39 protein-coding genes and 4 pseudogenes are annotated in these 46,868 nt (G+C 59.8%); 17 read left to right on the top strand and 26 right to left on the bottom strand.

Features of this window, described 5'->3' with window-relative positions:
- Window positions 1–149: 149 nt before the first annotated feature.
- Window positions 150–1,685: an FAD-dependent oxidoreductase gene (locus tag ACQ4OB_RS26740; protein WP_074878538.1), complete on the top strand. Its 1,536-nt coding sequence runs from the start codon at window positions 150–152 to the stop codon at window positions 1,683–1,685.
- Window positions 1,686–1,728: 43 nt separating this feature from the next.
- On the opposite strand, the gene hemB is transcribed toward ACQ4OB_RS26740, so the two are convergent.
- From hemB to ACQ4OB_RS26725, 3 genes are all read right to left on the bottom strand, one after another.
- On the bottom strand, window positions 1,729–2,703 hold the full coding sequence (gene hemB, locus ACQ4OB_RS26735) for a porphobilinogen synthase (RefSeq protein ID WP_430956779.1): 975 nt from the start codon (window positions 2,701–2,703) through the stop codon (window positions 1,729–1,731).
- Between the two features lie 274 nt (window positions 2,704–2,977).
- Complete coding sequence (locus ACQ4OB_RS26730) at window positions 2,978–3,820, bottom strand: PhzF family phenazine biosynthesis protein (protein ID WP_074878540.1); 843 nt, start codon at window positions 3,818–3,820, stop codon at window positions 2,978–2,980.
- An 18-nt stretch (window positions 3,821–3,838) separates the two neighbouring features.
- Window positions 3,839–4,552 carry a glutathione binding-like protein gene (locus ACQ4OB_RS26725; RefSeq protein ID WP_074878542.1) on the bottom strand — a complete coding sequence of 238 codons (714 nt, stop codon included), beginning with the start codon at window positions 4,550–4,552 and terminating at the stop codon, window positions 3,839–3,841.
- 370 nt (window positions 4,553–4,922) lie between these two features.
- Between ACQ4OB_RS26725 and ACQ4OB_RS26720 the strand changes: the two genes are divergently transcribed.
- Window positions 4,923–5,597, top strand: a complete 675-nt coding sequence (locus ACQ4OB_RS26720; protein ID WP_074878545.1) for a histidine phosphatase family protein — start codon at window positions 4,923–4,925, stop codon at window positions 5,595–5,597.
- Window positions 5,598–5,770: 173 nt separating this feature from the next.
- Here the strand turns inward: ACQ4OB_RS26720 and mnmH are convergent, their stop codons facing one another.
- Together mnmH and selD are read right to left on the bottom strand one after the other, a co-directional pair.
- On the bottom strand, window positions 5,771–6,874 hold the full coding sequence (gene mnmH, locus ACQ4OB_RS26715) for a tRNA 2-selenouridine(34) synthase MnmH (RefSeq protein ID WP_430956778.1): 1,104 nt from the start codon (window positions 6,872–6,874) through the stop codon (window positions 5,771–5,773).
- Window positions 6,874–7,908: a selenide, water dikinase SelD gene (selD, locus tag ACQ4OB_RS26710; RefSeq protein ID WP_102616333.1), complete on the bottom strand. Its 1,035-nt coding sequence runs from the start codon at window positions 7,906–7,908 to the stop codon at window positions 6,874–6,876. Before selD ends, mnmH begins: the two co-directional genes overlap by 1 nt.
- Window positions 7,909–8,157: 249 nt before the next feature.
- Here selD and ACQ4OB_RS26705 point away from each other — a divergent pair, with 249 nt between their 5' ends.
- Both ACQ4OB_RS26705 and ACQ4OB_RS26700 read left to right on the top strand, forming a co-directional pair.
- Window positions 8,158–8,385 (top strand): DUF6555 family protein, encoded by a 228-nt coding sequence (locus ACQ4OB_RS26705; protein WP_074880815.1) that lies wholly within the window; start codon window positions 8,158–8,160, stop codon window positions 8,383–8,385.
- Between the two features lie 38 nt (window positions 8,386–8,423).
- Window positions 8,424–8,702, top strand: a complete 279-nt coding sequence (locus tag ACQ4OB_RS26700; RefSeq protein WP_074878551.1) for a hypothetical protein — start codon at window positions 8,424–8,426, stop codon at window positions 8,700–8,702.
- Between the two features lie 26 nt (window positions 8,703–8,728).
- Here ACQ4OB_RS26700 and ACQ4OB_RS26695 read toward each other — a convergent pair whose 3' ends face one another.
- From ACQ4OB_RS26695 to ACQ4OB_RS26685, 3 genes are all read right to left on the bottom strand, one after another.
- Window positions 8,729–8,893 (bottom strand): metallothionein, encoded by a 165-nt coding sequence (locus ACQ4OB_RS26695; RefSeq protein ID WP_074878553.1) that lies wholly within the window; start codon window positions 8,891–8,893, stop codon window positions 8,729–8,731.
- Between the two features lie 73 nt (window positions 8,894–8,966).
- On the bottom strand, window positions 8,967–9,422 hold the full coding sequence (locus ACQ4OB_RS26690) for a DMT family transporter (RefSeq protein WP_074878555.1): 456 nt from the start codon (window positions 9,420–9,422) through the stop codon (window positions 8,967–8,969).
- Entirely contained in the window at window positions 9,422–9,907 is a 486-nt protein-coding gene (locus ACQ4OB_RS26685) for a DMT family transporter (RefSeq protein WP_430956777.1), read from the bottom strand. The genes ACQ4OB_RS26690 and ACQ4OB_RS26685 overlap by 1 nt, the downstream gene beginning before the upstream one ends.
- Before the next feature lie 128 nt (window positions 9,908–10,035).
- Here ACQ4OB_RS26685 and ACQ4OB_RS26680 point away from each other — a divergent pair, with 128 nt between their 5' ends.
- Window positions 10,036–10,971, top strand: coding sequence for a LysR family transcriptional regulator (locus tag ACQ4OB_RS26680; RefSeq protein ID WP_430956776.1), 936 nt, complete (start codon window positions 10,036–10,038; stop codon window positions 10,969–10,971).
- 160 nt (window positions 10,972–11,131) lie between these two features.
- Here the strand turns inward: ACQ4OB_RS26680 and ACQ4OB_RS26675 are convergent.
- The 3 genes and pseudogenes from ACQ4OB_RS26675 to ACQ4OB_RS26665 form a co-directional block, all read right to left on the bottom strand.
- Window positions 11,132–11,719, bottom strand: a pseudogene (locus ACQ4OB_RS26675) (methyl-accepting chemotaxis protein); the annotation flags it as partial.
- 318 nt (window positions 11,720–12,037) lie between these two features.
- Window positions 12,038–12,808: pseudogene (locus ACQ4OB_RS26670) on the bottom strand (cache domain-containing protein); the annotation flags it as partial.
- Between the two features lie 213 nt (window positions 12,809–13,021).
- Window positions 13,022–14,338, bottom strand: coding sequence for a Na+/H+ antiporter family protein (locus ACQ4OB_RS26665; protein ID WP_162493974.1), 1,317 nt, complete (start codon window positions 14,336–14,338; stop codon window positions 13,022–13,024).
- A 371-nt stretch (window positions 14,339–14,709) separates the two neighbouring features.
- On the opposite strand from ACQ4OB_RS26665, the pseudogene ACQ4OB_RS26660 reads away from it, so the two are divergent.
- Window positions 14,710–15,999, top strand: a pseudogene (locus ACQ4OB_RS26660) (HAMP domain-containing protein); the annotation flags it as partial.
- Between the two features lie 102 nt (window positions 16,000–16,101).
- Window positions 16,102–16,857, top strand: coding sequence for a methyl-accepting chemotaxis protein (locus ACQ4OB_RS26655; RefSeq protein ID WP_371916924.1), 756 nt, complete (start codon window positions 16,102–16,104; stop codon window positions 16,855–16,857).
- Between the two features lie 119 nt (window positions 16,858–16,976).
- On the opposite strand, the gene ACQ4OB_RS26650 is transcribed toward ACQ4OB_RS26655, so the two are convergent.
- Genes ACQ4OB_RS26650 through ACQ4OB_RS26635 form a run of 4 tightly spaced genes read right to left on the bottom strand, consistent with a single transcriptional unit; the run spans window position 16,977 to window position 19,578 of the window.
- Window positions 16,977–18,290, bottom strand: a complete 1,314-nt coding sequence (locus ACQ4OB_RS26650; protein ID WP_076028069.1) for a sensor histidine kinase — start codon at window positions 18,288–18,290, stop codon at window positions 16,977–16,979.
- On the bottom strand, window positions 18,287–18,955 hold the full coding sequence (locus ACQ4OB_RS26645; RefSeq protein WP_008152159.1) for a response regulator transcription factor: 669 nt from the start codon (window positions 18,953–18,955) through the stop codon (window positions 18,287–18,289). The genes ACQ4OB_RS26650 and ACQ4OB_RS26645 overlap by 4 nt, the downstream gene beginning before the upstream one ends.
- Window positions 18,956–18,958: 3 nt before the next feature.
- Window positions 18,959–19,270, bottom strand: coding sequence for a PepSY domain-containing protein (locus tag ACQ4OB_RS26640; protein ID WP_074878568.1), 312 nt, complete (start codon window positions 19,268–19,270; stop codon window positions 18,959–18,961).
- Window positions 19,270–19,578 (bottom strand): PepSY domain-containing protein, encoded by a 309-nt coding sequence (locus ACQ4OB_RS26635; protein WP_074878570.1) that lies wholly within the window; start codon window positions 19,576–19,578, stop codon window positions 19,270–19,272. The genes ACQ4OB_RS26640 and ACQ4OB_RS26635 overlap by 1 nt, the downstream gene beginning before the upstream one ends.
- A gap of 273 nt (window positions 19,579–19,851) precedes the next feature.
- On the opposite strand from ACQ4OB_RS26635, the gene ACQ4OB_RS26630 reads away from it, so the two are divergent.
- The 5 genes from ACQ4OB_RS26630 (at window position 19,852) to codA (ending at window position 25,167) form a co-directional block, all read left to right on the top strand.
- Window positions 19,852–20,931 (top strand): patatin-like phospholipase family protein, encoded by a 1,080-nt coding sequence (locus tag ACQ4OB_RS26630; protein ID WP_430956775.1) that lies wholly within the window; start codon window positions 19,852–19,854, stop codon window positions 20,929–20,931.
- A 94-nt stretch (window positions 20,932–21,025) separates the two neighbouring features.
- Window positions 21,026–21,382, top strand: a complete 357-nt coding sequence (gene queD / locus ACQ4OB_RS26625) for a 6-carboxytetrahydropterin synthase QueD (RefSeq protein ID WP_008152165.1) — start codon at window positions 21,026–21,028, stop codon at window positions 21,380–21,382.
- Window positions 21,383–21,544: 162 nt separating this feature from the next.
- Window positions 21,545–22,369, top strand: coding sequence for an alpha/beta fold hydrolase (locus ACQ4OB_RS26620; RefSeq protein ID WP_076028071.1), 825 nt, complete (start codon window positions 21,545–21,547; stop codon window positions 22,367–22,369).
- A 265-nt stretch (window positions 22,370–22,634) separates the two neighbouring features.
- Window positions 22,635–23,906 carry a cytosine permease gene (codB, locus tag ACQ4OB_RS26615; RefSeq protein ID WP_430956774.1) on the top strand — a complete coding sequence of 424 codons (1,272 nt, stop codon included), beginning with the start codon at window positions 22,635–22,637 and terminating at the stop codon, window positions 23,904–23,906.
- A 13-nt stretch (window positions 23,907–23,919) separates the two neighbouring features.
- A complete protein-coding gene (gene codA / locus ACQ4OB_RS26610; protein ID WP_074878579.1) occupies window positions 23,920–25,167 on the top strand; it encodes a cytosine deaminase in 1,248 nt (415 codons plus the stop codon).
- A 58-nt stretch (window positions 25,168–25,225) separates the two neighbouring features.
- On the opposite strand, the gene ACQ4OB_RS26605 is transcribed toward codA, so the two are convergent.
- On the bottom strand, window positions 25,226–26,218 hold the full coding sequence (locus tag ACQ4OB_RS26605) for a diaminopimelate epimerase (protein ID WP_430956773.1): 993 nt from the start codon (window positions 26,216–26,218) through the stop codon (window positions 25,226–25,228).
- A gap of 267 nt (window positions 26,219–26,485) precedes the next feature.
- Between ACQ4OB_RS26605 and ACQ4OB_RS26600 the strand changes: the two genes are divergently transcribed.
- Window positions 26,486–27,637 (top strand): MFS transporter, encoded by a 1,152-nt coding sequence (locus ACQ4OB_RS26600; protein WP_102616738.1) that lies wholly within the window; start codon window positions 26,486–26,488, stop codon window positions 27,635–27,637.
- A gap of 139 nt (window positions 27,638–27,776) precedes the next feature.
- Here ACQ4OB_RS26600 and ACQ4OB_RS26595 read toward each other — a convergent pair.
- The 5 genes and pseudogenes from ACQ4OB_RS26595 to ACQ4OB_RS26575 all read right to left on the bottom strand — a co-directional run.
- Window positions 27,777–30,083 (bottom strand): annotated as a pseudogene (locus ACQ4OB_RS26595) (TonB-dependent siderophore receptor); the annotation flags it as partial.
- A gap of 97 nt (window positions 30,084–30,180) precedes the next feature.
- Window positions 30,181–31,164 carry a FecR family protein gene (locus ACQ4OB_RS26590; RefSeq protein ID WP_430956772.1) on the bottom strand — a complete coding sequence of 328 codons (984 nt, stop codon included), beginning with the start codon at window positions 31,162–31,164 and terminating at the stop codon, window positions 30,181–30,183.
- A 40-nt stretch (window positions 31,165–31,204) separates the two neighbouring features.
- The gene (locus ACQ4OB_RS26585) at window positions 31,205–31,705 is read right to left on the bottom strand and encodes a sigma-70 family RNA polymerase sigma factor (protein ID WP_076028078.1); all 501 of its coding nucleotides are present in this window, start codon (window positions 31,703–31,705) and stop codon (window positions 31,205–31,207) included.
- Window positions 31,706–31,878: 173 nt separating this feature from the next.
- A complete protein-coding gene (locus ACQ4OB_RS26580; RefSeq protein WP_074878600.1) occupies window positions 31,879–32,145 on the bottom strand; it encodes a hypothetical protein in 267 nt (88 codons plus the stop codon).
- Window positions 32,146–32,178: 33 nt separating this feature from the next.
- A complete protein-coding gene (locus ACQ4OB_RS26575) occupies window positions 32,179–32,565 on the bottom strand; it encodes a DUF6124 family protein (RefSeq protein WP_430956771.1) in 387 nt (128 codons plus the stop codon).
- Window positions 32,566–32,961: 396 nt separating this feature from the next.
- On the opposite strand from ACQ4OB_RS26575, the gene ACQ4OB_RS26570 reads away from it, so the two are divergent.
- Window positions 32,962–33,558 carry a helix-turn-helix transcriptional regulator gene (locus ACQ4OB_RS26570; protein WP_074878603.1) on the top strand — a complete coding sequence of 199 codons (597 nt, stop codon included), beginning with the start codon at window positions 32,962–32,964 and terminating at the stop codon, window positions 33,556–33,558.
- Complete coding sequence (locus ACQ4OB_RS26565) at window positions 33,548–34,426, top strand: queuosine precursor transporter (protein ID WP_430956770.1); 879 nt, start codon at window positions 33,548–33,550, stop codon at window positions 34,424–34,426. The genes ACQ4OB_RS26570 and ACQ4OB_RS26565 overlap by 11 nt, the downstream gene beginning before the upstream one ends.
- A 57-nt stretch (window positions 34,427–34,483) precedes the next feature.
- Here the strand turns inward: ACQ4OB_RS26565 and queC are convergent, their stop codons facing one another.
- The 3 genes from queC to ACQ4OB_RS26550 form a co-directional block, all read right to left on the bottom strand.
- A complete protein-coding gene (gene queC, locus ACQ4OB_RS26560; RefSeq protein ID WP_430956769.1) occupies window positions 34,484–35,173 on the bottom strand; it encodes a 7-cyano-7-deazaguanine synthase QueC in 690 nt (229 codons plus the stop codon).
- Window positions 35,174–35,473: 300 nt separating this feature from the next.
- On the bottom strand, window positions 35,474–39,985 hold the full coding sequence (locus tag ACQ4OB_RS26555) for a hemagglutinin repeat-containing protein (RefSeq protein WP_430956768.1): 4,512 nt from the start codon (window positions 39,983–39,985) through the stop codon (window positions 35,474–35,476).
- Between the two features lie 92 nt (window positions 39,986–40,077).
- Window positions 40,078–41,805: a ShlB/FhaC/HecB family hemolysin secretion/activation protein gene (locus tag ACQ4OB_RS26550; RefSeq protein ID WP_430956767.1), complete on the bottom strand. Its 1,728-nt coding sequence runs from the start codon at window positions 41,803–41,805 to the stop codon at window positions 40,078–40,080.
- 236 nt (window positions 41,806–42,041) lie between these two features.
- On the opposite strand from ACQ4OB_RS26550, the gene ACQ4OB_RS26545 reads away from it, so the two are divergent.
- Window positions 42,042–43,163, top strand: a complete 1,122-nt coding sequence (locus ACQ4OB_RS26545; RefSeq protein ID WP_430956766.1) for an HlyD family secretion protein — start codon at window positions 42,042–42,044, stop codon at window positions 43,161–43,163.
- Complete coding sequence (locus ACQ4OB_RS26540) at window positions 43,160–44,752, top strand: DHA2 family efflux MFS transporter permease subunit (protein ID WP_430956765.1); 1,593 nt, start codon at window positions 43,160–43,162, stop codon at window positions 44,750–44,752. The genes ACQ4OB_RS26545 and ACQ4OB_RS26540 overlap by 4 nt, the downstream gene beginning before the upstream one ends.
- On the opposite strand, the gene ACQ4OB_RS26535 is transcribed toward ACQ4OB_RS26540, so the two are convergent.
- Together ACQ4OB_RS26535 and ACQ4OB_RS26530 are read right to left on the bottom strand one after the other, a co-directional pair.
- Window positions 44,753–45,193 (bottom strand): carboxymuconolactone decarboxylase family protein, encoded by a 441-nt coding sequence (locus ACQ4OB_RS26535; protein ID WP_074878617.1) that lies wholly within the window; start codon window positions 45,191–45,193, stop codon window positions 44,753–44,755. It lies immediately after the preceding gene.
- A gap of 147 nt (window positions 45,194–45,340) precedes the next feature.
- Window positions 45,341–46,783: a mechanosensitive ion channel family protein gene (locus tag ACQ4OB_RS26530; protein ID WP_074878619.1), complete on the bottom strand. Its 1,443-nt coding sequence runs from the start codon at window positions 46,781–46,783 to the stop codon at window positions 45,341–45,343.
- Window positions 46,784–46,868 lie beyond the last annotated feature (85 nt).

The following is a 46,868-nucleotide window of genomic DNA, read 5'->3' as shown; positions in this document are numbered from 1 at the left end:
CAGCCGAACGCAGGCTTCGCCAGCTGCTACGGATCGCGTTTTGGCTTGGTCGGCATCAGGGCTGCGGGGCCTTTCTCCGTTTGGCAGACAACCCGCCCGTCCGTCGCGGCTGAACCATACTTGAGCCACACACCGAGGAGGACAGGCTCATGAACCGTAGCGACGTACTGATCATCGGCGCCGGCCCGACCGGACTGGTGTTGGCGCTGTGGCTGAGCAAGCTTGGCGTGCAAGTGCGCATCATCGACAAGACGTCAGCACCCGGAACCACGTCGCGGGCGCTGGCCGTCCAGGCGCGGACGCTGGAGCTGTATCGCCAGCTCGACCTCAGCAATGCCGTGGTGCAGAACGGTCATCGAGTGGCCGCCGCCAATTTCTGGGTCAAGGGCGAACCCGTGGCGCGCTTGCCACTGAGCCGCATCGGTGAAGGCCTGACGCCCTATGCGTTCCTCGAAATCTTTCCTCAGGACGAACACGAACGGCTGCTGATCGACCGCCTCGAAGCCTTTGGCGTCCAGGTTGAACGCAACACTGAGCTTGAGAATTTCGTGGAAACCGGTGACGGCATCACCGCCTTTTTGCGCTTGGCCGATGGTCAGGAGCAAACCTGCCAGGCCTGCTATCTGGCGGGTTGTGACGGTGCCCGGTCGATCGTGCGCAAAACCCTGGACACCGGTTTCCCTGGCGGCACCTACCAACAGGTTTTCTACGTCGCCGACGTGCAAGCCAGCGGGCCGACGTTCAACGGCGAACTGCACGTGGATCTCGATGAAGCGGATTTTCTCGCGGTGTTTCCCTTGGCCGGTGAAGGCCGCGCCCGTCTGATCGGCACCGTACGCGACGAACGCGCCGACCAGGTCGACACCCTGCAATTTGAAGACGTCAGCAGCCGGGCCATCGAGCATATGAAAGTGAAGATCGAGCAACTGAACTGGTTCTCGACCTACCGCGTGCATCATCGGGTGGCGGATCACTTTCAAACCGGGCGCGCGTTTCTATTGGGTGACGCCGCCCACGTCCACAGCCCCGCCGGGGGCCAGGGCATGAACACCGGCATTGGCGATGCCATCAACCTCGCCTGGAAACTCGCGGCGGTGTTGAGCGGCGGCGCTGAGGCCAAACTCCTCGACACTTACGAAACCGAGCGCATCGCGTTTGCCCGCAAACTGGTCGCCACCACCGATCGGGTGTTCAGCTTTGTCACGGCCGAAGGGCGCATCGCGGATTTACTGCGCACGCGCCTGACGCCGTTGTTGATTCCGAAAATGGCATCGTTTGAGGCGTCCCGCGAGTTCCTGTTTCGCACGGTGTCGCAGATCACCCTGAATTATCGCGGGATGCCGTTGAGCGCGGGCGTTGCCGGTCATGTTCATGGTGGCGATCGCCTGCCGTGGGCTCACGATGGTGAGGGGGACAATTTCGAATCGCTGAAGTGTCTGACCTGGCAGGTGCATGTGTATGGCGACACCAGCGACGAAATGATCGCCTGGTGCCACGAACATCATTTGCCGTTGCATGTGTTTGACTGGCGGCCGGCGTTTGAAGCGGCGGGGCTGGCGCGTAACGGGTTTTACCTGTTGCGACCGGACACGTATGTGGCGATTGCCGACAATTCTGCCGATCCCAAGGTGATCGAGCGGTACTTGCGGGATCACGGGATCAGGCCGTTTTTTGGCGTCCGCTGATGATCGTTCCCACGCTCTGCGTGGGAACGATCACGTCAAGATCTCAGATCCCGGCCAGCGCCAGGTCCATCGCAAAGTAAGTGAAGATCAGATCCGCCCCGGCCCGCTTGATCGCGCCGAGGCTCTCACGCACCACGCGATCTTCATCGATCGCCCCGGCCTGGGCGGCGAATTTGATCATCGCGTACTCGCCGCTCACCTGATACGCCGAGAGCGGCAAGCGCGAGGCTTCACGGATGTCGCGGATGATGTCCAGGTAGGCGCCGGCCGGTTTGACCATCAGCGCGTCAGCGCCCTCCTGCTCGTCCATCAGGGATTCGCGTACCGCTTCGCGACGGTTCATCGGGTTCATCTGGTAACTTTTGCGATCGCCCTTGAGTGCGCTGCCGCCGGCTTCACGGAACGGACCGTAGAGCGCCGAGGCAAACTTGGTCGAATAAGCCATGATCGCGGTCTGGCTGAAACCCGCTTCATCGAGCGCCCGGCGAATGGCCTGAACCTGCCCGTCCATGGCGGCCGACGGGGCGATCACATCGGCGCCGGCACGGGCCGCGGCCACCGCTTGCTTGCCGAGGTTAATCAGGGTCTGGTCGTTGTCGACTTCATGGTTGTGCAGCACGCCGCAATGACCATGGTCGGTGTACTCACAGAAGCAGGTGTCGGACATCACGATCATGTCCGGCACCGCATCCTTGGCGATGCGCGACATGCGCGACACCAGACCGTTATCGCTCCAGGTGTCGCTACCGTTGCCGTCCAAATGGTGCGACACGCCGAACGTCATCACCGACTTGATCCCGGCGCGGGCATAACGCTCGATTTCACCCGCCAGTTTCGACTCCGGGATACGCATCACGCCGGGCATGCTTTTGATCGGGACGAAGTCATCGATCTCTTCTTCGACGAAAATCGGCAGCACCAGATCGTTCAAGCTGAACTCGGTTTCCTGGAACAGGCTGCGCAGGCTCGCATTGCGGCGCAGGCGGCGTGGACGTGCTTCGGGGAACTGACTGGACATGTGGATTTCCTGAAAAACGGAGGACGAGACGAAAGTCGTAGGGGGCGAAGCTTATGCCCTGGACCTTGCAGGGCACAAACCTCAGGTGAGGAAAAACCCTTACCGGTTCGGCAATAATCACCGCTCCCCATCAGATGATCGTTCCCACGCTCTGCGTGGGAATGCAACCAGGGACGCTCTGCGTCCCAAAAGCGTGACGCGGAGCGTCACAAGAGGCATTCCCACGCGGAGCGTGGGAACGATCAGCGCAGGCTCGGCAACTGCCACATGTCGCTTACAGTGTCAGCGTTCCGCTGATGCAGGTCACCACCGCGCCGCCGATCCAGATCTCGTCGCCCACTTGCTCGACCTGAATGCGCCCGGCGCGGCCCATGGTCAGGCCCTGGCTGACCACATAGGACGTCGGCGCCAGTCCTGCGTTGAGTAACCACTGGGCAATTCCGGCGTTCAGGCTGCCGGTGGCGGGGTCTTCCGGCATGCCGTCGCCGGAGATGAACGCCCGTACTTCGAACTGTGCGTCATCACCATCACGCTCGGGATGCCAGGGCGCGATGACACCGACGGCCAGGCCAAGCATTTGCGAATGATCCGGTTGCAGGTCCAGCACCTGCTGGCGATCCTCGACCATCACGGCCAGCCACCCCGCACCGTTGTCGACCCACTGAGTGCGCACGATCGCCCCCGATTCCAGGCCTAGCCCCCGCCGCACCCGTTCCACCACATCGGCTTCCACCGGCCCGGTTTTGAGCAATGCCGGTGCGAGAAAGGCCAGCTCTGCCCCTTGTCGACGAACCCGCACCAGCCCCACGCCGCATTCCTGAATGATCTCTTCGCCCTTGGGCACACCACCGGCCTCCAGCCACGCATGGCAGGTGCCCAGTGTCGGGTGACCGGCGAACGGCAATTCGCTCAGGGTGGTGAAAATCCGCACGCGATAGTCAGCGCGAGGATCGCGCGGTTCGAGTATGAATGTGGTTTCGCTGAGGTTGGTCCAGCTGGCGAACGCCGCCATGTACTCATCGCTGAGCTCATCGGCGCCGAACACCACCGCCAACGGATTGCCCTTGAGCGCAACACGGCTGAAGACATCTACTTGCTTGAAATCGAATGAGTGCATGGCCTTCCTTGGTATTGATCAAATCGAAGCGTTTGGCTTGGGGATTTCCAGCCCGCGCATCACCGCCGGCCGCGCCAGAAAGCGCTCCAGCACCCGCGTGACGTTGGTGAAGTCGTTTATGCCCACCAGCTCGCCAGCCTCATAGAAGCCGATCAGGTTGCGCACCCAGGGGAAGGTTGCGATGTCGGCGATGGTGTAGCGCTCGCCCATGATCCAGTTGCGCCCTTCCAGACGGTTATCGAGGACATTGAGCAGGCGTCTGCTTTCATCGACGTAGCGGTCGCGGGGACGTTTGTCCTCGTAGTCCTTGCCGGCAAATTTGTTGAAAAAACCGAGCTGGCCGAACATCGGCCCGATGCCGCCCATCTGAAACATCAGCCACGCAATGGTCTCGTAGCGAGCCGCCGATTCCTGGGCCAGCAGTTGCCCGCTCTTGTCGGCCAGGTAAATCAGAATCGCCCCGGACTCGAACAGTGCCAGGGGTTGGTCCCCCGGACCGTGGGGGTCGAGGATCGCCGGGATCTTGTTGTTGGGGTTCAGCGAAAGAAATTCGGGGGACATCTGGTCGTGGGTGTCGAAGGCCACCCGATGCGGCTCGTAGGGCAGTCCGATCTCTTCGAGCATGATCGACACCTTGACGCCGTTGGGAGTCGGCAAGGAGTAAAGCTGGATCCACTCGGGGTATTGAGCCGGCCATTTTTGGGTAATCGGGAACGCGGACAGATCGGTCATGGGAAGCATCCACACGAAAAAAGTCGACGCTGATCATAATGTAGGCCTGGCGACGGCCGCGAATTTTTGGCGTTATCAATATTGCTGATGAGCAAGATCAGAAGATCGCAGCCTGTGAATGGCGCCGAGACCTGTACTGTGTCCATAAATCCGCAACATCCTGTCGATAACCTCTGCTCTAACCCATCTCAGGTTGCCGCTACAGTGCTGCGCACTCGCTCGGATCGAACCAAATGGGCTTCAGAGGACTCTGAGCATTGCCCTTTCGGAAACGGACCGGCCCAACGACATGGAAAACACCCGATGCACGGAGCTGGCGGTGTAAAGGTTTGTCAGCCTTAACTGAATGCGCTGAAGATCACCTATTCAAATGATGAACCTTTTCAAATTCGCCCAACGCTTCAAACATCGCGCGTATGTCCTCCTGCCTTCCCTGTTGGCGGTCAGCGCGCTGTTCCTGTCCCTTGAGTCCAGCGAAAGCCGCGCCCAACCGGCGGACGGCACCCAGACGCTGGTGTTCCTGCGCCATGCGGAAAAACCCGCCGGCGGCCTCGGCCAGCTCAACTGCCAGGGCCTGAACCGTGCCATCGACCTGGCCACCTTGCTGCCGGAAAAATTCGGCAAGGCCAACTATGTGTTTGCCGCCAACCCGACGCGCAATGTCGAAGAAGGCGAACTGGACAATTCCTACAGTTACATTCGTCCCCTGATGACCATCAGCCCCAGCGCGATCAAGCTCGGTTTGCCGGTGAACATCAATTTCTCGGCCAACGACACCAGCGACCTGGCCGATGAATTGCTCCACGACAAATATCACAACTCGGTCATCTACACCGCCTGGTCCTCCGGCTACCTGCCGGAGCTGATCAACAGGGTTGCTGGAGAAGCCGTTGGCAAGAAACAGAACATTACCGATGACTGGGAATCCAGCGACTACGACTCGCTGTACGTGCTCACTCTGACCTGGCACAACGGCAAGGCCAGTGTGCAGAGCCACGCCTACAAGCAAGGTCTGGATAATGGGCAGGAGACTTGTCCGACATAAGCTTTAAGGGATTTGGTGCCTGTCAGGGCCTCATCGTCGGAACGCCGCCCGGAGCAGGCTCATTCCCACAGGTGCCTGCTGTGACCACAACATTTGTGCCCACCCCAAATCAAATGTGGGAGTGAGCCTGCTCCGGGCGGCGTTCCGACGATGGGGCCGGCAAATCCAACACATTACTTCTGATTGATGCGCCGCTCGCGCAGGTATTCAAGCACCGCAACCCGCTCCCCGGCGAATTCAATGCGCCCCCCTTTCTTCTCCCGCTGAAACGCATACATCGGGTCGTAATACTCGCGAAGCAACCCTTCGATCCAGCCCCGGTGCAAGTCCACGGCCCCGCTGCTCGCCTGCTCCGTCAGCGCGTCTTCCATCAACATCAACAGCCGTCGATGGCGCTCACCGCCCAGACGTTTCTGCACATTGTTCAGGCTCTCCAGCAGGCGCTCGGAAAACAGCGCGAAACCTTCATCGCCATGCACACCGATGAACTCGGCACACAAGTCCACCACGTAATCGCGCAGGATCCGTTCGACCCGCCCTTCCAGGCTGTCTTCCAGCCAGACCATCGGAAACTGCTGCATGCCCTGAAACAGCGGCAGCGGTAGCGCACAACTGCCGATCGCGCGGCTCTCGTCTTCCAGCACAAACTGCTCGATGCCGTGGGCGCGCTTCTTCAGCACGTCCACCGCCAGGCAGTTCTCAAAATCGATGTTGGAGGGCTGGCCAGTGGCACGTTTGCCGAAACTGGAGCCGCGATGATGGGCGTGACCTTCAAGGTCCAGGCCGTTGCTCAACTGCGTGAGCACTTCGGTTTTGCCGGTGCCGGTCATGCCGCCCAGCAAGACGAAATCACACTGGGCAACCGCCTGATCGAGCGTGTCGAGCAAGAAGGTGCGCATGGCCTTGTAGCCGCCACCCACTCGCGGATAGTCGATGCCCGCCTCGTCCTTGAGCCATTGCTGGACGATCTGCGAACGCAAACCACCGCGAAAACAATACAAATACCCATCAGGATGAGCCCGGGCAAAATCGGCCCAGGCCTGGATACGCTCGGCTTTTATCTCGCCGGACACCAACTGGTGCCCCAGCGTAATGGCCGCTTGCTGGCCGTGTTGCTTGTAACAAGTGCCGACCCGTTGCCGCTCATGGTCATTCATCAGCGGCAGGTTGATCACGCCGGGGAACGAGCCTTTGAGAAATTCGACCGGCGCACGGGCATCCATCATCGGTCGGTCGTTGAGGAAAATGTCGCGGTAATCGGTGTATTCGATGGACATCAAAACACCTCGACCGCGTTTGTCTGTCGCTCGATCAGTTCACCGATCGGCTCGAGGGTCAGGCCCAGCTCGGCAGCCACTTTGAGGAAGTGTTCGTTACCTTCGGGGGTGACCGCAACCAGCAGGCCACCGCTGGTCTGCGGATCGCAGAGCACGCGCTTGTGCATTTCCTGAAGACGCCCCAGCTTGCTGGCGTAGCTGTCAAAGTTGCGCAGCGTCCCGCCCGGCACGCAGCCTTGGTCGAGGTAGTACTCGACCCCCGGCAGACGCGGCACACGGTCGTACTCGATGCGCGCGGTCACGTTGCTGCCATCGGCCATTTCCACCAAATGCCCCAGCAGGCCGAAACCGGTGACATCGGTCATCGCGGTGACGCCTTCGAGTTTGCCGAAACGGCTGCCGGGTTTGTTCAGGGTGCACATCCAGTCGCGGGCCAGGCCGATGTCGGCAGGGCGCAACTTGCCCTTCTTCTCGGCGGTGGTGAGGATGCCGATGCCCAGCGGTTTGGTGAGGTAAAGCAGGCAACCGACGGTAGCAGTGTCGTTGCGCTTCATGTGGCGCTTTTCCACCAGACCGGTCACGGCGAGGCCGAAGATCGGCTCTGGCGCGTCGATGGAATGCCCACCGGCCAACGGAATGCCGGCTTCATCGCAAACCGAACGCCCGCCGCGAATCACTTCCCGGGCAATCTCCGGGGCCAGCACGTTGACTGGCCAGCCGAGGATCGCAATCGCCATCAACGGATCGCCGCCCATGGCGTAGATGTCGCTGATGGCATTGGTGGCGGCGATGCGGCCGAAGTCGAACGGGTCGTCGACGATCGGCATGAAAAAGTCGGTGGTCGAGACCACGCCGCGTTCTTCATCAATGGCGTACACCGCCGCGTCATCGCGCGAGGCGTTGCCGACCCAGAGTTTCGGGTCAAGGTTCTGCGCCCCGCTGCCGGCCAGGATCACTTCCAGCACTTGGGGAGAAATCTTGCAGCCACATCCAGCACCATGGCTGTATTGGGTCAGACGAATCGGTTCGCTCATGGGGGAGGCACATCTCGTGAAGTCAGTGCCGAGGAGTTTACATCAACCCCTATTTCGAAGGAGCTGATCGTTCCCACAGGGGAATGCTTCAATGGATGCTCCCCGTTCGGCCTGGGACGCAGGATTTCAGGGATTGCAGGGTAACGAACCAGCAGTCTGTCGGCATTGGTGGTATCCGTCTGACAATCCGAGTGAATTTTCCGCCCCCCCAACGATCCTTGTATAACCACAGGGAGGAATATGGGCTTTATGAACAACGCAAAACTTTTCGTCATTGAATACACCCTTCATGGCGCGCCCAAGTCTTTCATCATCCGCCTGGACAAGATGGATAACGCGGAGGCTTGGCATTGGGCAAGTTGCGACGCGGGGATCGGACGAATCCCCCGCTTCGGCCGTGAGAAGGTGCAAAAAACCAGCAAGCCGATGGCAGAGAAGTTCGGCGTGGAAAACGTCAAGTGGCGGCCGGCGAATTAACGGATGGCGCAGCCTTGGACTTTTGGGAGGGATCGGGCATGACAACGACGCAACTTACCAGCAAGGCACACCTGGACTACGGCCTCGATACGCTGTTTGGCCGGATCACCAAAAGTGCCGAGTGTGAGGTCGGCCTTGAACAAGTCGAGCATGACCCGACCCGCTTCGCCCTCCGCGTCCAGTCACCTGTACCGCAAGATCTGGAACAGGCAAAAACGCTGGTGGTGAAGGTGGATGGGCGACGACTCAATGGAATCATCCGCCATACCGAACGGCTGGAAGATCAAAGCCTGAAGCTGGAAGTGGAGCCTGATTAGGCTCCACATTCTGTGCGTCACGGGTGTCAGCCCTTGGCGCACTTACAACCTTTGGTCGCGCATTCTTCGCCATGTTCATGGTGTTTGGCGCAGGCCTCACAGCAATAGTGCTTGCCGTGTCGCGCGATCGGATGTTCGCCAAGTTTGCAGGAGCACTTGGGGCAGTCGCATTTACTTTCACTGTCGATCATGAGCCTGACTCCATTGGTGGTGGTCGTCCGGGTTTCGCACATGCGACCCGTATCACCAGTGTAGGAGCTTGCGTCACCCCTGCCGGGCACTGCTGCGATACATGAACAGCAATGCCAATGCCAGACACACCATCGCCAGTATCCGGCTGCTGGACAACTCGATCGCCGGGTTGCCCAGCCAGCCGAAGTTATCGATCAACATCCCCATCCCCAATTGCCCCACGATCACCGCCACCGTGGCGACCGCCGTGCCGACCCGCGGCACCGCGCCAACCATCACCAGCATGTACACCACCCCGAACAGTGCACCGCTGAGCTGCCATTTCGGCACGTCCAGCAAACTCACGGCATGGGCCGGCTCGAAAAACAGGATCAGCAGTCCGGTGGTCACTGCACCGACCACGAAGGTCAGCAAACTGCTGCGCAACACGCCCACCGTTTCGCCCAATCGCCCATTGATCGCCGCCTGGACACTCAACACCGCACCGGCCGCCACGACCACCGCCAACAAAATAATCAGATTCATCATCAACCCCGAGCGATCAGAACAAGTGCCGCGACAATCAGCAGCAAGGCCAGCCAACGTTCACCGTTGACCTTTTTGCGGGTAGCGCCGAACCAGCCGAAGTGGTCGATCAACACGCTTTTGCCGACCTGCCCGGAGAGGATCGCGATCATGGTCATGGCAATGCCGATGTGCGGCGTGGCCAAGGTCAGCACGATTACGTACATCGGCCCCAAAAAACCGCCGATCAACTGCCAGCGCGGCAGTTCATTCAAGGCGGGCGCCTGTTGCGGACCGCTGAACAGCAACAGCAAGAACAAAATCGCCGAGCCGACACCGAAGATGCTCAAGGTCGCCCACAAGTGCCCGACCTGAACCCCGAGCGGCCCAAGCAGACCTGCCTCCACGGACAGGCCCATGCCGGCCAGAATCACCAGTGGCAGCAGCAACAGTCGCAGCCCTGGTTGGGGCGCTGGCGTTTCAGCGATGTCGATTGAAGAAGATTGCATAACGAAAACCTGCCAGTTATCAGATGAACGCGGGGATGGGGTGGCGCGCATTATCGGCTGGCGATCCTTTGCGATAAATGGGAGCATCCTGACAACACTTTTGCGCAACTCGCACAGCAGGACTTCTCATGCATGGCCTCAACGAACTGGGATTCAAGGCACTTCGGCTGTTTGTAGCGGTGCTGGACCACGGCAGTTTTTCCGAAGTCGCCCGTCGCGAAGGCCTGGCCCCTTCTTCGATTTCCCGGCAGATCCAATTGATGGAGCAAGCCCTGAGCCAGCAATTGCTCTACCGCCACACCCGCGCCGTCTCACCTACCGAAGCCGGGCGCATGCTGGGTCATCACGCGCGGCTGGTGCTGGTGCAACTCGAAGAGGCCGAGCAGGCCCTGCAGGAACAGCAAAGCGAACCGAGCGGACTGGTGCGGATCAACGCGCCAGTGGTGTTCGGTCAGCGGCACCTGACGCCGTGGCTGGGGCGGCTCTGCGAGCGCTACCCGAAACTGCAACTGGATATCCAGCAGACCGACAGCTACGTCGATCCGTTGCAGGAAGGCGCCGACCTGCTGTTTCGCATCGGCGCGCTGCACGATTCGAGCATGCAGGCGCGGATTCTGGCGCCCCATCGTTTTCAAGTCGCCGCGAGCCCGGCCTATCTGGAACGTCACGGCACACCGCAACATCCCGAAGAACTGGCCGCGCATCAGTGCCTGGCCTACAAGGGCGTGACCGGCCAGCAACGCTGGTTTTTCCGCAAGGATCAGCAGGACTGGACGCCCTGCTCGGTGAAGGGTCCGATCACCGGCAACCACGCCGACACCCTGACGCAAGCCGCCGAACAAGGCTTGGGGCTAGTGATGTTTCCGTCGTGGCTGATCGGTGAGGCGGTGCGCAAGGGCACGCTGGTGCCGGTGCTCGGGGCGTATCAGGTGTCCAACAGTCCGGAACCGCAGCAGATTGCAGTTCTCTGGCCTGGCAGCCGACGGTTGTCGGTGAAGGTGCGGACGGTGATTGATTTCTTTGTCGAATGCTTCGGCACGGTGCCCTACTGGGACAGACCGTAGCGTCCAAGTCGAACACGGCACTGTGGCGAGGGGGCTTGTCGGAACGCCGCATCGCCCCGTTCGAGTGCGCAGCGCTCGCAAGATTTTGGGGCCGCTGCGCAGCCCAACGGGGGCAAGCTCCCTCGCCACACAAGCCCCCTCGCCACAAAGGCATCGTCCGTCAGATGCGGAACTGGCCCACCAGTTTGCCCAAGCGCTGACCGAGGTCGGCCAGGCTGCGGGACGTCTGGGCGCCGAGTTGGGTTTCGTCGGCGACACTGTCTACGGCCACAGCGATCTGGTGCACGCTGCGGTTGATCTCTTCGGCCACGGCGGTCTGCTCTTCGGCGGCGCTGGCGATCTGCGCGTTCATCGAGTTGATGGTGCCGATCAGCTGGGCCATGGTGTCCAGCGAGGCACCCGCTTCGTTGGCCTGGGCCGAGGTGCCGTCGCCGGCCTCGCTGGAACGGCGCATCGCTTCCACCGCCGACTGAGTGCCGGCCTGCAAGCGATCGATCATGCCCTGGATTTCCTGGGTGCTGATTTGCGTGCGACTGGCCAGCGCCCGAACCTCGTCGGCCACCACCGCAAAACCACGACCGGCCTCACCGGCACGGGCAGCTTCGATGGCGGCGTTGAGCGCCAGCAGGTTGGTCTGCTCGGCAATCGAACGGATCACGCCGAGTACGCTGACAATCGACGACACGTCTTTTTGCAGGCTGTCCAGCGACACTCCGCTGCTGCGAATGTCGTCCACCAACGCATGAATCTTCACGATGCTGCCGGCCACCACACGCTTGGCAGCCTGGCCTTCTTCGTCGGTCTGCTGGGCAGCCACTGCGGCGTTTTGCGCACTTTTCGCCACTTCCTGAGCCGCCGCCGACATTTGATTGATCGCCGTGGCGACCTGATCGGTCTCGTGACGCTGACGCTCCATGGCTTGATCCGAGCGCTGCGCCTGGTCGGAGACCTGATTCACCAGCCCGGTCAGTTGCGAGGTCATTTCGGTGATCTGGCGCACCAGGCCATGGATCTTGTCGACGAAGCGGTTGAACGAGCCGGCCAGTTCGCCGAGTTCGTCCTGGCTGGTGATGGTCAGGCGACGCGTCAGGTCGCCCTCGCCCGCCGCGATGTCATCGAGGTTGGCTTTCATCAGGTTCAGCGGACGCAAGATGGTGTTGGCCAGCAGCATCCCGGCAGCGGCAATCATCAACAGCACCACCACGGCAATCCCGACGATGCTCAGCACCACGCCTTGCATGCGCTCCTGGACCTTGATTTCGACCAGCGCCACTTGCGCTTCGATGCCGTCGAGGTTGACCGAAGTACCGACCGCCATGTCCCACTTCGGCAGGTATTCGGTGTAGCCGAGTTTCGGCACCAGCACTTGGGTGTTGCCGGGCAGCGTCGAGCTGTATTGCAGGTAGTGGGTGCCGTCCTTGGCGACTTTCACCAGGTCGCGGTTGACGTAAACGCCGTTCGGATCGCGGTTGTCCTTGAAGCTCTGGCCCACACCTTCCGGGCTGTTGGCCTTGAACAGGCGCACGGTGTTGGAGTCGTAGCCGAAGAAGTAGCCGTCCTTGCCGTAGGTGATGCTCGACAGCAACTTGACCACCTGGGCCCGCGCCGCATCATCACCGGGGGCGGCCGCGTCATAGAGCGGTTTGATCGTGGTCATGGCCACGGCGACGTAACTTTGCAGGGTTGCCTTGGCATCGCTGAGCAGGCGCTGGCGAGTTTCCTCGACTTCCGTGCGGGCCTGCTCCTGCAGAATGAACAATGTGGTCAGGCTGATGACCAGCGCAAAGAGCAACACCGGGAGGACGGCAAGGGACAGGACTTTAGCCTTCAGGCTCATGCGCATGACGGTTCACTCTTTTGATTTTATTGGCGTGGTTAGAGGCTTTAACGGCACGCAGCATCAAAAGTTGAATGCGGCTCTTGTTGATCGTTCCCACGCTCTGCGTGGGAATGCAGCCCGGGACGCTCCGCGTCCCATCAAGAGCCGAACGCGGAGCGTCCGTTGAGGCATTCCCACGCAGAGCGTGGGAACGATCGGTGGTGGGCCGGCTTAGAGGACCATCGCCGCCACCCAGCCGAACACCAGCAACGGCAGGTTGTAGTGCAGGAAGGTCGGGACCACGGTGTCCCAGATGTGGTGATGCTGGCCGTCGATGTTCAGGCCCGAGGTCGGACCGAGGGTCGAGTCCGACGCGGGCGAACCGGCATCGCCCAGCGCGCCGGCGGTGCCGACGATGCACACGATCGCGATCGGGCTGAAGCCCAGTTGCACGCACAACGGCACAAAAATCGCGGCCAGGATCGGCACGGTGGAGAACGACGAACCGATGCCCATGGTCACCAACAGTCCGACCAACAACATCAGCAACGCGCCAATGCCTTTGCTGTGGCCGATCCACGAAGCCGATGTTTCGACCAATGTCTGCACTTCACCGGTGGCTTTCATCACCTCGGCAAAACCGGAGGCGGCGATCATGATGAAACCGATCATCGCCATCATCTTCATGCCTTCGGTGAACAGGTCGTCGGTTTCACGCCACTTCACGATGCCTGACACCGAAAAAATCAGAAAGCCCGCCAACGCACCGATGATCATCGAGTCCAGCAACAGCTGAATGATGAACGCCACCGCGATGGCCAGACCGGCGATCATCAGGCTCAGCGGGTTGTACTGCACCGCGACCTGTTCGACTTGCTCGATCTTTTCCAGATCGTAGACGCGCTTCTTGCGATAGCTGACAAACGCTGCCGCGAGCCCGACGACCATGCCCAAGGCCGGAATCCCCATGGCATGGGTGACGTTGATGCCGCTGATGTCCACCCCGCTACGGGCGACGTTGGCCAGCAGGATTTCATTTAGGAAAATGTTGCCGAAGCCCACGGGCAGGAACATGTACGGCGTGATCAGACCGAAAGTCATGACGCAGGCAATCAACCGGCGGTCCAGCTGCAGCTTGGTCAACACATATAAAAGCGGCGGCACCAGCAGCGGAATAAAGGCGATATGTATCGGCAGGATGTTCTGCGAAGCGATGGCCACCACCCACAGCAAACCGATCAACAGCCATTTGACCTGACGGCCACCGCTGGCGTGCTGACGATCGACCATCAGCAAGGCTTTGTCTGCCAGCGCGTGCGCCAGCCCGGACTTGGCAATGGCCACTGCGAAAGCGCCAAGCAATGCGTAGGACAACGCGACCGTCGCACCGCCACCGAGGCCGCTATTGAAGGCTTTGAGTGTGGCGTCAACGCCCAGGCCACCGGTCAAACCACCCACCAGGGCACCTACGATCAGCGCGATTACGACGTGCACGCGGGACAGACTGAGGATCAGCATGACGCCGACCGCAGCGATTACAGCATTAATCATCGTTACCTCAAGGCAAACGGAAGAGCCCGGCCGGCAGTCTGCAAAGAGCCGCCAGCGGATGGAATGTGAGGGTTTTATTAGAGGGCGCGCACTTTGCCGGACCATTAACGCCTTGTCAAAGCGATCACGACCCCTTGTAGCAGCTGGCGAAGCCTGCGTTCGGCTGCGTAGCAGTCGTAAAACCTGCGCATGTGGTGTGCCTGAAACACCTCAGCACCCGAATTGACGACTGCTTCGCAGCCGAACGCAGGCTTCGCCAGCTGCTACAGGTTTTGTGTGATGGCTTATTTGATTGAACGAATAAAGAAAGCCGAATTGCGGCCGTTACAGTGCAAAGTCTCAGATAAATATCGAATAAGGACGTCTCCATGTCGCTCAGACAACTTTCCATTCAATGGAAAATCACCCTGCTGGCCGGGCTGTGCCTGGCCGGCATCGTGACCCTGCTGGTGGGTCTTTCGCTGTATCGCATGGAGCAAAGCTCCGAGATGGTGAAAGCCTCCAGCATGGAGATGCTCACCGAGGCAGCCCAGGCCCGGATCGAATCCCAGGGTGAAAACCAGGCGCTGGGGATTCGCCAGCAGTTCATGGACGCCTATCAATACGGCCACGGTTTTTCGCGTCAGGTGCTGTTCCTGCGCGATCAGGCCGAGAAGCGCTTCCTCGATGCCTTTGACCTGCGTGAGGACCTGACGCGTCAGGTCAAGTCGGCCCTGCAAGCCAACCCCGACTTGCTCGGCCTCTCGCTGGTGTTCGAAGCCAACGCGCTGGACGGCAAGGACGATCTGTTCGCCGGCCAGGCCGAGCTGGGCAGCAACGACAAGGGCCGTTTCGCGCTCTATTGGTCGCAACCTGTGCCTGGCAAGGTGACGTCGATGGCGCTACCGGAAAGCGACATGGCCGACACCACCACCGGCCCGAGCGGCGAACCGGCCAACGCCTGGTTCACCTGCCCGCGCACGACCCTCAAGCCCTGCGTGATCGAACCTTACTTCTACGTGATCGACGGCCACAACGTGCTGATGACCAGCATCGTTTTCCCGCTGATGGTCAACGGCAAGGTCATCGCGTCGCTGTCGGTGGACATCAACCTCAACAGCCTGCAAGCCATCAGCCAGGGCGCGAGCAAAAAGCTCTATGACGGCCAGACCAACGTCAGCATCATCAGCCCGGTCGGTTTGCTGGCCGGTTACAGCCCGGACGCCAGCAAACTCAGCCAGCGCCTGGACGCCGTGGACAAAACCAACGGTGCCGAGCTGATCCGCATGCTCGCCGCCAGCAGCAAGACCGAAAGCCTGCACGGCAATCAACAGCTCAAAGTGCTGTCGCCGTTCCAGCCGATTCCCGGTGGCAAGTCCTGGGGCGTGTTGCTCGAGGTGCCGGAGAAAGTTTTGGTCGGCCCCGCCGAAGCGTTGAAAAAGCAACTCGATGAAAGCAACACCGCCGGCACCCTGATCGAACTCGGCCTGGGTGTACTGGCCGCATTGATTGGCCTGTTGCTGGTGTGGTTGATGGCCCGCAGCGTGACCAAACCGATTTTGGGTGTGGCGCAGATGCTCGAAGACATTGCCAGCGGCGAAGGCGACCTGACCCGCCGCCTGGCCTACGACAAAAAGGACGAACTCGGCCAATTGGCCGGCTGGTTCAACCGCTTCCTCGACAAGCTGCAACCGATCATTGCCGAGGTCAAACGCTCGGTGCAGGACGCGCGCAACACGGCGGATCAGTCGTCCGCCATCGCCACCCAGACCAGCGCCGGCATGGAGCAGCAATACCGTCAGGTGGATCAGGTCGCGACCGCTTCCCACGAAATGAGCGCCACCGCCCAGGATGTCGCGCGCAGTGCAGCGCAAGCGGCACAGGCTGCGCGGGACGCGGATCAGGCCACCCGTCGCGGTCTGACCGTGATCGACCGCACCACCGCCAGCATCGACAACCTCGCCGCCGACATGAGCGCGGCGATGGTGCAAGTCGAAGGCCTGGCGGCCAACAGCGAGAAGATCGGTTCGGTGCTGGAAGTGATTCGCGCCATCGCCGAGCAGACCAACCTGCTGGCGCTGAACGCCGCCATCGAGGCCGCTCGTGCCGGTGAAGCCGGGCGTGGTTTTGCCGTCGTGGCCGATGAAGTGCGCAACCTGGCACGCCGGACCCAGGAGTCCGTCGAAGAAACCCGCCTGGTGATCGAGCAGTTGCAGAGTGGCACTCAGGACGTGGTCGGCTCGATGAACAGCAGCCATCGTCAGGCTCAGGGCAGTGTCGAACAGGTCGGTCAGGCGGTGACGGCGCTGCGGCAGATTGGTGAGGCGGTGACGGTGATCAGCGACATGAACTTGCAGATCGCCAGTGCTGCGGAAGAGCAAAGTGCCGTGGCCGAGGAGATCAACAACAACGTGGCGACGATTCGGGATGTGACAGAGTCGCTGTCGGGACAGGCAAATGAATCGGCGCGGGTGAGTCAGTCACTCAATAGCCTGGCGAATCAGCAGCAGAGCTTGATGGATCAGTTCAGGGTTTGACCTGACGCCGATCGTTCCCACGCTCCGCGTGGGAATGCCGCCAGGGACGCTCCGCGTTCCGCTTTGGGATGTGACGCAGAGCGTCACGGGATGCATTCCCACGCGGAGCGTGGGAACGATCATCGACGAGGTAATTCGATTACAACCTTCAACCCGCCCCACTCACTCTCCTCCAGCCGCAACACCCCGCCCCACGTATCGACGATGTCCCGCACAATCCCCAATCCCAACCCATGCCCATCCGTTTGTTCATCAAGCCGAGTACCCCGGCCGAACACCTGATCGCGCTGGTTTTCAGGAATCCCCGGCCCATCGTCTTCCACGCTTAACTCAAACCCTTCGGCCGTCTCGACCACGCTCAACCGAACCTCGGCATCTGCCCATTTGCAGGCGTTGTCCAGCAGGTTACCAAGCAGTTCGAGCAAATCTTCGCGATCCCAAGGCAGTTGCAACCCCTTCGGCGCCCTATAGCTGAGGTCCAGATGCTCGCCATGAATCATGTTCAAGGTCGCCAGTAACCCAGGCAATTCGGCATCGCAATCAAACAGCGCCCCCGGCAACGCATCGCCGGATAACCGTGCACGATTGAGTTCGCGATTGAGTCGCTGCTGGACTTGTTCCAGCTGCGCCTTAATAACCTTGCGCAGTTCTGGCTGCGCATCGAGCTTCTCGCTTGAGGCCAGGCTCAACAACACCGCCAGCGGGGTTTTCAAGGCGTGGCCGAGGTTGCCCAGCGCATTGCGCGAACGCTTGAGGCTGTCTTCGGTGTGCGCCAGCAAATGGTTGATCTGCGCCACCAGCGGCTCAAGCTCTACCGGCACCTGATCATCGAGTTGCGAGCGCTGGCCTTGCTGCAACTGGGCGATCTGCTCACGGGCCTTTTCCAGCGGGCGCAAGGCGCGGCGCACGGTGATGCGTTGCAGCAGCAGAATCAGCAGCAGCCCCGCCAAACCAAGCCCCAGACCGACTTGCTGCATGCGCCGGAAACTCTCGCGCACTGGCGTGTAATCCTGGGCCACGCTGATCGAAATCGATTGGCCGAGCCGTCGATAGTCTGAACGCAGCACCAGCAATTGCTGGCCTTCCGGCCCCAATTGCAGGTTGCTGTGCAGGCCGGCATGGTCGAGGCGCGGCAGTTCCTGATCCCACAGCGAACGGGAACGCCAATGCTTGTCGGCAAAATCGATGCGGAAATAATGCCCGGAAAACGGTCGCTGATAGGCCGGCGACAGGTGTCGCTCATCCAGCTGTAAACCCTGCGGCCCACGCACCAGCGCCACCAGCAGGTTTTCGCTGTCGTTGCGCAGCCCGGCTTCGAGGTAGCGATGCAAACCCATTTCGAACAGCCACAGGCTGGTCTGCGCCAGCACCAGGCCGACGATCACCATCACGCTGATCAACCCCAGGCTCAAGCGGCGCTGGATCGACCTCACTGGGCTTGCCCGCCGAACAGGTAACCCTGGCCGCGACGGGTTTCGATGACGCTGCGCCCGAGTTTGCGCCGCAGGTGGTTGACGTGGACTTCGAGCACGTTGGAGTCGCGCTCGGTTTCACCGTCGTAGAGGTGTTCGGCGAGGTGGCTTTTGGAAAGAATCTGCTCGGGGTGCAGCATGAAATAACGCAGCAGGCGAAATTCAGCGGCGGTCAGCTGGATGTCGGCGCCGTCGCGGGTCACGCATTGGCGGCCTTCGTCCAGGTGCAGCCCGGCGGCCTTGAGCGTCGGCTGGTTGGCATGGCCATGGGAACGGCGCAACAGCGCCTGGACGCGTAAGTGCAGTTCTTCGGGGTGGAAGGGTTTGGTCAGGTAATCGTCGGCGCCGGCCTTGAGGCCTTCGATCCGTTCGGCCCAGGAATCACGGGCGGTGAGGATCAGCACGGGCGTCGACAGGCCAGCGGCCCGCCATTGCGTCAGCACGTCGAGCCCTGGCAAACCCGGCAGGCCGAGGTCGAGGATGATCAGGTCATAGGGCTCGCTGCTGCCCTGATACACAGCGTCGCGACCGTCGGCCAGCCAGTCCACGGCGTAACCCTGACGGTTGAGGCCGGCCATCAGTTCATCGGCCAGCGGCACATGGTCTTCCACCAGGAGCAAACGCATCGATCAATCTTCCTTGTCTTTCAGTAACTGGCCGGTAATGGCGTCGAGGTCCAGTTCGCGGACCACACCTTCGCTGGTCAGCAATTCGACTTCATAAATGTAGACGTCGTGTTTCTCTTCAAGCTCGGCTTCCAGCAATTTGGCCCCGGGATAGCGGTCCAGCGCTTGCTGCAACAGCTGCTCCAGCGGCAGGATCACGCCCTGTTGGCGCAGGCGCAGGGCCTCGTCCTGATCCAGGTCGCGAGCCATGACCACCGAGCAAAAAGCCAGAAGCACCAGGGCCATTCGACCTCTGGCGCATAGATTTACGTTCATTACGTATCCTGATGATCCTTGAGAACCTGCCCGCTGACGGCGTCCAATTCCAGATCCCACTCGATACCCTGAGGGTCACGCATTTCCACCTGATAGATGTACTTGCCGTACTCTTCTTCCAGCTCGGTTTCGGTGATGGTGGCACCCGGGTGTTTGGTCAGGGCGGTAGCGTTGAGTTTCTCGAAAGACACAATGGTACCAGCGTCGCGCAGTCTCAGGGCTTCGTCGGGTCCGAGGTCGCGAGCGTGGGCGATGCTGGCGGTCATGCCGATGATCGACGCGGTGAACAGGGCAGTCAGGGTTTTCATGGGGTGTCTCCGTGTTTTTTATGTGTTGCCTACGGAGTGCACCTTAACGGGGCGAACTTAACTGAAACTGAATTGCCATCATTAGTGATGACAACGCGACATCACCGGCATACACAAAACCCTGTAGGAGCGAGCCTGCTCGCGATAGCGGTGGGTCAGCCAATACTAATACCGACTGATACACCGCTATCGCGAGCAGGCTCGCTCCCACAGTGGGCTGGTGGCGTTGCCTGACCTGTTTATAATCCCCCGCCTGCCAACATTGAGACCGGTATGACCGCCATCCACATCAAGTTCCCTTCCCTGACCCTCAAGGCCGGTCCTCGCGCCTTGGCGCGCATCCGTGAAAACGGTTTGAGCCCCGCCGATGTCGGCACACTGCCGGGTGCCGCCGGTGGTCCCAAGGCGTTGGGGATTCAAGGCCTGGATTTGGCGTTGTTCGGCGAATGGCTGCCGGCGGCACCGCGGGAGCGCTCGTTGATCGGTGCGTCGGTGGGTTCCTGGCGCTTCGCCAGCGCGTGTCTGCCGGATGCCGCCGAAGGTATCCGCCGCCTCGGTCATCTCTACACCGAGCAGAACTTCGCCAAGGGCGTGACCATGGCGCAGATCAGCCAGAGCTCCCGGCGCATGCTCGATGAGCTACTCGACGGCCGCGATGCGTCGATTCTGGACAACGCCCATTACCGCCTGAACATCATGGTGGTCAAAAGCCACGGCCTGCTGGCCGACGATCATCGCGGCCGACTGGGGTTGGGCCTGTCATCGGTGATCGCCGACAACCTGCGCGGTCGGGCACGGTTGTCGCGGCATTTCGAGCGGCTGATCATTCACGATCCGCGCCTGGCACCGCCGGTCAATGCGCTCAACGACTTCCCCTCGCGCTTCGTTGCGCTGGAGGCCGGCAACCTGCGCCAGGCCTTGCTCGCGTCGGGCTCGATCCCGATGGTAATGGAAGGCGTACGTGATTTACCGGGTGCCGGTGCCGGGACGTTTCGCGATGGCGGTCTGCTGGACTATCACCTCGACCTGCCCTACAGCGGCAACGACATCGTGCTCTATCCGCATTTCACCGACCGGGTGATTCCCGGCTGGTTCGACAAGACCCTGCCGTGGCGCCGCGCGTGTCCTGCGCGCTTGCAGGATGTCTTGTTGCTGGCGCCGTCGAAGGATTACCTGGCGCGCCTGCCCTACGGCAAACTCCCGGACCGCAACGACTTCAAACGCTTCATGGGCGATGCCCCGAGCCGGCAGAAATACTGGCGCACGACGATGGATGAAAGCCGTCGCATGGGCGATGAGTTCCTCGAACTGGCTGCCAGCGGTCGCCTTGGGGAACGCTTGCTGACCCTTTAGTCAGTGTTTTCCCGCAACGCCAAACGCAAACTGTTAAACTCGCCGCCTGCCCACATCGCCACGGCGATCGCCACCTGACAGAGCTGAAATCACTTTGGAAATCTTCAAGGAATTTACCTTCGAATCCGCCCACCGCCTGCCCCACGTGCCGGAAGGCCACAAGTGCGGCCGCCTGCACGGTCACTCGTTCAAAGTGGCGATCCACCTGAGCGGCGACCTCGATCCGCACACGGGCTGGATCCGTGATTTCTCGGAAATCAAGGCGATCTTCAAGCCGCTCTATGAGCGCCTGGACCACAACTACCTGAATGACATTCCTGGCCTGGAAAACCCGACCAGTGAAGTGCTGGCCAAGTTCATCTGGAAGGAATTGAAGCCACTGCTGCCGGAACTCAGCGCGATCCGCATCCACGAGACGTGCACCAGCGGCTGCATCTATCACGGCGAGTAAGCTGATTTAAAAGACAACAAAATCCCTGTGGGAGCGAACCGGCTCCGGGCGGCTCACTCCCACAGTGAACTGCGTTTCGTCAGTGAATATAAAAACAGCCTTCATCGGCTGTTTTTTTATGCCTATGCTTTTTGGCTTCCCCACGCCAAGAGGACACCCCCAATGACTGACTGGCCGCTGCCTCAGACCTATCGCTTCAACGGGCGATCCGTTCGTTACGCCGTAAGGGGCGACGGTCCGCCGTTGGTGTTCGTGCATGGCACGCCTTTTTCTTCTTACGTGTGGCACCGGATTGCGCCGCACTTCATCACCACCCATCGGGTGCATTACTTTGACCTGCTGGGTTATGGGCTATCGGAGAAAATCGAGGGCGATGTGTCGCTGGGCGTGCAGAACGACCTGCTGGCTCATTTGCTCGATCACTGGGGCCTGGAACGGCCAGACGTGGTCGCTCACGACTTCGGCGGCGCCACCGCATTGCGTGCTCACCTGCTGAACGGCAAGGATTACCGCAGCCTGACGCTGATTGATCCCGTGGCGCTGACGCCCTGGGGTTCGCCGTTTGTGCAGCATGTGCGCCAGCATGAGGCGGCGTTCAGCGGCCTGCCCGATTACATTCAGCGGGTGATCGTGCCGGCCTATATACGCGGGGCAATCAAGCGCGAGATTCCTGATCATGAACTCGCGCCTTACGTGCAGCCGTGGCTCGGCGATCCGGGACAAGCGGCGTTCTATCGACAGATCGCACAGATGGACGAGCGCTATACCCGTGAGGCCGAAGGGCTGTACCCGACGATTCGTTGTCCGGTGCAGATTCTGTGGGGGGAAGACGATCAGTGGATTCCCATCGAGCGTGGGCAGGCGTTGCATCAGATGATCCCTGGGTCGCGGTTTCAGGCGATTGCGAATGCCGGGCATCTGGTTCAGGAAGATGCGCCGGAAGCGATCGTCGCAGCGCTCCTGCGGTTTTTACCTTCGGCTGATTGATGATCGTTCCCACGCTCCGCGTGGGAATGCAGCCCGGGACGCTCCGCGTCCCTGCCGAAGCGGACGCGGAGCGTCCATTGAGGCATTCCCACGCAGAGCGTGGGAACGATCAATGGCAGTGTTCCAACTTGCATCACTGCCGCACCGCTATCGAGCCTTCCTCAAGCCAAATCCCCCCGCTCGGCTATAAATAACTACACCACCGCACGCTTGGCACGACCACTGCAACACACCCCCGCGTCACTCATTCAGCAAGGAACGCCCCATGACGCAGAACGATCCCGGCAACGATTACCCCCTCAGCGAAGTCCCGATGCATGCCCGCAAGGGCCTGGCCTCAACGGCCATGGTCCTGCTGGGTTTCACCTTTTTTACCGCGACCATGTTTGCCGGCGGCAAGCTGGGTGTGGCGTTCAGCTTCGGCGAGATGATGGCGGTGATCGTCGTCGGCAACCTGCTGCTGGGGATTTACGCCGCCGGCCTGGGTTACATCGCCTTCAAGAGCGGTCTGAATTCGGTGCTGATGGGACGTTTTTGCTTCGGTGAAGTGGGCAGCAAGCTCAGCGATCTGATCCTCGGCTTTACCCAGATCGGCTGGTACGCCTGGGGCACCGCCACTGCCGCCGTGGTGCTGGGCAAGTATTTCGAATTGAGCGAGGGCACCGTTCTGGGGCTGATGGTGCTGTTCGGCCTGCTGTTTTGCGCGACCGCGTATGTCGGTTATCGCGGGCTGGAGATTCTGTCGTACATCGCCGTACCGGCGATGATGTTGCTGCTGATGCTGTCGATGTGGGTGGCCACGGTGAAGGTCGGCGGGCTCGACGGTTTGCTCGCAGTAGTCCCGACGGGAACACTGGATTGGTCGACCGCGATTACCCTGGTGTTCGGCACCTTCGTCAGCGGTGCAACCCAGGCGACCAACTGGACGCGCTTCTCCCGCTCGGCACGCGTCGCGGTGCTGGCGAGCCTGATCGGCTTTTTCATCGGCAACGGCCTGATGGTGTTGATCGGTGCCTATGGCGCCATCGTCTACCAGCAACCGGACGTGGTCGAAGTGTTGCTGTTGCAAGGCTTCGCCATGGCGGCGATGGCGATGTTGCTGCTCAATATCTGGAGCACCCAGGACAACACCATCTACAACTTCGCCGTCGCCGGTTGCAACCTGCTGCGCACCGGCCGTCGCAAAACCGTGACCCTGGCGGGCGCGGTGATCGGCACATTGCTGGCATTGCTGGGCATGTACGATCTGCTGGTGCCCTACCTGATTTTGCTGGGCACCGTGATTCCGCCGATTGGCGGCGTGATCATGGCGGACTTCTTCTACCGCTATCGTGGTCAATATCCACGTCTGGCCGACGCCCGGTTGCCGGCGTTCAACTGGTCTGGCTTGGCCGCTTACGCAGTCGGCACCGTGGCTGCGTTCAGTTCACCGTGGGTCGCGCCGCTGGTAGGGATTGCCGCAGCCGCGTTAACGTATGTAGTACTGACCGGCGTGCTGGGTGCCCGTACTGCCGACGCACCATTACAAGATCTATAAAAGGATTCACCTGATGCACATCATCAACGCCCGCCTGCGCAACCAAGATGGCCTGCATGAGTTGCACCTGGAAAACGGCCTGATCAGCAACATCGCCCGACAAACCGAAGCCCCGACCCTGGGGCCCGATGATCTGGACGCCGGCGGCAACCTGGTGGTGCCACCCTTCGTCGAGCCACACATCCACCTCGACGCCACACTCACCGCCGGCGAACCGCGCTGGAACATGAGCGGCACGCTGTTCGAAGGCATCGAGTGCTGGGGCGAGCGCAAGGTGACCATCACCGAAGAGGACACCAAAACCCGCGCGAAGAAAACCATCCAGACCCTCGCTGCCCACGGCATCCAGCACGTGCGCACCCACGTCGACGTCACCGACCCGCAGCTCACCGCGCTCAAGGCGATGCTCGAAGTGCGTGAGGAAAGCCGTCACCTGATCGACATGCAAATCGTTGCGTTCCCGCAGGAAGGCATCGAGTCATACCGCAACGGTCGGGACCTGATGGAAGAAGCGATCCGCATGGGCGCCGATGTGGTCGGCGGCATTCCGCATTTCGAGTACACCCGCGATCAAGGCGTGAGCTCAGTGAAATTCCTGATGGACCTGGCTGAGCGCACCGGTTGCCTGGTGGACGTGCATTGCGATGAAACCGACGACCCGCATTCACGCTTTCTTGAGGTGCTGGCTGAAGAAGCCCGCAGCCGCGACATGGGCTCGCGGGTCACCGCCAGCCACACCACGGCCATGGGCTCTTACGACAACGCTTACTGCGCCAAACTGTTTCGCCTGCTCGGGCATTCAGGGATCAGTTTTGTCTCCTGCCCCACCGAAAGCATTCACCTGCAAGGGCGCTTCGACAACTTCCCGAAACGCCGTGGCGTGACCCGAGTGAATGAGTTGCTGGAAGCGGGCATGAACGTGTGTTTCGGCCAGGATTCGATCGTCGATCCGTGGTATCCGCTGGGCAACGGCAATATCTTGCGGGTGCTCGAAGCCGGCCTGCACATCTGCCACATGCTCGGTTACCGCAACCTGCAAAGCGCGCTGGACCTGGTCACCGACAACAGTGCCAAGGCCATGAACCTGGGTGATCGTTATGGACTGGAACGCGGGCGACCAGCGAATTTGCTGATTCTATCGGCGGACAGCGATTACGAAGTGATCCGCAGCCAGGGCCTGCCGCTTTATTCGGTGCGCGATGGCAAGGTGTTGATGAAGCGGCAGATGCCGGTGGTGGAGTTCTTCGGCGATCAGAGCTGAGATTTGCGTTGGCTGGGCTGACGCCTTCGCGAGCAGGCTCGCGAAGGCAATCTTGAATTCAATCCATCAACCGCGCCGTGCCGAACAACCTGACCCGACTCAACTCACCCTGCTCTTCCTCCAGAAGAATCGGCGCCGTACCGCCAGGCATGACCACCTTCACCTCCCCGGCACTGACCCACCCCACCCGCCACGCCGCGCAAGCCACCGCACTGGCGCTGGTACCCGACGACGCTGTCGGCCCCTCTCCGCGCTCGAATACCCGCGCGACGATTCGCCCTTCAGACTCAAGCATCGCCCATTGCAGATTCACGCCAGCAGCACACGGCTCTCCTGTCCCGGCCGGCATGGCGTAAGCGATACGCGTCAGCCCTTCGGACAACTCCGGTTCGCGCATTTGCTCATTGCTTGGTAATGCATCGGCGCTCTCCAAAAGCGTCACGCAATGCGGATTGCCGATACGCACGAACTGGCTGCGCGACCAGGAGAAATCAAGCGCCGACAACGCCTGCACATGGCTGACATCGCGATCGTTCAACAGCACGTCATCAACCCCTTTTGCCCCCACCGCGTCAGGCCCGAACGAGGGTTTTCCCAAATCCAGCCAGAACCCTTTCACACCCTCGACCTCAGTCGGTTTCACCGAAGTACCCACTGGCGAAACCGCATCAGCCTTGTCGTGATGAACCCTGAGCAAACAAACCTCGTCCCCCGGCAGCCGCCCTTGCTCACTCAGGGCCTGAGAGAAAATCGTCAGCCCGTTGCCACTGCGCTCGGCCAGGGTGCCGTCGGTGTTGACGATCAGCAGGTCAAACGGTGGCGAGTCTTGAAACGGCCCGATCAGCAAGCCATCGCAACGATGATCCTTGCTACCCGGCGGTTGTGTACCGGGTGCCCAGCCACAAAAAGCCTCGATAGCCGAAACCGCCCATGCCGCGCGGGTTTGCGCAGCGCGACTGGCCTGCGCGGGTAAATCCATACCTGCCCGGCGCACGGCGTCAGGCGCCACAACCGCATAGATATTGCCTCGAGCATCGTAGAACGGCGTCATGGTTCGGTCCTGAAGTCAGCCAGAAAGTGCCTGAAAAATGCATCAACGCTATTTCAACCGTCAATCTTTCCCTTCATCGAATAAAGCCTGAGGGGGATGGTCCATATCGCCTCCAACCGGACAATGGCGGCACTTGCGCTCGCGGCAGAGGGTCACGCTGTGCAACGATGGCGCCCTGCCTGACTGCCAATCCCGCGGACTGGATATCGAACCCTTACAGGTCGATCACTGTCCCTTGGGTACGCGACGCTTTTGCCAAGGATTGATATGACCAACCTCAACACCCAAACCGCATTTGTTCCCGGACGCCTGGAGCAGATGTCCACGCGCATCGCCTTTTTCATCGCCGGTTTCGGCATCGCTGCGTGGGCACCGCTGGTGCCTTATGCCAAGGCTCGGGCCGGGCTGGATGAAGGGACGCTCGGTTTGCTGCTGTTGTGCCTGGGGGTGGGGTCGATTCTGGCGATGCCGTTGGCGGGGCTTTTGGCCACGCGTTTCGGTTGTCGCCGGGTGGTGAGCGCCGGGGTATTGCTGATCTGCGCGGCCCTGCCGCTGCTGGCGACGGTGACGTCGATTCCGGCGTTGATTGCTGCGTTGTTCATGTTCGGCGCGGGGCTGGGTACGGTGGATTCGACGGTGAACCTGCAAGCGGTGATCGTCGAACGGGCCAGCGGCAAGACCATGATGTCGGGCTTCCATGGGCTGTTCAGCCTCGGCGGGATAGTCGGTGCGGCGGGCGTCAGCGCCCTGCTCGGCTTCGGGGTTTCACCGCTGGGAGCAACGCTGGTAGTGATCGTGATGCTGCTGATCGCCCTGGCCAAGGCCGCGCCGCACCTCTTGCCTTACGGCAGCGAAAGTTCGGGGCCGGCGTTTGCCGTTCCCCATGGCATCGTGCTGTTCATCGGCGGGATGTGTTTCATCGTGTTCCTCGCCGAAGGTGCGGCGCTCGACTGGAGCGCGGTGTTCCTGGCGCAGGAACGCGGGATCGACACCGCTTATGCGGGACTGGGTTACGCGGCGTTTGCGCTGACCATGACCGTCGGACGGTTGACCGGTGACTCGATCGTGCGTCGTCTCGGCGCCACGCGGGTGATTGTGTTCGGTGGGTTGACGGCCGCAGCGGGTCTGTTTGTAGCAACCTTCGCCCCGAGCTGGGAAGCGGCGCTGGTGGGTTATGCAATGTTGGGAGCGGGTTGTTCGAACATTGTGCCGGTGCTGTACACCGCCGTGGGCAAACAGACGGTGATGCCCGAAAGCGTCGCCGTACCGGCCATTACCACACTGGGTTATGCGGGGATTCTTGCGGGGCCTGCGTTGATCGGGTTTATCGCCCATGGCAGCAGTTTGAGTTTTGCCTTCGGGTTGATGGCGGTGTTGCTGGTGGCGGTGGCTATTGGCGGAAAGGTGTTGAAAGTCTAAAAGCATCGCGAGCAGGCTCACTCCCACAGGAATCGTCGGTGCACACACTGTCTGTGTTCGACGCCGATCAAGTGTGGGAGCGAGCCTGCTCGCGATGAAGTCACCTCGGTCTCAGAACCCGACGCTAGCCTGCACAAACACCGACTTTCAGGTTCGAAAGCGTCGCGCCGAAGTCATAACCGCCGCGTACGTTCCAGGTGACGTAACCCGGAATGTCGCCGTACTGGCCGTCCGCAGTGCCTTCGGTGATGTAGTTGCCGCTGAAACTGCCATCAGCGTTCACCGCCACGCCCGGCGAACGCTGCTTGGACTGGGCAAAGGCATCGAGGTTATAGGTCCAGCGGTCGATGTCGTAACGCAGACCGGCGGTCGCCACCTGACGCGAGTAGAACGGCAGGTCACGGCCCTTGAAGCCCGGGATCTCGCCTTCATAAACGGCGCGCGTGTAGGTGAAGCCGGCATTGGCGGTCAGGCCATCGAGCCGTGGGTCCAGCGCCGCCATGTCGTAATGCACCGAGGCTTCAAGACCCTGGTGCGTGGTCGCGCCGAGGTTGGTCCAGCCCGCATCGTTGCTGATGTATTGCAGCTCTTTATCGAAGTCGATGTAGAACAGCGTCACTTCCCCGCCCCACACATCATTGTTGTAGCGCGTGCCGACCTCGTAGGTCTTGGCCTTTTCCGGTTCCAGGCCATTGGCGGGTTCGTCACCCGAGCCACCCTGGCCGAGCTGGAAATACTGCAGGCTGCCGAACGAGGTTTCGTAGTTGGCAAACAGCTTCCACTCTTCCGACACGTGATACATCACGCTCAGGGCCGGCAGCGGCTCGTTGCTTTCGATGCTGCGGTTCTTTTCCGGCACCGGTCTGCCAGCGGTGTCGAGCACCGGGCGGTCGTGCCAGTCGGTGCTGATGTGTTCAAAGCGGATGCCGGGGGTGATGGTCCAGTTACCGACGTCGATTTTGTTATCGACGTACACCGAGTTGGCTTCAGTGCCGCCGGTGCGGTCCTGATACACATGGCCGTCCGAGCTCCTGGTCGCGACCGGCTCGTTGTTGACCAGCGCCAGGCGGCTCGCCTCTTCGTGCATGCCTTCCTTGAGGTAGCGATAACCGACACTGACTTCCTGGGTGGTCGGGCCGACATCGAACACACGGGACACCCGCGGTTCAATCCCGAAGGTGTAGTAAGTACGCGGGAACGAGCCGAGGGTTTTCTGATCGCGAGCGGCGATGTTGCTGCCACGGAAGCTGTCGGAATAGTAAGTCAGCACTTCGGCCTGGGTGCGGTCGTCGATCTGCCGTACCCACTTGAACGAGACGTCCTTGCGGCGGCCGCTGAAGTTGTCGTTGTTGCGGTCGGACTGGTACGGATCGGCGTCGTACTGCGCCTGGGTCAGGCCGCCGGGCATGTCGGCGCTGGCGTCGTAGTAGTGAAAGTTGAGGCTGAAATCGTCGACATCGGTGGGTGCCCAGTGGGTCTTGAGGATCACGTCGTCGATGTCGTTGCCGTTGTTGCGTTCACGGTAACCGTTGCCGTTCACGCCCGAGTACAGCAGCGCCATGCCGATGCCGTTGTCCGCGGTGCCGCCGAGAAACGCTGTGTCGATGTGCTTCCAGCCACCGTGCTGGGAGGTTTCCAGGGTCGAGCCGATTTCACCGGTGGCTTTTTCCGGAATCGCGCGGGTAACGAAGTTGATCACGCCGCCGACGTTCTGCGGCCCGTAACGCACGGACCCGGCGCCACGAACCACGTCGATGCTGTCGAGGTTGCCGGAGGAAATCGGCGCCATGGACAATTGCGGTTGGCCGTACGGGGCAAACGCTGCCGGCACGCCGTCAATCAACACGGTGGAGCGTGGCGACAGGCGTGAAGTCAGGCCGCGCACCCCGACGTTCAGGGAGATGTCGCTGCCGCCGGTGCCGTTGGCGTCCTGCACTTGCACACCGGGCACGCGCTTCAGCACGTCGCCGACGTTCATTGCGCCCTGCTCGACCATCGCCTCACGGCGAATCACCGTGCGGGCGCCGGGATGGTTCTGCACCACGGCGGCATCGGCGTCACCGAGCCAGTTGCCGACCACCTTGATGTCGGTCACGCCCAGTTCCAAAGGGCCGTTGGCAGCCGAAGTCGGAGCCGGCATCAACGTGACCGAACCTTCGTCGATCTGGTATTGCAAGCCGCTGCCTTGCAGCAGTTGGCGCAACGCGTCTTCCGGCGAAAGGTTGCCGTCCACTGCAGGGGCCTGTTTGCCGGCGACCAGCTCAGGGCTGAAAAACACCTGCAGCGAGGTTTGCTGGCCCAGTTCACTCAGGGCCTGACCCAGGGGTTGCGCCGGGATGCGGATCGCCTCGGCGGCAAAAGCCTGGGGCAGTGCCGCAGTGACAGCCAGGGCGAGAGCGAGGCGTAACCAAGGTGATTTATTGTTTTTAGCGGTGGATTTTTTCACGTCGAACGTAGTCCTGTGGATCGCAAGAGTGTGCGCCTGTTAATGCAAACCAGTTGCAGTTGGACAGGAAGACGATCAACTCGAAAAAAACCTGAATTTATTTTGAAATTATTTCCTGACTGCCGTCATCGAGGGTGCGCACGGCCACCGGCAGAATGCTCGGCAAGGCCTTGAGCAGTGCGTCGGTGTTGTCGGATTTGAACACGCTGGTCAGACGCAGATTGCCCACTTTGTCGTTGCCGACGGTGAGCGGCTTCTCTCGATAGCGCGAAACCTCCTCGGCGACGTCGCTGAGCCTGGCGTTGCTGAACACCAGTTTGCCGCTGCGCCAGGCGGTCAGCTCGGCAGGATTGACCGCGTAGGCTGCGGCCACTTTGCCTTGGGCATCGATGTGCGTGCCGAGGCCGGCCGTGAGGCTGATGAAATCGCTGTCCGCCGCAGCGTGCCCCTGAACCTTGACGGTGCCCTGCTCCACCACGACCCGGGTTTGGACGGTGTCGCGGCGCACATCAAAACGGGTGCCGGTGACCGTGACCTTGCCGCTGCCCGCCTCGACCACAAAGGGCCGGCGGGCGTCGTGCTCGACGCTGAACATCGCTTCGCCCTGCGTCAGCTCGATGCGGCGGCGGTCGTTCTCATAGCGCACCTCAACGCGGCTGCGGCTGTTCAAGTCGATCACCGAACCGTCCGGCAACGCCACATGACGTCGCTCGCCCAGGGCCGTGGAAAATTCGGCGGTGTAGATCGCCGGGTGATTCAAACCGCTGAACAACCCCAGGCCGAGCGCGACGGCCAACACGCTGGCCGCCACCGCATAACGCACCAGCGGGCGACGCTTGCTGCGCACCGGCGGGGTTTCGCACAAGGCTTGCAGACGCGCCGCCGGCAGCAAATCAGCCGCCGCCCACAAGCCCTGGAGCAACTGGAATTCGTCGCGATGCTGAGGGTGTTCGTCCAGCCAGGCGTCGAAATGCCGGTACTCTTCGACACTGATCGCAGGTTCCTGCAAACGCACAAACCACCGCGCCGCATCGTCGCGAACCGTTGTTTGCCCGCACGCACAATCACGAGTATCCATCATGGAAGTTCCTGTTTGGCTGGGGATGAAAAGGCACCGCCGATCATGGCTGCAATCCGTCAAGGCGGTCGCGCAGATGCCGCAGCGTGCGGATCATATACTTTTCCACCATGTTCTTGGACAGCCCCAGGCGTTCGGCGATTTCGGCCTGGGTCAGGCCTTCGATCTTCTGCCAGACAAACACTTTGCGGCAGTTGACCGGCAACTCGGTGAGCGCCCGTTCAATGGAGTCAGCCAACTGGATCGCCTGCATGAAATGCTCCGGGTCGCCGGACGACGACACACTGTGATCGATCGCCTCCGACTCCATGGCGCTCCGCCGATCCTCCCGCCGATAACCATCCACGGCGATGTTGCGCGCGGTCTGGTGCAAATACGCCCGAGGTTGTGCGACCGCCGCCGAATCAGACTCAAGCACCCTCACGAAGGTGTCGTGGGCCAGGTCCTCGGCCTGCTGACGATTTCTCAGGCGACGGGTCCAGGTCCCGACCAACTCTTCGTAATGCTCGAAAAAGCCGTGTCTGCGGGGCAGCTTGGGGGTCATTGCGATGTGCTGTGAAGACGGGGCGTGAATAGTAATGCTTCCTATTAACCGGAAGCAACGGGATTAACCCGCCGCAGGAACCGGCCGTCGGAGCCGCTCAGTCAAGGAACGGCACCGACCGTAGCAGCTGACAAAGCCTGCTACGGATCGGGTTACGGCTTAATTGATCGGCACTACCTGTTTTCCTGCACGGAAACCTGCCCCTGCAACCGTCGTCCAACGACATCCAGCAAATCACAGCCATCGCGCAATGAAGTCACCAACACCCGCGCCAGCTCACTGTGGACACCCTCGCCAAACGCAAAGCTCTCCAGCAGTTGCGTTGCGGTACGAATGCGGTAGGCCGCCGTTTCATGCAACACATCCAGGGGTGCTTCAGTGTCGATCAGCAATGATGGGACGTTGCAGTCGACGCCGGTAACGGGCATGTATCGATCCATGACAAAAAACCTCCATTGGGAAAAGGCACACGATTATTCAGCACTGGCCATCGGACGACTTTCAGACGATCCCCGGGGCGGCTCCAGGTTGTCCAGCGCTCGATTGACCAGCAATTCCCCCAGCGCCGACAGTTGCTGAATACCCACAATGACATGGCGACGAGGACCTTCCAGTTCACGAGCAAGATCGGTGGCCATGACACTGAGGGAGGCAAGGGTTTCAGAGGCGTGACAGAGCAGAGCTTCCGTGTCGACATCCGGAACGACGGCGAAGAAATAGCTCGCAGAGGCGGGACGTGTGTGAGTGCGCAGGGGCACGCTGACGAGTTGTTCGGTGACTTTGGCGGGACGGGATGAATCGATGGTGTCATCAGCCGGAAGGTCTGACGGTTCGATACCGATTGAAGTGATCTTTTTCATTTCGGAACTCCTTGCAAGGATAAGAAAGCGCCCGACTCTTGCCCTCAACTAGGATTGGGTGGCGGCTATACAGGGCGGACCGGTAGATTTATTACCAGAAAATTCTATTTAATTAATCAAATAAATGAACATCTGTGTAATTAAATGATTCTTACCAGATCAATATTTTTCAGCCCTTCCTAGTTACTGTAAGAAATTTCTACAAGCTTAGTAGGCAGCGTCTTACATGACATGTCAGAACTCAATCATGGCAATAAAAAATATTTCGCAGTTATTTAACCCGAGTGAAAAATTATCTATTTTGCCGACGGAGCAGACGTGTAGGATGCTGCACTCAAAGCGAATCATCTCCTTACATGCAATCTGTTGCAGCGACAAGCAAATGGTAAATATTTAATGCACAAGAAAGACAGAACGGAAAATTTAAAGAACAACATCAAGTACCTGATAAAGAGCCGTGGAGAGACCCGGCTTTCCTTGTGCAATGCTAGCGGATTGACCCGAACGACCATCTACAACATTCTGGAAGGAAGGGTTATCCATGTACAACAATCAACGATTCGAAAAATATCGGATTTCTTTGGTGTGTCTTATAAAGAGATAGAGACAATAGATTTTGAAGAGAAAGAAACAATAGAGAGCAGTGTATCACCACAAGGGAATATGAACCCCGCAGCAGTCCCGGTCATTAAAGAGTGCTTACTGATTGAAAGCCTGGACAAAAGAATTGGTGAGTTAGCCATAACGCATCCGCTGACATATTACTTTGGCACGGCCTGCAATTTAATAGGTGTACTTCTGGAGAATGAAATCAGTGGCATGAACGAACCGGGAGATATCTTGATAGTGAAGAAGGGCTCGTCAACTGGCGATGGAGAAAAATTGGCGTACGACACAACAACAAAAAAACTACGCATTACCACGGACGGGTTTGACACCGACACTAGCTACATTATTGGGATAGTGATCGAGGAGAGATTTAATGGTAAATAACAACGAAGCCGAAAACAGCAAATACAAATTATTGGGTTTTGAAAAAAACAAGAACCTTGTAGTTATTATGGTGATTTCCACAGGAAAAATTATAAAAACAAAGATAGGTGATATATTAAAAAGCGAAATAATAGACGACCTCAGCAAACCGGAAATCAAAGACATATATCGAAAACATTATTCTGGCGGCACTGCGTTAACCGCATACGAAATGAATGATCGCAATGAAAGGTCGTGGATGACTTACGTCGCCCTCAATCTCCTTCTTTTCGCACTGTACATATTCACAAACGTTGCCGCGACGAAACTGGTATACATAGAACTATTTGACATTGTAGTTACCCCGGGCGTTTTTCTATATCCACTCACCTTTTTAGTAGTTGACATACTAAATGAATCTTATGGACTCAGGCTCGCGAGGAGAGCCATACTTTTTGCTTTTGCAAGCAACGCGTTTATTATCCTTTTACTAAGCGCCACCAGCTACCTTCCCGGGTTAGCCGGCTGGAAACTCGATGCCCCCTACAGTGAGGTGATTACACATGTATCATCTGTGTTAGTTGCTTCTTGCATTTCCTTTCTTTTTTCTGAATACGTCAACTCTTACCTTCTATGCAGAATAAAGAAACTTACGAACTCTAGGTTTTTATTCTTGCGAGTATTTTTCAGCACTTTTTTTGCCGTCATTATAGACAGCTTCATTTTTTGCTTTGTTGCGTTTCATGGAACTATGCAGAACAACGAAATACTATATATAGTTTACATCCAGATAACTATAAAAATGTTTTTTGCTGTTTTTAATATTCTGCCAGCCTACGGAGCAAGATCATTATTTAAGAAGTACATATCTGAAGCCGAAACTGCATAAGGTCTAGGGGAGTGGCAATGAGCAGCTAATTCACACTCCCCCGCTGCACATTACCTCCTACAGCTCTAATTTAGTTTTTAGACTTTGTACTAGCTCAGCTCTACTCTCCAAAAACTCACTCAACCCTTTCGCACGAAGAGCACACGCATCACAGTCGCCGCACCCACTCCCCATCATTCCGTTATAACAAGTCAATGTATGGCAACGAACCAAATCCAACTTCTCATGATAATCAGCCAAAGCCCAGGTCTCAGCTTTATTCAGCCACATAAGCGGCGTCTCAACTCGCAATTTATAATCCATTCCCAACTCAATTGCTTTATTCATAGCCTTCACAAACTCATCTCGACAATCCGGATAGCCAGAGAAATCCGTTTCACAAACACCCGTGATGACAGCTTCGGCACCCACTTGATAGGCGTAAATAGAAGCCAACGTTAAAAACAGAATATTCCTGCCCGGCACGAACGTATCAGGCACGCCCTCCCCTGTACTCCTTGCAATGGGAATGTGATCGCGCGTCAAGCTGCTGATAGCCAGTTCGTTTAGCAATGAAGTGTCCAATACCTTGTGCACCTTCACGCCAAGCTGCTTTGAAAGCTGTTGCGCCACTTCGATTTCTGCACGCTGGCGCTGGCCATAATCAAACGTAATGCAATGAATTTCATCGTACAGCGGCAATGCGTGGATCAAGCAGGTGGTTGAATCCTGTCCGCCGCTGAAAACGATAACGGCCTTTCTGGTCATGGTGCGTTCTTCCTTGGGAGGCTCGGCACATTGCCGGGGCCATTGACCCTACCGGGAAGCTCAAATGCTGGATGTGGGAAGTTTCCGAAATGACCGTCTCCGATTTCCGTTTGTGTCATTTCCATGCGGGATTCCCGAGGGATGTTTCAACCAGTCATCACTGATGACCCGCTTCAAACGGCAGTAACGCGGTCCCTGTGGGAGCGGGCTTGCTCGCGAAAGTGTGTCAGCAACATTGATGTCGATTGACCCACTACTTTCGCGAGCAAGCCCGCTCCCACTGGGGGATGCATGTGGGGCTTAGATGTTTTTCTCGTCGATCCCGGCTTGCAGTATCTGGCTGTCGTAATGACCGCCAAGGGTCACGGGGCCTAGTTTGACGCTGTGGTCCCCAGCGGCGGAAACGTCGGGTTTGCTGCCCTCGGTTTGCGGTTTTTCTGGCAGATCGAGTCCAGCCTTGACCCCGTAATCGCGGTTGCTCAGGTCGGTGGTGCTGACCTTGGAGCCCCCTAAATCAACACGACCTTCAGATGACGCAACCCGTGCACCGGTCAATTGCGTTGCACCGCCAACCTTGAGATTCACGCCTTGTATGCCGTTGATGCCGGACGCCTGGTTGACGCTGTCCTTATGGGCGTAACCGGCATCCAGTTTCAGGGTCGGCTTGTAGTTCGTCCCGCCCGGTTTAGTGTTGTCGGCCACTTTGTCCTTGTCAGCGGACGCTGTTTTTATGCCGGTCAAACCGAGGTCAACATCGACCTTCGCGCTGGTCTGGCTGTCTTGACGGCTTTCCACGGTCAGGTCGCCAGCGACCTTGCCGCTGACCTTCGTCGCATCGATCCGCGCACCGGCAAACTGCGCATCGCCCGCGCTGTTCAATACCACGCTATCAGCCTTGATCTGGCTGTTCTGCTGAGTCGTGCCTTGCAGGTAATCCACGCCCACCTTGGCCCCGGCATTGAAGCCATGATCACTCTTGGCCACGTCTTTTTCGTTGGTGGCCGTCGGAGTGCTGTTGCTCAGATTACCGCCGGCATTCAGGGCGACGTTCCAGTTCGTGTGGTTTTGCGTGGACTGAGCCGACTCCTGATAGATCCCGCCGTTTTGCGCATCAAGGGCAACGTTCGACGCGCTGACCTGAGTGCCTTGCAGGTGGATCGAATCGCCGCTGAGTTGAATCTTGTCCTGGCTTTTGAGCTTGCCGCCACTCAGTGTCTGGTTGCTTTCATTGACCCGACCGATGTTGAAGTTGGCGCTCAGGTTGCCGCCCTGATCGAGGCTTTTCTCGGTATTGGTTTTGCTGCCGCCCACCTTCAAACCGCCGCCGAGATTGCTGCCGGTGGCGTGATGGGTGTCGGTGGCCGCTTGCAGGTCGAGTTTGCCGTCGGCCTTCAGGTGGATGGCGCCGACGGTATCGATTGTCGTCCCTTGCAGGATCTGGTCGCCGCCGCTGCTCAATTGCACCGGGCCTTTGCCCTCGATACTTGCCATGCGAGCCTGGCTGTCCTGAGTCTGATTGCCTTTGTGATCGAGCTGGAAACCGGCACCGAGGTTGACGTTAGTGCCATCGGTGCCAGGCGCGGTTCCGACGCTCAGCGAACCATTGCCACGCAGGCTGGAGCTGTCGTTGCTCTGGCGGTCATTGGCCTGATTCAACGCCAGCTCACCACCGGTTTTAATCGAAACACCGCCCTGCCCGCCATCGAAATGGCTGCCTTCAAACTGGCCGTCATTCCGCAGGTTGATGTTCACGCCTTGGCTACCGGCATAGCCGCCGACCACAGCGGTGGAGCTGTCTTTGCGCGTCTGGCTGCTGCCGCCCGCACCGCTGCCGCTGACATTCACGTCCTCACCGGTTTTGGTGTAGACCCGCACGTCAGCCTTGGCATCCAGCGCCTGATCAGTGCTCCCTTGGGTATTGCTCGCGGCGTTCGCCCCCAACGTGTCGGCACTGATGTTCACTTTGCCCGCACTCGCCTGGTACTGAGTGCCCTGATCCTGCAATGTGCCAGCGACATTCACGTCCACCGTGCCACCCTTGAACTGGCTGACCACGGCGTTGCTGCTTTGCTCGGTATGGCTGCCGTTCTGATGACCGATCGCCACGTCGATGCCGACATTCGGCTGGCCGAGATTGGAGAGTGTGTCCTTGTCCGGCACCTTGCCGTTCAGTACGCCTTCGACGGCTTTGGCGATCGGCCGGGCGATGTCTTTGTATTCGACGTTGGCACCGACGTCTGCCGACCAGTTGCTGTCTTTATGGGTGCTGCTGTCGGTGTTGCTCGCGGCCCGATTGTCGACCTCGGTGGCGGCGACATTCAGACCTTTGCCCGCATCAATACGCGCGCCTTCAGTGGTGAGTTTGCCGGTGTTTATATTCAGGTTGCCGCTGCTTTGGACGCTGGTGGTTTGTGCGGTGGTTTTGTTCGTGGTGTCCTGGGACGTGCTGTGGGTGAAGTCCACTCCGCTGCCGGCACGATCGAGGCCGCCGGTGTAGTAGAAACCGCCGCTGGTGCTGGTTGTGTCCGTCGAAGTGCTGTGGCTGTCCTGCTCGGCCAGCAGCGACACGTTTTTACCGCTCAGGGTCGTGTCGCCGCTTGTGGCTTTGACCTCGGCACCTTTAAGGGTCAGATCACCGCCTGCCGCCAGTTGCACGTTGGCGCCGCTGAGGCTGGAGCCTTGCTGGCTGACATCACGGGTACTCGCGGTTTGCTGCTTGTCTTCGTAATGCACACCGGCGCGGTACTGCCCGGCGCCCGGGGTGTTTTCCTTGGCATAGGCATCGAAGCCACGGGTTTCGGTAGTGTTGCCGGACTCATGGGTGTTCTGCGCGGAATGCACATTGACGTCCCCCACCGCCTCGGCGCTGAGGGTACCGCCAGCCTTGACCGTAGAGCCGGCCACTTCGATGTCTTTGGCGCTCTTGAGCTTGAGGTTGCTGTCGGAGGTCAGCTCGCTGCGCACCGTGGTGCTGTCCTTGGCGTTCTGACGGGTTTCATCCTTGGTGATGCCGAAAAACTTACTGTCCTTGTCGTGGCTGTTGGCATGGGAGGTGTCTTGCACGCCATCGATGACCAACGAGCCTTTGTCGCTGATCACGCTGGCTTCGCTGCCGCCGCGCACCTGACTGCCACTGATGCGCACATCGTCAGCCTTGACGATCAGTTTGCCGCCGGCATTGACCTTGCTGCCCTGATTCAGGGTTTTTCCCCGATCCGCGTCGCCGGTCTTGCCGAAGAAACCGCCGCCCACCAAGTCACCGGAATAGCGATTGTCACTGTTGCGTTGGGTACGGCTGGTGCTGGTGATCTCAACCTGTTTGCCGGCGAGCTGGATATCACCCTTGCTGCTCAACTCCGCGCCCTCGGCACGTAACAGCGCCGCCGTGGCCAAGGCGATATTGCCGCCCTTCAACTGGCTGGTGACGCTGCGCTGCTCTTCGCTGCTGGTGTCCCAGTTGGCTTTCCACAGGTGTTTGCGATGGTTGCCCTGATCGGTTTGGGTATGGCTTTCGGTGGCGGCGGTCAGGCGCAGATCGCCGCCGCTCTGGACGCTGAGAGTGTTGGCAGCGTCGACCTTGGTCGCTTTGAGTTCGGTGTTGCCACCGGACGACAACCCGATATCACGGCTGGAGAGAATCTGGCTGCCGTGCTGGCGCGAGTCGCTGTCGGTCTGGGTCCGGTCGTAGGTTTCCCAGGTGATGCCGATGGTGCTGTTGTTCCAGTTTTCGCGTTTCTCTTGCAGCTTGCGGCTTTCGACGGTGGTCAAGGTCAGGTTACGTTTGGCGTCGAGCTTGACGTCACGGCCACTGACATCGGCAGCAGCCAGCAGCAGGTCCTTGCCGCTGTGCAGACCGACATCGCCCTGACTGCTGCGCACACCGGCGCGGACCACATCGAGGCTGTCGGGAACTGCTTGACCGCTGATACTCAGGTCACCGGCGGAACGAATCTGTACGCCATCACGACCGTCGACCTGTACCGGACCGACCCGCACCCCCGCGCCCTCGGCGGTACTGACGATGTTGATGCGCCCTGCCTGCATCGCACCGAACAGGCTGGCGTCGATGCGTTGGTCTTGAGAGTTGCCGGCCGGGTCCACGGTTTTCACCTGGCCGCTGGCGTAATCCACCTGGTTGCGGCCAACGGTGAGGTTCAACTGATCCCGGGCGCTCAGGTTGCCCTGGCTGTCGATGCGTGGGGCGATCAGGTTGACCGAGCCTTCGCGGTTTTGCAGGCCCGCACCTTGAATCTGCAACGAGCCGGTGGCGTCGCGGGTACTGAGGGTTTGCAGCTTGCCGTCGTTCAGTTCGGGGCGACCGACCACCAGATTGGCGTTCGGGGTGTTAATGAAACTGCCGCCGTTCACCGAAATTCCGTTGGGGTTGGCCAACACATAATCGGCGGCGCGACCGAAGATCTCCTGGGCGCCGTTGAGGGCCGAGGGGTTGCGACTGATCACTTCATTGAGGATCACGCTCGCGGCCTGCCCCTTGAATTGTGGGTTGGCTGCCAGTTGCCCGGCGAGTTGCGACTGCCCGGCTTGCAGCGCGTTGTTCAGCACCAGGCCCTGACGGTCGACGTTGTAGTCCAGGAACTGGTTATGGGACAGGCCGGAACCATTAGGCGCAACGATGTTGACGATGGGCACGCCGCCCTGGGTTTGCAATTGCGCGGTGCCGCCGGGGCCTGGCGCGACCACTACGCCCCCTGCCAAAGCGTTGGGCAGGTGAGCAATCAGGAACAGGCTGGCAATTGCCCAGCGCAGTTTGCCCCGAGGGGAAAGATGAAACGCAAATGTCTGTGCAGGCATAAAAACCTCTCAATTAAAGTGCGGCATCACGTTGCGCGCTGAGTTGTTGGCCGTGGCTGTGGCGCTCAGGTCCGACGGCTGTTTGTTGGTGTTCATATCTGCAACCCCACGCGCATCAGCCAGGTCTCTGGCTCATGTTGCAAACCGTTGGGGGTATTGAGGCTGCGTTGGTAATCAACGTCGACTTGCAGGTTTTTCCAGCTCAAGTTGACCCCGGCGCTGGCGCCGCTCAGGCGTTGCCCTTGAGCGCCGTGGTCGGCCTTGATCCAGCCGTTATCCAGGCCCAAACGTGGGGTGATCTGCACTGGCAAAGCGCTACGCAATGGCAGGCGCAAGGTATTGCGCCAGATCGCGCCACTGGCACCGGACGCACTGCTGACCCGATAGCCGCGCACCGCGGAATCGTCGGTGCCCAGCAATTGCTCGATGGCCGGCAGCGGATCGGAGCTGTATTGCACGTTGAACTGGCTCTGCCATTGCCAGGCCTGCTGACCGAGTTGGCCATTGCGCCACTGGCTGAGGCCGGCGCGGTATTTGCGAAACTGCGCCTTGGGCACGTCGTTGACCTGGCGTTGGGCATCGTCGTCGGCACCGAGCCAGCGCAGCCCTTGGGCGTAATGGATGTCCAGGTTCCACACCGCGCTGTTGAGCCAGAACAGATTGAGTCCGGCTTCGGCCACGGTCAGGGTCGGGCTCTGGATGCCCAGGCGAATGTTTTCCAAGTAACTGTCGACGTCCTTGTGGGCCAGTTGCAGGTTGGAGCTCAGTTGACGGCTTTGATCTCGCCACAGCACTCGGTCGGCGCGCAGGCTCAGTTGATCGGTGATGCCGGTGCTGTGGAATGTCAGCGTGCTGAGTTTGAACGGCGCACGGTATTCGGCGTGGCTGGCGAACAGGCTGTAAGTCCAGTAACCGTAGGGAATGGCGTAGTACAAACTGGCATTGCGGCTGTAGCGGTCGCCCTGATTGAGGGTGTCGCTGACGTTCAGATTGAGCGCGTCGTTGAACTCCAGCGGGCTGTCCAGGCTCAGGTTCAAGGTGTCGCGATCGCGCCCGGTGCTGGCGCTGCCGAGGTTGTCCACGCCCAGGCCCAACGCCCAACGCGACTGCCCATGGGTGCGCGAACGCAGGATCAGTCGTGAAGCACCGGGTTGGCTGCCGGGGGCGATGTCGGCGGTGAAATCCACGGAGCGCAAGCGGTTCAACTGATCCAGGCCTTGCTCCAGGTCCCGCAGGTTCAGCGGCTTGCCGAGCATGCCGGGAAATGCACCGCCAAGGGACACCGGCAGACTCTGGTCGGCCAGCTCGATGGACTCGACGTAGCCTTCATCGACCACGATATCCAGCGACTGCCCCGCCGCTGGCGCGCTGCGCAGGTACGGCCGACTGGCGATGTAACCCGCCTCGACATACAGGCCAGTGATGGTCGCCAGCAAATGGTTGATCTGACCGACGCCCATGCACGACGACAGCTGCGGTTTGATTCGCTCATTGAGTGTCTGGCTGCTGATCAGCGTCACGCCGCCAATGCGCGTTCCGCTCAGGGGCCAGCAGCGCTCATCGGCAGGCACCGTGGCAGGAACGACAGGCGTGACCGGCGCCGCACCAAAACTGCCGCGCTCCAGTTGCCGGCGGCGCTGTTCCAGTTGCAGTTGTTGCAGGTCGCGCTGTTGTTGTTGCTGCTGGCGTAGCACTTCCTGGCCTGGAGCGGAGGGTTCGGCCGCCTTGAGCGAGGAAACACTCAGGCTCAGCAGCAAGGCCGACAACAGCGTGCAAGGCGTGGGACTACGACGAGGAACAGCGCAAAACGAATACGGCACTCAACATCCTTGCGGTCATTAAATGGCTTAATGCCACTCCATTAATGCGAGTGATAGTCAGATCGTTCCTACGCAAATGCAAGACGCGTCCTACAACGCTTACATTTCTTAAACAAATGGTTAGCTTTCTTTCCACGAGGCCACCTGACGATCGGCAACAAAAATCAATTGCCACAAAATATTACCTACGTCATATTACATTCGTAATAAATACCCGCATCCCACAGGTAATCCCTATGACCAGCATGCCCACCCTTGAACCCGACCTCGCAGTCCCGGTGAGCACACCCAAGCCTCCCCTGCTCAAACGGTTGATCTTGCTGGCTGTGGTTATCGCTGCCCTGGTGTTCGCCGGGCTGTATGCGACTCATTGGTGGACCGTTGGCCGTTTCATCGAAGAAACCGACGATGCTTACATCGGCGGCGACGTGACGGTGATCGGGCCGAAGGTAGCGGGTTATATCGAAGAGGTGCTGGTCACCGACAACCAGAAGGTCAAGGCCGGCGATGTGCTGATTCGTCTCGACTCCCGCGACCACCGCGCCAACCTGGCCAAGGCCGAATGTGCGGTGGCCGCCGAAGAAGCGCTGCTCGCCAATCTCGATGCCACCGAACAATTGCAACACGCGGTGATCGGCCAGGCTCGTGCCGGGATTGATGCCGCCGGTGCCGAAACCACCCGCTCCCGGGATGACGATGCTCGCTATAGAAAACTGATCGGCAGCAACGCTGTCTCGGTGGAAAGCGCCCAACGCGCCAACGCCACTTTCAAGACCGCCCAAGCCCTCAGCGCCCGGGCCCAGGCTGAATTGCTCGCCGCACAACGTCAGTTGAATGTGATTGCAACCCAGAAACAACAAGCTCGCGCCGCGCTGATGCAGGCCCGTGCCGAACGTGATCTGGCGCAGTTGAATGTGGGTTACACCGAACTGAAGGCCCCGGTGGACGGCGTGATCGGCAATCGCCGAGCGCGGGTCGGCGCGTATGCCCAGGCGGGTTCGCAACTGCTGTCGGTGGTACCGGCCAGCGGACTGTGGGTCGATGCCAATTTCAAGGAAGATCAGCTATCGCGAATGACACCGGGGCAACGGGTGATCATTCATGCCGACGTGCTCTCGGGGCAGGAATTCCACGGTCATCTGGACAGCCTTGCGCCGGCCAGTGGTTCGCAGTTCAGCGTGCTGCCACCAGAAAACGCCACCGGCAACTTCACCAAAATCGTCCAGCGGGTGCCGGTGCGCATCGCGCTTGATCCGGCCGATGGCGTGCTCGGCCATCTGCGTCCGGGCCTGTCGGTCACCGCTGAAGTGGACACTCGCAAGGAAGCCGAAACGCCAGCCGTGGCCAGTGCGCCATGAGCCGCACTCTCGCCGCCCCCGCACAACCGTTCAATGCCGCCGACATGGCAACGGCGACCAAGGTTTTCGCCTTCGCCACGATGTGCATCGGCATGTTCATTGCGCTGCTGGACATCCAGATCGTCTCGGCCTCGCTGCGCGACATCGGCGGCGGGCTCTCGGCGGGAACCGACGAAACGGCGTGGGTGCAAACCAGTTACCTGATTGCTGAAATCATCGTGATCCCGCTGTCCGGCTGGCTGTCCCGAGTGTTCTCGACACGCTGGCTGTTCTGCGCTTCTGCGGTGGGTTTCACCGTGGCCAGCCTGCTATGCGGCGCGGCCTGGAACATTCAGAGCATGATCGCCTTCCGCGCCCTGCAAGGGTTTCTCGGCGGTTCGATGATCCCGCTGGTGTTCACCACCGCGTTCTTTTTCTTTACCGGCAAGCAACGGGTGATCGCGGCTGCGACCATTGGCGCGGTGGCGTCGTTGGCACCGACCCTGGGGCCGGTCATCGGTGGCTGGATTACCGATGTTTCCTCCTGGCACTGGCTGTTCTACATCAATTTGGTGCCGGGAATTTTCGTCGCTGTGGCGGTGCCGATGCTGGTGAAGATCGATCAGCCGGAATTGTCGCTGCTTAAAGGGGCTGACTACTTGAGCATGGTGTTCATGGCGCTGTTTCTCGGCTGCCTGGAATACACCCTCGAAGAAGGCCCGCGCTGGAACTGGTTCAGCGACAGCACGATTCTGACCACGGCATGGGTCAGCGCATTGGCCGGCCTGGCGTTCATTGGTCGAACCTTGCACGTCGCCAACCCGATCGTCGATTTGCGCGCCCTGAAAGACCGCAACTTCGCCCTTGGCTGCTTCTTTTCGTTCGTGACCGGCATCGGCCTGTTCGCCACCATTTACCTGACGCCGCTGTTTCTCGGCCGGGTACGTGGCTATGGCGCACTGGACATTGGTCTGGCGGTTTTCTCCACCGGGGTGTTCCAGATCATGGCGATTCCGCTGTACGCCTTTCTGGCCAATCGCATCGATCTGCGCTGGGTCATGATGATCGGCCTGGGGTTGTTCGCGTTGTCGATGTGGGATTTCAGCCCGATCACCCATGACTGGGGGGCCAAGGAATTGATGCTGCCGCAAGCGCTGCGCGGGATTGCCCAACAATTGGCGGTGCCGCCAGCGGTGACGTTGACCTTGGGTGGTCTGGCACCGGCGCGGCTCAAACATGCTTCGGGGTTATTCAACCTGATGCGAAACCTGGGAGGTGCCATCGGCATCGCCGCGTGCGCGACCATTCTCAATGACCGCACCAACCTGCACTTCACCCGGTTGGCGGAAAATCTCAACAGCACCAACGAAGCACTGAACCAGTGGCTGTCCCAGGTCGGCAACAACTTCGCCGCCCTCGGCCAAAGCGGTGACGAGGGCGTCACCGCCAGCCTGCATCAACTGTGGCTACTGACCTATCGCGAAGCGCAGACACAAACCTATGGCGATGCGTTCCTGATGATCATGGTCTGCTTCATCATCGCCACGGCGATGGTGCCCTTGATGCGCAAGGTGCAACCACCGGCCGCGCCGTCAGCAGACGCTCATTGATCAGGCTTGAGGCATTTTGCGGAAACCAACCGCCAGACGGTTCCAGGCGTTGATCGTGGTAATGGCCACAGTCAAGTCGACCAGTTCCTTCGGGCTGAACTCGGACGCCGCCAGCTCGTAGTCCTCATCCGGGGCGTGGGTCTGGCTCAGCAGCGTCAAGGACTCGGTCCAGGCCAGCGCAGCACGTTCACGTGGGGAAAAAAACGGCGTTTCACGCCAGGCCGACAGTGTGTACAGGCGGCGCTCGTCTTCACCGCCCTTGCGGGCATCGGCGCTGTGCATATCAAGGCAGAAGGCGCAGCCGTTGATTTGCGAGGTACGCAGCTTGACCAGTTCGATCAAGGTCTTTTCAAGCGGCAACTTCGAAACAGCGGTTTCCAGCGCGATCATGGCTTTGAGTGCATCGGGGGACGCGGTGTAGAAATCGATACGCGGTTGCATGGTGAGCTCCAGTCACAAGGGATGTGGAGCTACGTTAATCGCGCACTGAATGGCAGAAAATAGCCAATTATTGGGAAGTTGAGGATGCCAATGGGACGCCGGCTGACGGTGCACTCGATTGCACCCGCTCCCGTGATCTCCGAGCCCTTACGCTCGATTGCGCAGCCACTGCAAAAACCCCTTCTTCTGCACAACCCTAGGCGCTTCCTGGGTCAACGTCTGCGCCTTGTTCAAGCGGAAATCCAGTAACGCCTTCATCGCTTCGCTGATGTCATGCCGCGCATCCAGACACGGTGTGAGGTACTCCTTTTCGATCCGGTACAAGCTGCAGAAGGTCTTGGCGCTGAAGTCCGCCGGTAGCGCCGTATCGGACAAGATCCCGCCTTCGCCGATCACCTCACCCGGGCCCATGCGCCCGGACTCGAACTTGACCCCGCCACGGCTCAGCTCCACCGACACCACACCGGATTCGATGATGAACAAATGATCGCTGACCTCCCCCGCCGGCAGGATCATTTCGCCGGCGCGGAAGGTTTGCAGTGTCATGTTCTGGCTGAAGGTTTCTTTCTCTTCCTGACGCAGGGTCGAGAAAATACTCGACGCGTCCAGCAATGCCCGTGGCCGCGACAGGTTGGCAGGTGCGTTGGGTTCGACGCTCGACAACAGGCTGACCCCGCTGGCCTGCAAGTGCCGGAATGCCAAATCGAACAGCAGGTTTCGGACCATGCGCTTCTGGTCCATGGAGACCACGAAACCACTGATTTCGTATTCCACGCCGGTGGCGCTGGAGCCTTTCAACGCGACACACGGCGCCGGTTTGTTCAACAGATAACGACAACCCTCCATCGCCCGCTCCAGTGCTTCGATGACGGTTTGCGGACGTGCGTGCGGGCTCAGTTGCAGGCTGATAGAGACACCAAAAATGTCACTGGGCCGGCTGAAATTGATGATCTTGGCCTTGGCCGCCAGGGAGTTGGGGATCACCGCCATGCTGCCTTGGGAGGTTTGCAGGCGCGTCGCGCGCCAGTCGATATCGGTGACCCGACCTTCGGTGCCGTCGATCGAGATCCAGTCATCCAGTTGATAGGGTTTGGTGGTGTTCAGGACGATCCCGGAGAACACGTCGCTGAGGGTGCTTTGCAAGGCCAGGCCGACGATGATCGCCAACGCGCCGGAGGTTGCCAGCACGCCCTTGACCGGCAGGTCGAGGACATACGCCAGAGCCGCGATGATCGCGATCAGGAAAATCACCGCGCCGAGCAAATCCTGGAGCAAGCGCCCCGTATGCCCGACCCGTTGCATCATCCCCGCGCCGATCAGCACCGTCAGGGTGCGCGCACCGAACAACCACCAGCCGATCTGCAATCCGGTCGCCGCCAGGTGCAGCGGGACATTGTCGGCCCAGGGCGCCGGCTCCATGGGGTTCAGGCCTTCGTTGAACAGCAGGACACTGAACAACGAAAAAATCACCAGCCGCACCAACAGTTTCCAGTTGCTGCCATTGGCACTGAGCAGGCGCCACAGCCCCAGATCGATAAGGACCAAAGTCATCGCGCAGATCAATGGGTGATCGGTAAGCAGTGACAGCATCAAGCAACTCCAGCAAGGACCAGTGGCGCGAAGATCTCACAGATTGGGCACATTGTAGGAGTGTTTGATGCAAAACCAATGTGGG

The organism is Pseudomonas sp. ES4, assembly GCF_050586665.1.
GTDB classification, from domain to species: Bacteria; Pseudomonadota; Gammaproteobacteria; order Pseudomonadales; family Pseudomonadaceae; genus Aquipseudomonas; species Aquipseudomonas frederiksbergensis.
This window is presented reverse-complemented; position numbering and strand designations above follow the sequence as displayed.

What these genes read in the sequence shown, in the direction of transcription:
- ACQ4OB_RS26740 (WP_074878538.1), top strand. Translation starts at nt 150, where the DNA reads ATGAACCGTAGCGACGTACTGATCATCGGCGCCGGCCCGACCGGACTG.
- hemB (WP_430956779.1), bottom strand. Translation starts at nt 2,703, where the DNA reads ATGTCCAGTCAGTTCCCCGAAGCACGTCCACGCCGCCTGCGCCGCAAT.
- ACQ4OB_RS26730 (WP_074878540.1), bottom strand. Translation starts at nt 3,820, where the DNA reads ATGCACTCATTCGATTTCAAGCAAGTAGATGTCTTCAGCCGTGTTGCG.
- ACQ4OB_RS26725 (WP_074878542.1), bottom strand. Translation starts at nt 4,552, where the DNA reads ATGACCGATCTGTCCGCGTTCCCGATTACCCAAAAATGGCCGGCTCAA.
- ACQ4OB_RS26720 (WP_074878545.1), top strand. Translation starts at nt 4,923, where the DNA reads ATGATGAACCTTTTCAAATTCGCCCAACGCTTCAAACATCGCGCGTAT.
- mnmH (WP_430956778.1), bottom strand. Translation starts at nt 6,874, where the DNA reads ATGTCCATCGAATACACCGATTACCGCGACATTTTCCTCAACGACCGA.
- selD (WP_102616333.1), bottom strand. Translation starts at nt 7,908, where the DNA reads ATGAGCGAACCGATTCGTCTGACCCAATACAGCCATGGTGCTGGATGT.
- ACQ4OB_RS26705 (WP_074880815.1), top strand. Translation starts at nt 8,158, where the DNA reads ATGAACAACGCAAAACTTTTCGTCATTGAATACACCCTTCATGGCGCG.
- ACQ4OB_RS26700 (WP_074878551.1), top strand. Translation starts at nt 8,424, where the DNA reads ATGACAACGACGCAACTTACCAGCAAGGCACACCTGGACTACGGCCTC.
- ACQ4OB_RS26695 (WP_074878553.1), bottom strand. Translation starts at nt 8,893, where the DNA reads ATGATCGACAGTGAAAGTAAATGCGACTGCCCCAAGTGCTCCTGCAAA.
- ACQ4OB_RS26690 (WP_074878555.1), bottom strand. Translation starts at nt 9,422, where the DNA reads ATGATGAATCTGATTATTTTGTTGGCGGTGGTCGTGGCGGCCGGTGCG.
- ACQ4OB_RS26685 (WP_430956777.1), bottom strand. Translation starts at nt 9,907, where the DNA reads ATGCAATCTTCTTCAATCGACATCGCTGAAACGCCAGCGCCCCAACCA.
- ACQ4OB_RS26680 (WP_430956776.1), top strand. Translation starts at nt 10,036, where the DNA reads ATGCATGGCCTCAACGAACTGGGATTCAAGGCACTTCGGCTGTTTGTA.
- ACQ4OB_RS26655 (WP_371916924.1), top strand. Translation starts at nt 16,102, where the DNA reads ATGGAGCAGCAATACCGTCAGGTGGATCAGGTCGCGACCGCTTCCCAC.
- ACQ4OB_RS26645 (WP_008152159.1), bottom strand. Translation starts at nt 18,955, where the DNA reads ATGCGTTTGCTCCTGGTGGAAGACCATGTGCCGCTGGCCGATGAACTG.
- ACQ4OB_RS26640 (WP_074878568.1), bottom strand. Translation starts at nt 19,270, where the DNA reads ATGAACGTAAATCTATGCGCCAGAGGTCGAATGGCCCTGGTGCTTCTG.
- ACQ4OB_RS26635 (WP_074878570.1), bottom strand. Translation starts at nt 19,578, where the DNA reads ATGAAAACCCTGACTGCCCTGTTCACCGCGTCGATCATCGGCATGACC.
- ACQ4OB_RS26630 (WP_430956775.1), top strand. Translation starts at nt 19,852, where the DNA reads ATGACCGCCATCCACATCAAGTTCCCTTCCCTGACCCTCAAGGCCGGT.
- ACQ4OB_RS26620 (WP_076028071.1), top strand. Translation starts at nt 21,545, where the DNA reads ATGACTGACTGGCCGCTGCCTCAGACCTATCGCTTCAACGGGCGATCC.
- codB (WP_430956774.1), top strand. Translation starts at nt 22,635, where the DNA reads ATGACGCAGAACGATCCCGGCAACGATTACCCCCTCAGCGAAGTCCCG.
- codA (WP_074878579.1), top strand. Translation starts at nt 23,920, where the DNA reads ATGCACATCATCAACGCCCGCCTGCGCAACCAAGATGGCCTGCATGAG.
- ACQ4OB_RS26605 (WP_430956773.1), bottom strand. Translation starts at nt 26,218, where the DNA reads ATGACGCCGTTCTACGATGCTCGAGGCAATATCTATGCGGTTGTGGCG.
- ACQ4OB_RS26600 (WP_102616738.1), top strand. Translation starts at nt 26,486, where the DNA reads ATGACCAACCTCAACACCCAAACCGCATTTGTTCCCGGACGCCTGGAG.
- ACQ4OB_RS26590 (WP_430956772.1), bottom strand. Translation starts at nt 31,164, where the DNA reads ATGATGGATACTCGTGATTGTGCGTGCGGGCAAACAACGGTTCGCGAC.
- ACQ4OB_RS26585 (WP_076028078.1), bottom strand. Translation starts at nt 31,705, where the DNA reads ATGACCCCCAAGCTGCCCCGCAGACACGGCTTTTTCGAGCATTACGAA.
- ACQ4OB_RS26580 (WP_074878600.1), bottom strand. Translation starts at nt 32,145, where the DNA reads ATGGATCGATACATGCCCGTTACCGGCGTCGACTGCAACGTCCCATCA.
- ACQ4OB_RS26575 (WP_430956771.1), bottom strand. Translation starts at nt 32,565, where the DNA reads ATGAAAAAGATCACTTCAATCGGTATCGAACCGTCAGACCTTCCGGCT.
- ACQ4OB_RS26570 (WP_074878603.1), top strand. Translation starts at nt 32,962, where the DNA reads ATGCACAAGAAAGACAGAACGGAAAATTTAAAGAACAACATCAAGTAC.
- ACQ4OB_RS26565 (WP_430956770.1), top strand. Translation starts at nt 33,548, where the DNA reads ATGGTAAATAACAACGAAGCCGAAAACAGCAAATACAAATTATTGGGT.
- queC (WP_430956769.1), bottom strand. Translation starts at nt 35,173, where the DNA reads ATGACCAGAAAGGCCGTTATCGTTTTCAGCGGCGGACAGGATTCAACC.
- ACQ4OB_RS26555 (WP_430956768.1), bottom strand. Translation starts at nt 39,985, where the DNA reads ATGCCTGCACAGACATTTGCGTTTCATCTTTCCCCTCGGGGCAAACTG.
- ACQ4OB_RS26545 (WP_430956766.1), top strand. Translation starts at nt 42,042, where the DNA reads ATGACCAGCATGCCCACCCTTGAACCCGACCTCGCAGTCCCGGTGAGC.
- ACQ4OB_RS26540 (WP_430956765.1), top strand. Translation starts at nt 43,160, where the DNA reads ATGAGCCGCACTCTCGCCGCCCCCGCACAACCGTTCAATGCCGCCGAC.
- ACQ4OB_RS26535 (WP_074878617.1), bottom strand. Translation starts at nt 45,193, where the DNA reads ATGCAACCGCGTATCGATTTCTACACCGCGTCCCCCGATGCACTCAAA.
- ACQ4OB_RS26530 (WP_074878619.1), bottom strand. Translation starts at nt 46,783, where the DNA reads ATGCTGTCACTGCTTACCGATCACCCATTGATCTGCGCGATGACTTTG.